The organism is Streptomyces sp. NBC_00390, assembly GCF_036057275.1.
In the GTDB taxonomy this organism is placed as follows: domain Bacteria; phylum Actinomycetota; class Actinomycetes; order Streptomycetales; family Streptomycetaceae; genus Streptomyces.
Genome location: NZ_CP107945.1, coordinates 8,008,209 through 8,063,754, shown reverse-complemented (window position 1 = coordinate 8,063,754; position 55,546 = coordinate 8,008,209). Strand labels below are relative to the sequence as shown.

Here is a 55,546-nt window from a genome sequence, read left to right as displayed (position 1 = left end):
TGAGCCTGCGCTTGCCGCGGTCCTCGAACCAGTCGACCGTGGCGCGCAGCAGCCTGCGGGTCTCGGGGTCGAAGTGCGCGGGGTCGTAGGTACGCGGGTTGAACAGCAGCGGGTCGGCCATGGGTGTTCGCCTTTCCGGCTCGGTGGTTGCGGGTTGGTGGGCTGGAGGGCCTTGCGCGGGTGTGGTGCGGAGATGCCCGTCGTCGGGCGGCGGGTCGCTCCCCGCGCCGGGGTCAGCTTCCGGGGCCGAGCCGGCGGAGGGTGGCGAGCACGTCGTCGAGCCAGGCGAGCGTCATCCGCTCGTACGCGATGCCACCGCGCAGCACGACGTGCTGGAGCTCGCGCGCGGCGTCGGCGGCCGGCGGCGCCTCGGGTCCGGTGAAGTCACGCACTTCCCCCGCGAGGTAGTGCGCAAGGCGGTCGGAGTGCGTCTGGTGATGGCGCTCGACCTCGCGGATCAGCGCGGCCGGGTCGTCGAAGGCCGCGCCGCGGATCTTCACCGCGAGGTCGTGCCGGACGCTCTCGGGTTCGATCGGCTCGTGCAGCCAGCGGGACAGGACGGTCCGGCCGAGGGCGGCGACGGAGTACTCCTTCTTGTCCGGCCGGGCCTGCTGCGGCACCTCACGGACGTCGATCCAGCCGTCGCTCTCCATACGTTTGAGGACGCGGTAGATCTGCTGATGGGTGGCGGTCCAGAAGTATCCGATGGACCGCTCGAACCGCCGGGCGAGCTCGTAGCCGGAGCCCGGTTTCTCCAGCAGAGAGACAAGGATCGCGTGTTCCAGCGCCATACCCCGATCCTTCTATGCAACTCGTTGCATAGGCAAGGGGCACCACCCGGGTGAGACGCGGCTCACCCCGGCAGCAGCCTCGGCACCTGAATCAGGGCTTCAGGCCAGGTGCCCGCCACCGGTGCCGGGCTGCCCGGGTGCGCCTGCCGGGACGGTCTCGTCCCGCAGCACGCTGTAGCGCACGACGTCCCGCCACTGCCCGTCCCGGAACACGAGACTGCGCAGCACGCCCTCCCGGGTGAAGCCGGACTTCTCGAGTGCGCGCTGTTCCGCGATGTTCTCCGCCTCGGTGTCCGCCTCGAGCCTGACCACCGGCGTATGTCCGAAGAGATACCGCACCAGCAGCCGCTGGGCCTGCGTGCCGACACCCCTGCCTCGGCCCTCCGGCACCAGCTGCGCTCCGATGTTCCAGCAGTACGAGGCCCGAGAGGTCGCGACCTTCCGCCAGGCCACGAAGCCCAGCCGCTCGGCGCCGGTCACCACCATCAGCTGTCCGCCGTCATCGCCGAGCAGGCCGTCCTGCGTCCAGCGGCGCCGCCAGCGCCCCGGATCCGACCATCCCAGCCATTGGAACGGCCCGGTCGCCTGCGGATCTGTCAGGAACTGCTCGAGCAGCGGAAGATCGTCCTCTGCCACGGGGCGCAGGACCACAGACTCATCACTCATTCCGTTCACCCTGTGTCCGGCACGGATCGCGGCGACCGTGCCGCCATCCGGGTGCACCCTGCCACGACACGTTTCTCCAGCTGGGATCAGTGGCATCGACGCACATACCGTCGGCGGGATCGGGTGCTCGACGCCCACTCGAAGCTGCCGGATCAAAGGGGCGTGAAGCCGCGTGGAGAGCGTGCAGAGGATTCTCCGCCCTCACCGGATCCACGGCACGAACACACCGCGGCACAGCGCCGTACGCCTTCTGCGGTCTCTTGCGGCACTCCCGCTGCTCGCGGTGCTCGCGAGCGCCTGCGACTCCCCCACCGGCACCGGACCGGTCACCTTGAACTGGTACAACTTCCCCGACGACTCCGGGGCCCTTGCGACTGCGGCAGACAACTGCACGAAGGCTTCGGGCGGGCGGTACCGGGTCGCGTACAACAAGCTTCCGCGTACGGCGGACGGCCAGCGCCAGCAACTCGTGCGGCGGCTCGCCGCCCGGGACAGCACCGTCGACATCCTCGGGCTCGATGTCACCTGGCCCGCCGAGTTCGCCGAGGCGAAGTGGATTCTGCCCTGGAGCGGCGCGAACCTCCGGCGTGCCCGCCAGGACACTCTCGAAGTGCCTCTCGAGACGGCGACGTGGAAGGGCAGGCTCTACGCGGTTCCTTACAACACGAACACCCAACTGCTCTGGTACCGCGACGACATCGTCCCCACGCCGCCCACGACCTGGGCCGAGATGCTGGACATGGCACGTGCTCTCGCCGAGCGGGGCAAGCCGCACTACGTGGAGATCCAGGGGGCCCAGTACGAAGGGCTGACGGTCTGGTTCAACTCGCTCGTCGAGAGCGCCGGGGGTTCGATCCTCAATGCCCGCGCGACCGCTCCTTCGCTCGGCCCGCCCGCCGTCCGGGCTGCCACCGTCATGCGCGACCTTGCCACCTCACCGGCTGCCGACCCGTCCCTGTCCAACCAGATGGAGGACCAGAACCGGCTGGCCATGGAGTCGGGAACCGCCGCCTTCGAGGTCAACTACCCGTTCGTCTATCCGTCGATGAAGGCCAACAACCCGAAGCTGTTCAAGAACTTCCGCTGGGCGTCCTACCCCCGCGTGCAGGCGGGGCGACCCGCGAAGCCCACGATCGGCGGCATCGACCTCGCCGTCGGGGCCTACTCACGCCACGCCGGCCTGGCCTTCGAGGCCGCACTGTGCCTGCGCAACCGGCAGAACCAGATGACGGCGGCACTTCAGGGCGGTCTGCCGCCCACGCTGCGTTCGCTGTATTCCGACCCGGCGCTGGTCAAGGACTATCCGTTCGCCGCGCAGGTGCTGGCGGCGCTCGAGAGCGCCAGCATCAGGCCCAAGACCCCCGCCTACCAGAACGTGTCCATCGCGATCTCGCACACGCTCTCGCCGCCGTCCGGCATCGAGCCGCGCAGCGACGTGGAGCGCATCGGCAGCCAGATCCAGGACGCCCTCGAGTCCAAGGGACTGATCCCGTGAACCGACCGGCGCCCGCGCACGCCGCCGGGCCGGCCCCGGCGCCGGGCAAGGCCATGGCGCTGTCCGAGGGCGCGCGGCAGGAACGGCGGCTGGGCCGGCTGCTCTGCGCCCCCGCTGTCATCGTCATGCTGGCGGTCACGGCCTACCCCGTCGGCTACGCCGTCTATCTCTCGTTGCAGCGCTACGACCTGCGCTTCCCGAACCAGGCGCGCTTCGTGGGGCTGAGCAATTACGGTGCGGTGCTCTCCTCCGAGTTCTGGTGGCAGGCGTTCTGGGTGACGCTGGTCATCACGTTCGTCTCCGTGGCGGTGGAGCTCGTCCTCGGCTTCGTGCTCGCCCTCGTCATGCACCGTACGATCTTCGCGCGCGGGACCGTGCGCACAGCGATCCTGATCCCGTACGGCATCGTCACCGTGGTCGCCGCCTTCTCCTGGCAGTACGCCTGGACGCCCGGCACCGGCTACCTCGCCGCACTGCTGCCGGCGGGCGACGCCCCGCTGACCGAGCAGTGGCCCGCGATCGGACTGATCATCCTGGCCGAGGTGTGGAAGACCACCCCGTTCATGGCCCTGCTGCTGCTTGCGGGGCTCGCCCTGGTGCCGGAGGAGACCCTGCGTGCCGCGCAGGTGGACGGCGCCACCGCCTGGCAGCGGTTCACCCTGGTGACGGTTCCGCTGATGAAACCCGCCATCCTCGTGGCGCTACTCTTCCGCACCCTGGACGCCTTCCGGGTCTTCGACAACATCTACATCCTGACCTCGGGGGCGCACGGCACCGGTTCGGTGTCGATCCTCGGCTACGACAATCTCTTCACCGCGCTCAACCTCGGCATCGGCTCGGCAGTCTCCGTGCTCATCTTCCTGTGCGTCGCGCTGATCGCCTTCGTCTTCATCAGGCTGTTCGGGGCCGCGGCCCCCGGCGCGGGGGAGGTGGGACGCTGATGGCCCGTGCGGGCGAGCGGCATGTGACGGGCTGGACGGTCGCCAATGTGGTGGTGATCGCCTATGCACTCTTCCCGGTGCTGTGGATCGCGTCCCTGTCGTTCAAGGATCCGAGCACCCTCACCGACGGCAATTTCATTCCGAGCAAGTGGACATGGGACAACTACCGAGGCATTTTCCAGACCTCGGAATTCACCCGTGCCCTGATCAATTCCGTCGGCATCGCGCTGATCGCGACGGCGATCGCCGTGGTGCTGGGGACCCTTGCGGCCTATGCGGTGGCCAGGCTGCGCTTCCCCGGCAAGGGGCTGCTGATCGGGATGTCCCTGCTGATCGCGATGTTCCCGCCGATCTCGCTGGTCTCCCCGCTGTTCAACCTCGAGCGGATCCTGGGCCTCTTCGACACCTGGCCGGGTCTCATCATCCCGTACATGACCTTCTCCCTCCCGCTCGCGATCTACACGCTCTCGGCGTTCTTCCGGGAGATTCCCTGGGATCTGGAGAAGGCGGCCAAGGTCGACGGCGCTACCCCCGCCCAGGCGTTCCGGCTGGTGATCGCCCCGCTGGCGGCGCCCGGTGTGTTCACCACGGCAATTCTGGTCTTCATCTTCTGCTGGAACGACTTCCTGTTCGCGATCTCGCTGACCTCGACCACCGCGGCCCGCACCGTCCCGGCGGCCATCGCGTTCTTCACCGGCAGCAGCCAGTTCGCCCAGCCCACCGGTTCGATCGCCGCCGCCGCGGTCGTCATCACCGTTCCGATCATCGTCTTCGTGCTGCTGTTCCAGCGGCGCATCGTCGCCGGACTCACCTCCGGGGCCGTCAAGGGCTGACCGGCCTGGCCGGTCCTCAGCACAAGGAGCACTGACCGTGGCCGAGATCGTTCTCGAGGGCGTCACCAAGCGATACCCCGACGGTGCCCTGGCGGTCCGCGACGTCGACCTCACCGTCGGGGACGGGGAGTTCGTCATCCTGGTCGGACCCTCCGGATGCGGCAAGTCCACCACGCTCAACATGATCGCCGGACTCGAGGAAATCACCGAAGGAACCCTGCGCATCGGCGGTCAGGTCGTCAACGACAAGGCGCCCAAGGACCGTGACATCGCCATGGTGTTCCAGAGCTACGCCCTGTACCCGCACATGAGCGTGCGCGACAACATGGGCTTCGCCCTGCGCCTGGCCAAGGTCGACAAGGCCGTCATCCGCACCAAGGTCGACGAAGCCGCGCGGATCCTCGATCTGACCGAGCATCTGGAACGCAAGCCGGCGAACCTGTCCGGCGGACAGCGCCAGCGCGTGGCGATGGGCAGGGCCATCGTCCGCGACCCCAAGGCCTTCCTGATGGACGAGCCGCTGTCCAATCTCGACGCCAAACTCCGGGTGCAGATGCGCACCCAGATCTCCCGTCTCCAGCAGCGCCTCGGCACCACCACCGTCTACGTCACCCACGACCAGACGGAGGCGATGACGCTCGGCGACCGCGTCGTCGTCATGCGAGGCGGCGTCGTCCAGCAGGTCGGCACACCGCAGCATCTCTACGACGAGCCGCGCAATCTGTTCGTCGCAGGTTTCATCGGCTCCCCCGCCATGAACTTCCTGAACGCGACGCTGGAGGAGAACACCGTGCGCACGTCCGTCGGCGAACTCGCGCCGGAGGCACGGACACTGAGGCAGCTCGAGTCGCAGGGCGCCCCCCGGGATCTGATCGTGGGGCTGCGCCCCGAGGCCTTCGAGGATGCCGCACTGGTCGACCCTGGCCGCACGGGCACCGCTTTCACCACCACCGTGGACGTGGTCGAGTCACTCGGATCGGATGTGTACGCCTACTTCACCGAGACCGCCTGGCGGCCCACCACGACCACGGAACTGGAAGAACTCGCCGCAGACTCCGGCGTCTTCGACACCGGGACCACCGAACACCAGATCGTCACCCGCCTCAGCGCCGCCACACGGATCCGTGAAGGGGCACCGGCCGAACTGTGGGTCGACACATCCCGGATGCACCTGTTCGACCCGCGCACCGGCGTGAACCTCACACACCCGCAGAACGCCGGCGGCGGGGGGTAGGGCGGGGCGCCGCGGGGCGCCCCGCCCTGTGAGTGCGTGCGTACGGTCAGCTCTTGTCGGGCCGCTCGGTCACCCGAAGGCTGTTGAGCAGGGGCTTTCCGTACCCGCCGCGGGCTGCGAAGCGTACGTTCAGGGTCCCGTCGGTGACGGTGACCGTGTACGTGCGCGTCAGGGCGGTGTAACTGCCCGCCTCCAGCGCGATGTCGAGGGCGGGCAGCACCTCGGCGCCCTCGGCGAGCACATCGAAGACGCGCTTGTTCGGCCTCGTCGAGGACAGTTCGGCGAAGCCGAGCTCCACCGTGTAGACCCCGTTCGGCACATTGTCGAAGCGGTACTCGTACATGCCCTCGCGGGCGCTGCGGTACAGCTTCTGCTCGTTCGTGCCCGCGATCGTACGGCTGGTGGACCTGGTACCGGAGTTGCCCTGGTAGCCGTACGAACCGGCCGAGTACCTGCGGTCCGGTGACCAGGCGTCGCCCGCGGCGTCCACGCTGCCGGCGCCGGCGCCCGAGTCGAGCGCCATCTGGTAGCGGGGCACGATCATCTTCACCGGTACGGTCAGAACGGGACTGCGCCCGCTCACCGAGGTGATCTTCACATCGGCCGTCAGGACCGTGCCGGGCTCCATGCCGGTGGTGTCGACGGTGAGGGTGACCGGCACCTTCGCCCCGGTCGGAAGGTCACCGCCCGCCGGGGTCGCCGTCAGCCACGGCGCGTCCTCCGTCACCGTGAACGCCGTGCCGAAGCCCGGGTTGGTGAGGTCGAACGTACGCGTCCGCCGCTGCTGTGGTGGCGCCACCACGTCCAGGGACGGGCGGGATGCTGTGACCTTGCCGGTCCTGAGGGACTGCGTGACGCCGCTGACCTCACCCGCCGTGACCTGCACCGTGCTCTGCGCGGACTGGTACGCGGGGGCGGTCAGCGACACCTGCTGCTCGCCGGACGGACTCTGGACGACGTACCCGCCGTCGGCGGCCGTCGTGGCGGTGACCGCCGAACTCCCGGCGCCCACGGTGACCGTTGCCCCTTCGACGCCCTTGCCGTCGTTGGCGTCGAGCACCCGGCCGGCCACCACGCCGCTCTTGGTGGTGCGGAAGGCCACCGACAGCCCGTCGCCCAGCACGGCGCTGTTGAACGAGTAGCGCAAGGCGTCCGTGCCGGTGGCGTTCTCCACGCCGATCGTGGCACTGGACCCGGCTTTCAGGCCGGTTCCGGTGGTGTCCTTGTAGTGGTAGGACACCCGCCCGTCCTCGCCGATCACGGCGGAGAAGGAGAACGTGTCGTTCTGCGCGGACCAGTGGGACACCTGGCGCCACTCGATGACGAAGGAGCGGTGGGGCGCGGAGCCGGTGACAGCGGTGAAGACACCTGAGCCGGTGCCGGGCGCGCCGACCATCAGATCGTCCCAGAACGGGTAGAGCGCTGCGTTGGGCGTGCCGGTGCTCGGGATGTCGCCGTTGACGTCGCCGGTGTGCGCGCCGCCGAAGCTGACGGTGCCGTTGGTGCCGACGTATGCCGTGCCGTACGTCTTGCCGTACAGGGGTACGGAGAACGGCAGATCGACGCGTTCGGTGGTGTTGTCACCGGTCAGCGCGAGCTGCCGGTCGCCGGGCACATAGGTGCGGTCCGCCGCGGCGCACGCGTAGCCGTAGGTGTCGATGCGGTCGGGGAGGGTCACGGCCGCCGTGGTGTCGGCGGTGAGTGTCACACGGGTGCTGCCCGGGGTGACGCAGCGGGACGAGTGGGTGGCCCGTATGTCGTATGTACCGAGCGGCAGGGTGGCTTCGAAGCGGCCCTGTTCGTCGGTGGTGGCGGTCACCGGGGTGTCGGCGACGGTCACGGCCGCGCCGGCGACGGGGCCCGCGGAGGAGGAGACGGTGCCGGTGACCTTCGCGGAAGGCGCCTGCGTCAGTGTGAAGTCGCTGGTGGCGGTGGTTCCTTCGGTGACGGACGCAGTCGCGGACTCCTGTCCGTAGCCGAACTTGCCGGCCGTCAGTGTGTAGTCGCCGACCGACAGTGCCGGGAAGCTGTAGCTGCCGTCGGCAGCCGTCGTGGCGGTGCGGTCGGAGGGGCCGTCGGCGGTGATCCTCGCTCCGGCCACCGGTTCCCCGCCGGAGCGGACGGTGCCGGTCAGCGCGCCGACCGCGCCGCGCGGTGCGGCCTGGACCGCTGCGAGCGCATCGAGCCGGCCCTCGCCGAACACGTTGTTGTCGGCGGCGGTGCCGCCACAGGTGGTGTTGTCGGTGTCGACCGCGGTGCCGTCCAGCAGGGCCTCGGTCTGGGCGATGTCGCCTTCGAGGGCGGGCGCGGCGGACCACATCAGGGCCACGGTGGCGGCGGTGTGCGGTGAGGCCATCGACGTACCGGAGAACGACCCGTATCCGCCGTTGCGCACGGAGGAGCGGACGTTGACGCCAGGGGCGGCGATATTCGGCTTGATCGTGCCGCCGGGCCCCGCACCGCGCGAGGAGAACGACGCGATCGTGTTGTTGATGTCGAAGGCGCCGGAGCTGTACGACGCGGTGTAGTCGCCGGGGGAACCGCTGGTGGCGCAGGAGGGCCCGGAGTTGCCGTTGGAGAAGGCAGGGAAGATACCCGCGGCGCGCCAGGTGTCGACGATCTGCTGGTACCAGTCGTCGTGCACCGAACTGCCCCACGAGTTGTTCACGATGTGCGGCGCGAGATCGGGACGCGGGTTCTGGCGGTTCAGATCGGTGGGCGCGACGATCCACTGTCCGGAGGCGAGCAGGGATGCCTCGGAGCAGGAGCTGGTCTCGCAGCCCTTGGCGGCGATCCACTTGGCGCCGGGTGCGACTCCGATCTTGTTGGCGCCGCCGTCGTCACCGACCATCGTGCCCATGGTGTGGGTGCCGTGGTCGTTGTTGTCGCAGGGCGCGGCCCCGGCGCACACCCCGGCCGGGTCGAACCAGTTGTAGTTGTGGTCGTACGCTCCCCCGGCACCGAGACCGCGGTACTGCCCACGGACGGCCGGATGCTGGTGGTCCACTCCGCTGTCGATGTTCGCGACGACCATGCCCTCGCCGCGGACACCGAACTGGTCCCACACCTGGGGGGCCTTGATGCGGTCGATGTTCCACTCGACGGCGTCCACGGCACCCTCCCGGTCGCCCTTGGCGGGCTTGGGGATGGTCACCTTGTCGTCGGCGTCGATACGGGCGACCTCGGGCCGCTGGGCAAGGGTGCCGGCGAGCTTCTCGGTGCCGACGACGCGCAGCGCGTTGACGATCCAGTACGAGGTGTACTCGGCCTTGACCCCGTCCAGGGCCTTGATCAGTCCTGCCTGGGTACGGGCGGCGTGCTCCGTTTTTGCCCGGAAGACGGCTTCGCCCTTGCCTGCCTTGCTGCTCTGCCGTGCGGCGGCGCTGAGGTCGGCGGCGCTGTCGAGGTAGACCCAGAAGGCGGCCTTGCCCTCGTCGAGCTGGACCCGCAGTGCGGGTTCGATCTTCCGCTCGGCCGGGCTCAGTGTGGGCGGCGGCTCGGGCGCGGCGGCCGCGACACCTGCGCCGAGGGGTAACAGCAGTATGGCGGTGAGGGCAGCGAGCGCCGCTCGTAACGGTCTGCTTCTTCGTGCCACGTAGTCTCTCCTCATGCGTCGTGTGCGCCAGGTGGAGGTGCATGCATACGTGTGCTGTGAGTGCCCTGTGAGCGCCTTGTGAGCGGATCGTGAGGCACGCGCCATGGTGATCCACGGACCATGTGCATTACAAGACCGTCTCCGTCGCCGTTCTCCTCCGCGCCGGCGTCCAGGACTGCCCCGGATTCGATCCGACCGGCGCAGGACGGCCGGGCGTCGGCGTACGGCGCAACCTAGGCTGGGTGACGAGCGCGCCCGACGAACACCGTCGTCGAGCGGGCAGCCGTCCCGGCGCTGGAACGGAAGGCCATGGCAGACACGGAGAGCGTCCTGCGGTGCCTCACCGGCATCCTGCAGGCGGGCCATCTGACAGGCATCGAGCAACTGCCCGGCCTGCTGGCCCGGCAGGCCGAGCTGGTGGGCGCATACGGCGCCCGTGTCTTCGTCACCGATCTGCGCCAGCTGGTGCTACGGGAACTCACCGGCCGCGGCCTCGACGCAGGCGAAGGCGGCGAGGAGTTCGCCGTGGAGTCCACGCTGCCCGGGGTGGCCTTCCGTGAGACGCGCATCCTTTCGTCCCCGGTCGCAGAGTCGGGCCGCACCCGGTACTGGGTTCCGGTGCTGGACGGAACGCAGCGGCTGGGAGTGCTGCGGGCGGATGTCGCCGAGGGCACACCTGAGGAGCAGGCACGTGCCACGCTGATGCATCTGTCGTCGCTCACGGCATTGCTGATGGTCAGCAAACAGCCGTTCAGCGACGCTCACGCCCGCCTGGTGCGTACGGAAACGATGAATGTCGCCGCGGAGATGCAGTGGAAGCTGATGCCGCCGCTGGCGTTCGCCAATGAGCAGATCGCGCTCGGTGCCGCGATGGAGCCGGCCTACAAGGTCGCCGGTGACGCCTTCGACTACGCGACCGACGCGGACACGGTGCACCTGGCCATCTTCGATGCCATGGGACACGACAGAGCAGCCGGGCTCACCGCAAACCTCGCTGTGGCGACCTGCCGCGCCCAACGGCGGGAAGGCCATGACCTCATCAGCACCGCTCGCGCCATCGAGCAGACGCTGCTGAACGAGTTCCATCACGACCGCTACGCCACCGGCATCCTCGCCGACCTCGACAGCCGCACCGGAGAGCTGAGCTGGATCAATTGCGGGCACCTGCCACCGGTCGTGATCCGTGGGGGTCGGTGGGTCACCACACTGCACTGTCCACCCACCCACCCGATGGGAACAGACCTCGGCCTGCCTGCCATCGTCCGCCAGGAGCATCTGGAGCCGGGCGACCGCCTGCTGCTGTACACCGACGGCATCACCGAAGCCCGCGACGCGCTGGGCCGCGAATTCGGACTGGACAGGTTCGTCGACTTCATCGTCCGCCACCAGGCCGACGGACTGCCGGTCCCCGAGACGCTGCGCCGCCTCATGCGCGCGGTGCTGCAGCACCATGAGAACCACTTGTCCGACGACGCCACCGTCGTCTTCCTCGAATGGCACGGCACCGCCCGCAACGCCGCGATGCGACCGACCGCACCCGCCTCGAATGCCGGCTCTCACGACGACACTCTCGCCTTGTGAGACCCGGGGAGGCGGCGCCCCCGGCGGCCGGTTACCGGCCCTCGGTGTCGCCCGTGCGCGTGTTCTCCTGGGCGGTTCCGCCCACGGTGAGACCGCCTGACACGCTCTCGGCGCGGCGGCGCTCCACCACGTCCGGTTCGGCGTCCCTGATCTCACGCGTCACCTCTTCGTGAGCGCTGAGGTGGGGCTTGCCGTGCTGGCGGGGACGCTTCATGAGGGTCTCCTCCTGTCGTGTGTGGGTGTGTGCCGCACGCGTACCCGAGGCTCGCCGTCTCATCCCCTCAGTGTTGCGGGGGATCCTCCGTGGGGTGTGCTCCGGGGGCGACAGCAGGATGTGCGAGCGGAGTGGGCGAGAGGGCTGTGGGCTCCTCACCGGATTCCAGCAGGGTGTTGGCGGCGCCCACGATCAAGGGGTCCGGTTCGCCGACTGCCTCGACGTCCTTGCTGACGTAGTCACAGCGCCGGAGCAGACTGCGCATGGCCTCGAGCCTGCCGCGCTTCTTGTCGTTGCTCTTGACGACCGTCCAGGGAGCTTCGGGGGTGTCGGTGGCGCGGAGCATGTCGACCTTCGCCGCGGTGTAGTCGTCCCAGCGGTCCAGCGAAGCCACGTCCGTCGGCGAGAGTTTCCACTGCCTGACCGGGTCCACCTGACGGATCGCGAAACGGGTGCGCTGCTCCGTCCTGGACACGGAGAACCAGAATTTCACCAGCACAATCCCGTCCTCCACCAGCATGCGCTCGAAGAGCGGGCACTGGTGCAGGAACAGTTGGTACTCGTCCTTGGAGCAGAAGTCCATGACGCGCTCGACGCCGGCCCTGTTGTACCAGGAGCGGTCGAAGAAGACGATCTCCCCGGCTGACGGCAGATGCGCGACATAGCGCTGGAAGTACCACTGCGTCCTCTCACGCTCCGTGGGTTTCTCCAGCGCCACGACGCGGGCTCCACGGGGGTTGAGGCGCTCGGTGAACCGCTGGATGGTGCCGCCCTTCCCCGCGGCGTCACGCCCCTCGAAGATCACGATGAGCCGCTGACCGGTGTCCTTGACCCATCGCTGAAGCTTGAGCAGCTCGATCTGCAGCACCCGCTTGCGCTGCTCGTACTCTTTGCGCCGCAGCTTGGTGTCGTACGGATAGTTCTCGCGCCACGTCCGGATCGCACGGCCCGACTCATCGAGCAGAATCGGCTGCTCCGGTCTGCTCTGGTCGACCGTCAAGCCGTCCAGCAGACTCTCGACGTCCTGGTCTTTGCCCTCGTCACCCTTCACACTCACCCCCTTCCCTCTTTTCCGTGACATGCATCGCTGGCGTCGCGGCGATGCGTCTGCGGCTCGTGCCGGACCGGGCGCGCCTGAGTCACACGCGGGACCCGACAGAGCGCTACCGGCCGCCTTCGCCCTTCCTGCCGTCCGGCAAGGGCCACAGGTGGGCGGTCTCACCCGGCGCGAGCTGGTCGACGACGTCCGCCAGGGCCGAGCACGCCTCCTCGATCCTGCGGCGGATGCCGATCTGCTCGGTGACGATCGCGGCCAGCAGCAGGGCGGTCAGTGCGGCGGCCCCGTTGAGCGCCTGCAGGATGACCATGACCTCCGGCAGAGTGCGACCCTCGAACGGTCCCTTGCCGGACGTCGCCGCCGAGATCGCCAGCACCGAGATCAGGAGCGCGCCCACCGCCGCGCCCGGCAGCTGATAACGCAGCGCGGCCCAGATGAGCATCGGGAACGCCATGAACAGCAGCGGCAGCTCACTGCGAGTGGCATGGAACATGATGCCGAGCGACGCCAGGCAGAGGGCCACACCCTCGGTCCACCAGTACGGCCTCGTGTCCCGCGGCATCCGGGCCCGGCGCAGCACCAGCAGCAGCGGGGTGACGACCAGGACCCCCATCACGTCCCCTGCCCACCACGCCAGCCAGACCGGCCAGAATTCGTCCGCCGTCAGCGAGCCGCTGAGCACCACGGTGCCGGTGCCCATGGTCGCGCTGATGAGCATGCTGCCCGCGCCGACGCACACCAGCGACAGCCCGTCCCGCAGTCTGTCGAGCTCCGTGCGGAAACCGATGCGCCGGAGAACGAGATACGCCGCCACCGGTGCGATCGTGTTTCCGGCAATGACGCCGAGGAACGCCACGCGCACCGTTTCCAGCGAGGCCATCGTCAGGAACGCGCCGAGCGCGATACCGGGCCATACCCGGATCCCCATCCACAGCAGGCAGCTGAGGGCGATACCGGTGGGCGGCCACAGCGGCGTGACGACCGCCCCCTCCACGACGACCTGCTCGAGGAGGCCGATCTGCCCGCTCGCCCAGTAGGCGGCGGCGACGGCGAGGATCCGCAGCAGCGCTGCGGCAGGACGTCGGACTCTCTCGCGGCAGACCACGCCTGACATCACACAACGTCCTCACGCCCGCGTCGCTCTGACACGCGCTAGCGGCGTTCGCGATCTACCGAGGGCCGGCCGGCGGGTCTCCCGCGGCTGCTTCCTGCGGACGGTGGAGCAACACCAGGACGGCGGCGTCGTCGGTGTGGTCGTTGAGCTCCGCCACCCCCATCACGTGGGAGGCCAGTTCCCCCGCCCCCACGCCGGACCGCACGCCGGAGCGGACCAGGCCGGCCACCGCGTCCAGGCCCGCCTCGATGGGGTACGAGGGTCCTTCCACGACGCCGTCCGTGAGCAGGACGTACGCGTCGCCGGGCAGCAGTCGCCGCCGTGCCACGGGGTACTTCTCTCCGGGCAGGATCCCAAGGGGCACGCCACCCTCGTCCTCGGCCACCCCGCCTTCCCCGCTCGCTGTCGCCCACACGGCGGGCACATGTCCTGCGCGCGCGCTCTGCAACTCCGCCGTGACCGGGTCGAAGCGCAGGAAGCTGCAGGTCGCGAAAAGCCCATGGTCCACCGAGAGCAGGAGGTCGTTGGCCCGTCCGAGGATCTCGCCGGGGTCGGTGGTGGCGATGGCGACGGCTCGCAACCCGATGCGGACCTGCCCCATGAACGCCGCGGCCTCGACGCCGTGGCCCTGTACGTCGCCGATCGAGAAGCCGAGAGAGCCGTCGGGCAGGACGAAACCGTCGTACCAGTCCCCGCCTATGTCCAGGCCGTTGCGTGCCGGCGCGTACCGGGCGGCGACACTCAGACAGCCCGGCGACGGAAGACCGGCCGGCAGTGTGGCGCGCTGCAGGGCCTCGGCCAGCTCGACGCGGACCTTCTGCCGCTCCGCGCCCTGCCGGACGCGGTCGGTGAGCTGGCCGAGCGTGCTCAGCAGATCGTCGGCGGTCGCCGACCGTATGGGACGACGCCGGGTCATAGACCTCTCCGAGATACGCCCGAAGGCCACTGGCCCGGCCACTGCTGTAGGGCACTGTGGACGGGTTCAGCTGGGCTCGTACAGTGCGGGTTCATTGTATTTCCGACCGTCCCGGTACCGCACGGTGCGAGCCGGCGGCAGCAGTTCCAGGTGAGTATCCGATGCAGGGCTTCCTGAGTACGCCGGCCGATCCCCTCCCGCCCCGTGCCTGATCGAATGACGGCCATGACTCCCTGCTCACCCCGCAGCCGCCGTATGCGGCACGTGACCGCCACCGGCACGGCCCTCGCGGGCGTTCTCGTGCCCCTGGTGGCCGGTGTCGTCATCGCCAAGGTGATGGGCGCGGACCCCATGGCGCCGGTCAACACGCTGATCGCCCACGGTGGACGGCGCATCGGCATCCCCGCGTCGCATTGGCGCGGATGCCGCGGGTACGCCCTGCTCGGGCTGGAGCGCGGACAGCGGGACCGTTCGAGGTGCTGCCGGTACGGGCGGCTGCGGAGGGGCCACCGGTCCGCCGGGCGCCCCGGCTGTGCGGCCCTGTGAGGAGTGCAGTGACGCAGGGTGCACAGCGTCACCAGGTGTCACCCTGCTCGTCGTCAGGCATGCGGGACGACGGCCACGGGGCAGGGGGCATGGTGGATCACGGCGTGGGTGACCGATCCGATGTGGGAGCCCGACGCGGCCCGGCGACGGCCGACGACCACGAGTCCCGCGTTCGCCGCCGCGTCGACAAGATGGCCGGCCGCCCGGCCAGGTGCGGCCTTCTCGGACACCTCCACGTGCGGGAACTTGTCCCGGTAGGGGCGTACGGCGTCCGACAGCGCCGACTCTCTCTCCGCCCTGGTACCCGAGTCGGCGTCCGCACCGCCGGAAGCCCCCGCATGGTGACGGAAGGCCGGGAAGTGCCAGGAGTTCAGGATGTGCAGCGGCACGCCGTGCCGCGCCGCGAAATCGAAGGCGAAGTCAAGGAGTTCGTCCCTCACGTCATGTACGTCCAGACCGAGGACGACTCCGCGGCGTTCCTCGCCTCCGGCGGCGCCGGCCCCGTGCTCGGAGTAACCCGATCGGACCAGGACCACCGGGTGCTTCGCATCCCCCACGACCTCCTGCCCCACGGACCCGACCAGGAAGCCCACGGCACCGCTGAGTCCGTGTGAACCCATGACCAGCAGGCCCGCGTCGTCGGCGGCGGCGGCCACCAGCACACGGGCGGGGGCATCCTCGACCTCCTCGGTGACCGTGACGACGTTCGGCCGCCGCTTCTGAACGCGCTTCTCCATCGCGTCGAGCAGGCTCTGAGCCTCGTCGTCCCTGGTCTCGCGGATCGGTTTGACGGCCGCGAGCTGGTGCTCCTGCCATCGCGACGCGTACACCAGCCGGAGGGTGGTCCCACGCGCCGCGGCCTCGTCCGCTGCCCAGTCCAGAGCCGTCAGGCTCTCGTCGGAGCCGTCCACTCCCACTGCGACGGGTCGGGACATGTTGCTCTCCTTGCCTCGGGCTGTCACAGGCATCCGTGCACGAGGGCGCCTGATCAAGAAATTACTCACTCAGTGGAAAGGGCGCGATTCAGGGCTTCACGCCCAGTGAACGGGGCCCGGGCCCCAGCCCTCCGAAGACCGGCAGCGGCCGCGGCACCGCCCGGTGTCACACATCCGGCACCACGGCGACGGGGCATTCACTGTGATGGAGCACCGCGTGCGCCACCCTGCCGAGTTGGAGGCCGCCGTGACCGTGTCTGCGGCGCGCTCCGACGACAACCAGGCCCGCAGCAGCGCTGCCCTGCACCAGCACCTTGTGTGCCGGGCCTTCGGCGGTGGTGCGGTGCAGCGCGAGCCCCGGGTGCTCCTGTGCACCGTCGGCGACAGCCGCGTCGATCCTGTCGGCCGCTGCTTCCTGACCGTCCGCACCGGATCCGCCCGGCGCCCGCGGGTGACCAAGGGCCTTGAACAGCGGGGTACGCCATGCCCGCACGGCCTCCAGTCGGCAGCCACGCGCCGCGGCCTCCTGGAACGCGTACCGGATGGCGCTCGATCCCTCGTCAGGGTCGGGGACGCCCAGCAGGACGGGCCGGCCGGTCGTTTCCCACCCGGCTCTGTCTCCTCGCACCACGACCACCGGGCAGTGGGCACGCGCCGCCACACCCAGCGACACCGATCCCAGCAGCCGGTCCTTGAGCCCTCCCCGGCCGCGGGATCCGGTGACCAGCATCGCCGCGTGGTGGCTCTCGTTCACCAGGGTGGTCACGGTGTCCTCCGCGAGAACGTCGGTGACCACCTCGACAGCGGGGTCTGCGCGGCGGGCACGCTCGGCAGCGGCGGCGACCAGCGTGTCGATCAGCACCTGTTCCGAGGGCCGATCGGGGCTGTCCGCGGGCGAGACGCCCTCGTACCGCTCCCACCTGGAGGCGTACACCAGGCGCACAAAGAGGCCGTGGACCGCCGCCTCGCGCACGGCCCAGTCCACCGCTTCGAGGCTGCAGTCGGAACCGTCGATTCCCACGACCAGGGGCAGCATCGTCTCCCACCGCCTTTCTTCGCCCAAGGGAAGGCCTACTCCGTCACCGTCGCACGGTGCGACCGGCATCGCGCGGGACGGATTGCCGAAGTAGTCGCGGTCATGTCCGAACAAGACGGGGGTCGCGCACGTACTGGACGTACAACAAGCCAGATCGGAACCGAATGACGAACAAGGATGGATGCGATGACCGCGATGGGCAGAAGCGGGTGGACTCGACCGGGACGCAGGAGCGTCGCTCTGCTCACCTGCGGTGCGCTGGCCGCCGGGGGGCTCACAGCCGCCGCGATGACTGTGCTGCAGCCTCAGACGGCCGTGGCCTCGAGCCACCGGGAAGCCCCGCTGATATCGGGGCAACCCCAGTACGACAACACGGATGTGTACGCGTTCGTCAGCCCTGATCATCCCGACTCGACGACGCTGGTGGCGAACCTGCTGCCGATGCAGGAGCCGGGCGGCGGGCCGAACTTCTACACGTTCGCCAACGACGCGCGCTACGACCTTCACATCGACAACAACGGTGACGCCAAGGACGATCTGCTGTACCGCTTCACGTTCAAGGACCACCGCAAGAACGACCGCACCTTCCTCTACAACACGGGTGTGGTCGAGAGCCTGGACGACCCGGACCTCAACTTCACGCAGACCTACGACATCGACCTGCTGCGACTCGAGCACGGCAAGGTGATCTCCAGCCACAAGGTGGCGAAGAACCTGCCGGCCGCACCCTCGAACGTCGGCAAGGCGTCGATGCCGCACTACAAGAAGCTGCGTGACCAGGCCGTCCACAAGATCCCTGGCGGGCTGAAGTCCTTCGCCGGCCAGGCCGACGACCCGTTCTTCCTCGATCTGCGGGTCTTCGACCTCCTGTACGGAGGTGACCTGTCCGAGGTCGGGAACGACACGCTCAAGGGCTACAACGTCAACACGATCGCCCTGCAGGTGCCGACCGCCTATCTCCAGCAGTCCGCGCAGCAGCCGGTCATCGGCGTCTACGCGACGACGGAACGGCAGAACGCCGGCGGCGAGTGGACCCGGGTGTCGCGACTCGGCATGCCCCTGGTCAACGAGGTCGTCAACCCGGTCAAGGACAAGGACAAGTTCAACGCCTCCTCGCCCGAGAACGACGGTGACTTCCTGAAAAACGTCACGGAGCCTGAGCTGCCGAAGCTCATTGACGCGATCTACAAGATCAAGGCTCCGGCGGAGCCCCGCGACGACCTCGTCTCGGTGTTCCTGACCGGCGTGAAGGACCTCAACCAGGTGGAGGGGGTCACGGCGTCGGAGATGCTGCGGCTCAACACCTCCATCAAGCCGGTCGCGAAGCCGAAGCGGCTGGGGGTGCTGGACGGCGACACGGCCGGCTTCCCGAACGGGCGGCGGCTCACGGACGACGTGATCGACATCGCCTTGCAGGTCGTCGAGGGTGAACTCGTCGGCTCCAAGAACGACTTGGGTGACGCGGTCAACAAGAACGACAAGAAGTTCGAGCGCTCCTTCCCCTACGTCGCCCTGCCCGCCGCGGGCTCCGACACGCGGGCAGCCGCGAGTTCGACCACGAAGAACGCAACGGGCCTCACAGGCGGAGGGTCCTGGGGCACCGGGTCGTGGGACAACACCACGATGCTGGCCTCTGCGGCATCGGCGGCTGCGGGGGCGCTGGTGGTCGGCCTCGCGATGATCTGGTTGCGTTCGCGCCGCCGCCCCGCCGGACGCCGCTCCTGGATCGACTGACCGGCCAGGGCATCCGGCACTTCTGACCGGCCCGGCGGCGCCATCCGTACCCCCACGGCGGCGCCGCCGGGCCGCCCCCCGACACCCCCAGGTCCCCCGAGACCACCGAGAAAGGCGAGACACATGCCGGTACGGAAGCCGCAGTTCGCGCGAGCGCCCGGGAAAGGGCGCGGGCCGCGAGGGCGCATCGCTGTGGCTGCGGCCCTTGCGGTGGGGCTCACCGTCACATCGGTGGTGATGGGGGCGGACAGCGACTCCGAACCGGAGGGACGGCCCGCGCAGGTGCTCGCGGCAGCCGTGCCCGTCGAGCGGCTGACGGCAGGTGACCTCGCGCAGGGCATCGAGGGCCTGCAGAAGCACCTCCACAGCCAGCCCAAGGACGCCACCGGATGGGCGACGCTGGGCGCGGCGTATGTCGAGCAGGCTCGGACCAGCGGAGATCCGACGCGGTATCCGCAGGCGGAGAAGGCGTTCAAGCGCTCCCTGGAGCTGCGCCCGGCCGACGAGAACGACGCGGCACTCGCAGGCCGGGCGGCGCTGGCCGCCGCCCGGCACGACTTCGACACGGCACTGGGCCAGGCGGACCGGGCGCTGCGCGTCAATCCCTACAACGAGCGGGCGCTGGCGAGCCGGGTCGACGCGCTCGTCGAACTCGGCCGCTACGAACAGGCGCAGGATGCGGTGCGCCTCGCCGACCGGCGACGCCCCGGCATCCCGGTCTTCACGCGGTACGCCTATGTACTGGAGCTGCGCGGCGATGTGACGGGGGCGCGGCGGATTCTGCTGCGTGCGCTGGACTCCGCCGCCAGCGACCCGGATGTGGCCTACGTCGCCACCGCGCTCGGCCGACTGGCCTGGAGCCAGGGCCAGTACGGGCGAGCTCTGGATCACTATGCGACCGCGCTGCGTGCCGAACCGGACCATGTGCCGGCGCTGGAGGGGCGCGGCCTCGCCCATGCCGCGCAGGGCAACACGCAGCGTGCGCTGAGCGACCTCGAAGAGGTCGTACGCCGGTACCCGCTTCCGGGACAGCTCGCCGCTCTCGGCGAACTGCGCGAGGCGGCCGGGCAGCGCAAGCAGGCCAAGGAGCAGTACGAACTCGTCAGCGCGTGGACCCGGCTGGCCCGTGCCAACGGTGTCGCCACCGACCTGGAGTCGGCCCTCATCGAGGCCGACCACGGCGACGCCCGCGAGGCGCTGACATCGGCGCGCGCCGAATGGGCCCGCCGCAAGAGCGTCCACACGGCCGACGCGCTCGCCTGGGCGCTGCATGCCAATGGCAAGGACCGGGAGGCGCTGGTCTTCGCGAAGAAGGCGACGGCGAAGTCGCCCGGCTACCGCAGTGCCTCCTTCCTCTTCCACCGGGGCATGATCGAGCGCGCGCTCGGGGACGACCGGGCCGCCCGCCGCGATCTGCGCGCCGCACTCGAACTGAACCCGGGCTTTTCGCCCACCGGGGCACGCGAAGCCAAGTCCGCGCTGTCCGCGCTGTCCGGGCGCCGGGGGGATTCATGAAGCGACGTACCACCGCTCGCGCGCTCGCCACGCTGGTGGCGGGGGCGGCTCTTGTCCTGCTCCCCGCCCAGGCGGCACAGGCACACCCGCTGGGGAACTTCACCGTCAGTCAGTACGACGGCCTCGTCGTGGCTCCGGGACAACTGCGCGTGGCGCATGTGGAGGACCTGGCGGAGATTCCTGCCGCGCAGGAACGGACCCGTATCGACACCGACGGGGACGACCGGCTGGCGGCGGCCGAACTCTCCGCATGGGCCCGGACCCGGTGCGACGGTGCGGCCGCAGGCGCCCGGCTCACGGTCGGCAGTGAGGCTTCGGCATCGCAGTCGTCGTCAGTCTCCGCCGGGAGCGCAAAGGCGCAAGTACGCCCAGGGCAGGCCGGACTGCAGACCTTGCGTGTGACGTGCGAGCTGACGGCGTCGTTGCCGCGGGGTGAGGGGATCAGGCTCGCGTACCACCCGGCGGACGCCACGACCGGGGCGGGCTGGCGGGAGATCACCGCGCAAGGCGATCTGATGACGCTCGCGGCGTCGGACGTGCCGCAGGACTCCGTCTCCCGGCGGCTGACCGCGTACCCCGACGATCTGCTCGCCTCACCGCCGGACCACCGGTCGGCGGACGTCACGGTCCGTCCCGGCGGACCTGCTCTCGCCGACGCCGGAAAGCAGGACAGCGGCTCCCCGGTGGCGGGCGTGCTGCCGCGAGGAGCGGACCGGTTCGCGCAGGCACTGACGGGGCTGGTGGCCCGGCACGAACTGACCGTCGGCTTCGGGGCGTTCGCTCTCGGTGTGTCCCTGCTGCTGGGTGCCCTGCATGCGCTGGCGCCCGGCCACGGCAAGACCATGATGGCCGCTGCCGCCACGGCAGGCGGCCGGAACTCACTGCGTGACATGCTCGCCCTCGCGGCATCGGTGACCATGACCCACACCCTGGGCGTCTTCGCCCTGGGCGCCCTGATCACCGCGGGGCGGGCGGCGCCCACCGTCGTGTCCTGGCTGTCGGTCGCGAGCGGCAGCCTGGTCGCGGTCGCCGGGGCGCTGCTGCTGCGCAGGGCGTGGCGCCGGCGCCACAGCGTCCACGGGCACGGACATACCCACGGGCACGATCATGGCCATACCCACGGGCACGATCATGGCCATACCCACGGGCACGATCATGACCACGGGCATGGCCATGGGCATTCACACGGGCACGGGCAAACGCCCGGTGGGGGCGGCGAGTCGCCGCAGCGCGAGGAACGGGTACCCGTTCTCACCGCCGCTCGGCCCCTCGAGCACGGCGCCGCACATGCTGCCTCCGCGCGCACTCCCGCGGGTCCCGGACAGGAGCACACCCACCCCCACCCCCACAGCCATGACCACAGCCACACCCCTCCCGCCCCCGGTCTGCGCGGGGTCATCCTCCTCGGCCTGGCCGGCGGGCTGGTCCCCAGCCCGTCCGCGGTGGTCGTCCTGGTCGGCGCCGCCGCGCTCGGCCAGGCGTGGTTCGGGTTCCTTCTGGTCCTCGCGTACGGGGCAGGACTGGCGCTCACACTGGCGGGCGCCGGATTCGCGGTGGTGCGGTTGCGGGACACCACGGTGCGCAGGCTGGCGATGCGGCCTCGGGGCCGGGCCGTTGCGCTGGCCCGGCGGGCGGCGCCGCTCGGCTCGGCCGCTGTGGTGCTCGTGCTCGGGTGCGGGCTGCTGCTCAGGGGCGCAGCAACGGCGCTGGGGTGAGTCGTGCAGCAGACCGCGCCCACCCGCCTGGTCGCGCGGTGCCTCTCAGAGGCTGCCGGTCTTCCCGAATTCCGCGACGGCTTCCCGGTGGGTCTCGCCTCCGGGCTGCCGTCGGATGGCCACAGCCGCGCTGTGCAGGGAGTGGAGCGCCATCAGCAGAAAGCCGATGTCGTCCAGGTACACGGGGTCGGGAACAAGATCCACGGGAGAGAGTGTGTAGATCACCGCGCACCAGAACAGTGCCTTGCTCCGCAGCGGGATCCCGGCGGCGAGCAGCAGTCTGCGTGCCTTGAACACGCGGACCAGCAGTACGCCGGTGGCGACCGCGACGCAGACCAGTGCGATCACGGTCATGGTGAGCCAGACTGTGCCATTCATGTATCTCGTATACCCGCCGGGACCCCTCTGCGTCATCTCGGGCGTCTCCCATGAGGCGAGAACCCCGCCGGCCGGCGAGTGGCCCGCGGGGCGCGCTCACAGCGGCTCGGCGTCGAGCAGCGCGGCCCACGCGCCCTCCGTACCGCCGATGCCGCCCGGCGTGCCGGGCAGCGCCTGCTCCGCCCAGATGACCTTGCCGCCAGGGGTGTAGCGGGTGCCCCACCGCTCGGTCATCTGGGCGACCAGGAACAGGCCCCGGCCTCCCTCGTCGGTCGTGGCCGCGTACCGCAGGTGCGGAGAGGTGCTGCTGCCGTCGGAGACCTCGCAGGTCAGGGCGCGATCACGGATCAGCCGTACCCGGATCGGGGCGGAGGCGTAGCGGATGGCGTTGGTGATCAGTTCGCTGAGCACCAGTTCCGTGCCGAAGGCGAGCTCGGCCAGGTCCCACTCGTCCAGTTTCTCGGCCACGGCTGCCCGCATCCGCGCCACGGCTGCCGGATCGACCGGCACCTCCCACTCGACGACGTGGTCGGCGGGAACCACGCGGGTACGGGAGATGAGCAGGGCGACGTCGTCCTTGGGCCGGCCGGGCAGGAGTGCTTCGAGCACTGCCCGGCAGCTCTCGTCGGGCGGCCGGTCGGGATGTCCGGCCAGGGCCTCGCGCAGCATCTCCATCCCGACGTCCAGGTCGCGGGAGCGGTCCTCGATCAGGCCGTCGGTGTACAGCACCAGCTGGGTGCCCTCGGCCAGCTCCAGCTCGGCGGTCCGGAACGGCATGCCGCCCAGCCCGAGCGGCGGCCCGGCCGGCACGTCGGCGAACTCCGCGAAGCCGTCGGGATGCACCAGCACGGGCAGCGGGTGGCCCGCCCGCGCCATCGCGCAGCGCCGGGAGACGGGGTCGTAGATCGCGTAGAGGCAGGTGGCGCCCAGGACGCCGGCGCCCACCTCCGTGTCCGACTCGTCCTGGTCGATCCGGCCGACCAGATCGTCCAGGTGGCCCAGGAGCTCGTCGGGCGGCAGGTCGAGGGTGGAGAAGTTGTGCACCGCGGTGCGCAGCCGGCCCATGGTGGCGGCGGCATGCAGTCCGTGGCCGACGACATCGCCGACGACCAGCGCCACACGGCCGCACGGCAGCGGGATCACGTCGAACCAGTCGCCGCTCACCCCGGACTGGGCGGGAAGGTAGCGGTGTGCCACGTCGAGGGCGCTCTGCTCGGGCAGGGCCCGTGGCAGCAGGCTGCGCTGCAGAGTGACCGCGAGCGCGTGCTCGCGGGTGTAGCGGCGGGCGTTGTCGATGTTGACGGCGGCCCGGGCGACCAGTTCCTCGGCGAGGGACAGCTCCTCCTCGTCGAACGGCTCCGGCTTCTGCGAGCGCCAGAAGTTGACCACGCCCAGCACCACGCCCCGCGCCTTGAGCGGGGTCGCGATGAGCGAGTGGATGCCGTATTCGATGATCCGGCGGGTGCGCTCGGGGTCCTGGGCGTGCCAGCCGGTCGCCGCCGACAGGTCGGGCACCAATTCGGAACGGCCGCTCCCGAAGCCCCGGGCCTGGGGGGTGGAGGGGAGGAACTCGATCAGCTTGCCCAGCGGATAGAGCGGCGCGTCGTCATGAATACCGTTGACCGCGGTGCGCCGCATCTCGTCGGCACCCGTACCGCTGGGCTCCTCGCCCTGGAGCACGGGGTCGGCCAGGTCGACGGTGACGTAGTCGGCGAACCGGGGAACGGCCACGGTGGCGAGCTCCTCGGCGGTGTGCACCACATCGAGTGTGGTGCCGATACGGGTGCCGGCGTCGTAGAGCAGCTTGAGGCGTTCGCGGGCGACCTCGGCCTTGCCGGACAGCGCCCGGAGCTCGGTGGAGTCGCGGAGGGTGGTGACCGTGCCTCCAGGGCCGCCGTCCCGGCCCGTCCGCCGCTGGTTCACCGCCAGCAGCCGCTCCCCGGCCAGGTGCACCTCGTCGGAGACCACGCGACCGGAGGCGAGCACTTCGACCGTTCCCGGGTCCAGGCCGGGCAGGTCCGTGATGAGACGCCCCTCGGCATTGGGCGGGAGGTCGAGCAGCCGTCTGGCCTCGTCGTTGGCCAGCACCAGCCGGCCGTCGTCGTCGACGATGAGCACCCCTTCGCGCACGGAGTGCAGCACCGTGTCGTGATGCTCGTACATGCGGGTCATCTCGGCCGGACCCAGGCGATGGGTCTGCCGTCGCAGCCGTCTGGTGATCAAGGCGGTGCCGCCTGTGGCCAGCGCGAGCGCGACGGCGCCCGCGCCGACGATGATCGGCAGATTGCGGTCGACCACGCTGGTCACGTTCTCGACCTTGAGGCCGGCGGAAACGAGAGCGATGAGCTTGCCGCGCGGGTCGGAGACCGGGTCGTAGGCGGGCACGATCGCCTGGACCTCGTGACCGAGCGGGCCGTGCACGCTCTCGGTGTACACACGGCCCTGGAGCGACGGTTCGATCGTGCCGACGAACCGCTTGCCGATCCGGTCCGGAATGGGGTGGGTGTACCGGATCCCCTCGGTGTCCATGATCACGATGAAGTCGACCCCCGCCTCCTTGCGGGCCAGCTCGGTGATCGGCTGGAGCACCTTGGAGGGGTCGGGGCTGTCCAGCGCCTTCGCCAGGCCCGGAGAGCGGGCGAACGAGCTGGCGACCGCGATGGAGCGGTTGATGGCCTCCTTCTCGCCGTCGTGCCGGGCCTGCAGCACCAGGGCGACCACCCCGCACGCCACGAGCAGCACCACGACCGCCACCTGCAGGACGAAGACCTGCCCGGCGACGCTCCGTGGGCTCTTTTCGGTCAGTGACCGCACCGACGCGCCCCGAATCGGTCGAAATCATCGACCATATCGCATTTCTAACACTGTTGGCAGGGTGGTGCTATCGGCCGGAGTCGGCCGGGTCCGGGTCCCAGGAGCGGTACGCCCTGGCCACAGCCCGCTATCCCGGGAGCCGGACGCCCTCGACGGCGTTGTCGAAGACCGGGCGGTATGTGTTCCACAGTGCCGCGGGAGCGCTGAGATAGATGACGTGCTGGGTGCCGTCGGGTTCCGCGAAGGCCAGTTCCACGGCGCGGAAGCCCCGCTCGCGTCCCTCGAACGTGAACTCCCAGTATCCGGCCGGCCCACCCCGGAAGGTCGTCCCGTTCATCCGTACGCGCTCGTACCCCGGGTTGTCCCGGCGCGTCTGCTCCTCTTCGACCTCGCGCCAGTGCCGCAACGCATCACCCCCGGCGAAGCGGGTGGCGCTGACGCGCAGTCCCACCAGTCCGGACGGGTCCACGTAGGCGATTTCACCGCCGCCGGTCGTCGTGCGCTTCCAGTCCTTCGGCACCGGAACGGCCACGCCCTTGCCCTCTTTCCGGAGGCGGTAGCCGGCGGGAACGGGCGGGACCGAAGCGTTCAGGCTGCTCGAGGACGAATCCGGCTTGCCGCCGTCCCCGTCATGACCGTTCATGACATATGCCGCACCCGCGATGACGGTGCCCACCGCCAGGACCGCCACGGACGACAGCGCTGCCCGACGGCCCCGGCCCGGCGAGTGGGGCGTACTAGCCACCGACTCGGCCGCCGGCCGGGACAGCTTCGAGGTTTCGACCGGTGACCCGGCCACCTCGGCCGCCTCGGCCAGCAGGCGTTCGGCCCGGTCGGCGTGCATTCGGGCCGCCGGTTCCTTGACCAGCAGACCGGCTATGACAGCGCCCAGGCCCGACGCGCGCAACGGCTCGGGCTCGTCGACCGCGATGGCGTGCGCGGTCGCGATGGCCGAAGCGCGCCGGAACGGGGGCCGCCCCTCCACCGCGTGGTAGAGCGTGGCCCCCAGTGACCAGAGGTCGGAGGCGGGGCCGGCCCCTCCCGCCTCACCCACCAGACGTTCCGGAGCGACGTAGTCGACCGACCCGACCCACTCCCCCGTCGTCGTGAGGGAAGGCGCTCCGGCCGGCAGGGCAATGCCGAAATCGGTGAGTACGATCCGGCCGTCATGGCCGAGCAGCACATTGGCGGGCTTCACGTCCCGGTGGAGCACCCCGGCCTCATGCGCGGCGCGCAGCGCGCCGGCCACGGCGGCCCCGATGCGCGCGGCTTCGCCCGGATGCAGCGGACCCTGTTCCTTGATCGCGGCGGACAGGGTGGTCGAGGGTACGTACTCCATGACGATGCACGGCCGGCCCTCGTCGACGACCACGTCGTGCACCACGACCACATGGGGATGGCTGATGCGCGCCGCACTGGTGGCCTCGCGGCGGGTGCGTTCATGAAGGATCCGGACCTCGCGGTCATCCAGGTGTGCGGGGATGTGCAGCTGCTTGACTGCGACGTCACGGCCCAGGAGTTCGTCCTCGGCCCGCCACACGGTCCCCATGCCACCACGGCCCACGTGCTCGGCAAGCCGGTACCGGCCTGCTACGAGTCGCCCTGGCTCGGACAAGGCCCCGCCCCCCTTCTGCACCCCGGCTCCAGGGGTCGCAGCGGCCACGATAAACCGTTTCCGCGGGATCGCGCGGGTCGCGGCTCTCCCATATGGATGTCAGCCTGGACGCATGAGCTGGGCATCGTGGACGACTCGCGGCGTGTACTCGGGGAGCGGCGGCGTGCGCACCGACGAGGTCGGCGTGCTGTCCGGTGATCTGACCGTGCACACCACCTGGGTCGACGGCACCGCGGAGATCACCGTGCAGTACACGGGCGCGGCCGACTGGTTCACCATGGCGGGGAGCCCCGTGCAGTGCCCGTCCGAGGAGGCCAGCCGCGCTCTGCACGAGCAGGTGGTGCAGGCGGTACGGGACGGCTCCGGGGCGACGGTGCCCCTCCCCCCGCTCCCGGAGCCGGAACCGGAACCGGAACAGTGACCCGGCGCGGCGTCGCCACGCGCCGCCGCGAACGTGACATGTGAGAAGTACCCGGAAGGTCAATGATCACCGTAGTCACGATTTGTCACGGGTCTGCCGGTGTCGCATGGTCAGGAGCCCATGTGACGGATGGGAGGATGCCTTCATGAATCCTGACGTGTATTTCGACATCACCATCGACGGCGAGCCGGCCGGCCGGATCGTCTTCACGCTGTTCGACGACGTGGTCCCGAAGACCGCGAAGAACTTCCGTGAACTGGCCACGGGTGAGCACGGCTTCGGATACGAAGGCTCCGCCTTCCACCGTGTGATTCCTGACTTCATGCTCCAGGGCGGTGACTTCACCGCCGGCAACGGCACCGGGGGCAAGAGCATCTACGGCGCGAAGTTCCCTGATGAGAACTTCCAGCTCAAGCACACCAAGCCGGGCCAGCTGTCCATGGCCAACGCGGGCCCGAACACCAATGGCTCGCAGTTCTTCATCACCACCATCGTCACCGACTGGCTCGACAACAAGCACGTCGTCTTCGGCGAGGTCGTCGAAGGTATGGACGTCGTCAAGAAGATCGAGTCGCTGGGCTCGCGCAGCGGCACGCCCAGCGCCGTCGTCCGGATCGAGAAGTCCGGCGCGGTCGGCGCCTAGGCGCCGCACAACGGTCAACACCGGTCAGGGGAACGGGCTCCGGGCTCGTTCCCCTGACCACCGGCGCATGACGGCAGTACCGGTCCCCGGTGCCGACGGACCGCCGGGCCTCTTGGTCGCCGGCTGCGGCAGGACCATGATGTCGCCATGCACCGGCCGCTCCGATCCTCACTCCACACTCCCGCGGTCCCCCAGTGGTCGGCCGACGTCGCCGTCCTGAACGTGGCGCTCGTCTACCCCATGCAGGGCCCGGCCGGCATCTTCGGCCCCGCATGTGTCTCCTGCGCCCGGCTCGCTGCCGAGGAGCTCAACAAAGCGGGTGGCGTCCTCGGCAGGGAACTGCGGCTGCTGGAGGTCGACGGCGGCGCGGCACCGCGGCAGGTCGCACTGGAAGTGGAGGCCCTGGTGGCGACCGGCGCAGTGCAGGGCGTCACGGGCTGGCACATCTCCTCCGTACGACAGGCCCTTGCGCCGCGTGTCGCGCACCGGGTGCCCTACGTCTACACGGCTCTCTACGAAGGCGGCGAGCGCACCGAGGGTGTGTTCATGACCAGCGAGACACCTGCCTGGCAACTGCTGCCCGCCATGCGGCTGCTCGCCGGGGCGCGGGGGGTACGACGCTGGTACGTCGTCGGCAACGACTACGTGTGGCCGCGCCGCACGGCGAGGGCCGCGCGAGGCTACGCCCGCGCATGCCGGGGCGGCCGCGTCTGCGGCGAGTCGTATCTTCCGCTGGACACCGAGGACTTCCGGACCGTCCTGCAGCGCATCGAGCGGACGGACGCCGACGCCGTGCTGATGCTGCTGGTGGGCAGCGACGCAGTCCGCTTCAACAGGGCGTTCGCCGCCTCGGGGCTCGACCGGCGGTGTCTGCGGCTGAGTACCCTGATGGACGAGAACATGCTGATGGCCAGTGGCCCCGAGTCGACCGGAAACCTGTTCAGCACGGCCGGGTTCTTCGCCTCCCTCGCGAACCAGGACACCATGGACTTCCACGGCAGGTACGCCGGCCGCTTCGGAATCGAGGCCCCGGCACCGGGAAGCCTCGGCGAATCCTGTTACGAGGGAGTGCTGTTGCTGGCGGCACTGGTCGAGCGGGCGCGAACCCTGGATGTGTCCGCGATCGGAGCGACTGCCGACTCGGTCTCGTACGAGGGACCACGCGGCCTGCTCCGACTGCGTGACCGACATGTACGCCAGCGCATCTATCTGGCGCAGGCGGACGGGCTCGACTTCAACGTGCTCGCCCAACTGAGTGGCCCCCACGGCCTGTTGTAGCTCCGCCCTCCAGGGCGTCCGCGAGCCTCGCCAGTAAGGTGCGCAGCTCCTCGTCGTCGCTGCCGCCCAACTCCGGCCAGTCGGCGCGCACCTGACGGTCGAGTCGCTGCCAGCGCTCCATCCCCCGCGGGGTGAGATACGCGAGGACCCGGCGCCGGTCGGCGGGGTCGATCCGGCGGTAGACCAGGTTCTGGTCGACGAGTTGGTCGACCAGCTTGGTGAGAGTCGGCGCGGGCATTGAGGTGCAGTCGGCGATGGCCGACATGTGATGCCCGCCTTCGGAGAGCAGGGCGAGTACCCGCCACGCCTCCACGGAGCAGTCGAACTCGTCCAGGACGGACTGCACTCGGCGCACCGAGAGGCGTTCGGCCCGGGTGAGCAGCTGGAGCAGGTCCTGCGGCCGGCTCGCCATCGTGCTCCTCATCTCACGCCTGTGCGGGGACGCTTGACAGCGTACGCCGCTCGCTGCGTGCCTTGACAGGGTTGACCACAGCCCGATACTTTCCGCAGGAAGTATCTATTGCCGTTACTGAGACGCCGTCAATCAGGCGCCCCGGTGCGGCTTTTTCTATTTCCCCAGCGACCTCTGAGCTTCAAGAGAAACGCGGCTTCAATGGAGCCGAAACGCCGGGGAAACAGCGTCGGCGCAGTCTGTGACCGCACTTCAGTGGACCGCTCCTCACACCACCACCGGACGGCTGGGAATTCGCGCGCCGACCGCTCAGCATCTGAAGCACCGAGTATCTCCCTCACCATCTGTCCCTCCCTCCCCGAATCCCGAATTCTTCCTCTCGTTCCCATGCCCTTCTCGGGCAAGGAGGTATTTCATGTCCGGGCTCAGTATCAGTAGACGTGGCCTGCTGGTGGGCGCATCGGCCATCGGCGCGTCCGCCGCACTCAGCGCCTGCGGCGCCAGGACCGGCAGCGGTACGTCGTCCGACGGCGCCGGGGTCGAGGCGGACACCTCGGGCGGCGCAGTCAGGATCGGCCTGCTGAACTCGCTGTCGGGGACGATGGCGATCAGCGAGGTGACGGTCCACAACTCGCTGCTGCTGGCCGTCAAAGAGATCAACGCCTCCGGCGGTGTGCTCGGCAAGAAGCTCAAGGCCGTGAGCCAGGACGGCGCTTCGGACTGGCCCACCTTCGCGGAGAAGGCGGAGAGCCTGATCAAGGAGGACAAGGTCGCGGCCACCTTCGGCTGCTGGACCTCGGCGAGCCGCAAGGCCGTCAAGCCGGTCTTCGAGAAGTACAGGTCACCACTCTTCTACCCCGTGCAGTACGAGGGTCTCGAGCAGTCGCCGTACATCTTCTACATCGGCGCGACGACCAACCAGCAGATCGTGCCCGCCCTCGACTACCTCAAGAAGCAGGGTCTGACCCGGCTCTGTCTCGTCGGCAGCGACTACGTCTTCCCGCGCACCGCCAACAAGATCATAAAGGCGTACGCAAAGGCCAACGGCATGAAGGTGGTCACAGAGGACTACGCGCCCCTGGGATCCACCGAGTTCAGCACGATCATCAACGAGGTCAAGGGATCGGGAGCCGATGCCGTATTCAACACCCTCAACGGCGACAGCAATGTGGCCTTCTTCAAGGAGTACAAGTCCGCGGGAATGACCGCGAAGAGCATGCCTGTGCTGTCGGTCTCCATTGCGGAAGAGGAGGTCAAGAGCATCGGTACCCAGTATCTGGAGGGCCAGCTGACGGCCTGGAACTACTACCAGACCACTCCCGGCGCGGCGAACACCGCGTTCGTCAAGGCGTATCAGGGCGAATACGGGGCCGGAAAACCGACCAGCGACCCGATGGAGGCCGCCTACATCTCCGTCTACCTCTGGAAGGAAATGGTCGAGAAGGCGAATTCGTTCGACATCGCCAAGGTCAAGGCGGCGTCGGACGGCATCACCTTCGATGCCCCTGAAGGCAGGGTCACCGTCGACGGCGCGAGCCAGCACGTCCACAAGACCGCCCGGATCGGCAAGGTCGGCGCGGACGGGCTCATCACGGAGGTATGGAACTCGGGCGGGCCGATCAAGCCCGATCCGTATCTCAAGGGTTACGACTGGGCTTCCTCTCTCTCCTGAGCCGGTACCCGGTCCCCGGCCCCCCGTGGACGGATCCGGCCTTTCCAGGGCCGGGTCCGCCCCGCGCCCTCGGCAGGCCCACCAGCCCCATGTCCGTCTCCCACCCGGAGCCGCTCCATGACGGTCATCCTCAACCAGTCCTTCACCGGCATCAGCATCGGTGCCGTACTCCTGCTCATCGCGCTCGGCCTGACCCTGACCTTCGGTCAGATGGGTGTGATCAACATGGCGCACGGCGAGTTCATCATGGCCGGCGCCTACACCACGTACGTCCTGCAGAAGTCCGTCAGCGGCGCGGGGGTCTCACTGCTCGTCGCCCTGCCGGTGGCCTTCCTCGCCGCCGGGACGATGGGAGCACTGCTCGAGTGGCTGCTGGTCCGGCGCCTGTACACCAGACCGCTGGACACGCTGCTGGTCACCTGGGGCGTCTCGTTGATGCTCCAGCAGCTGGCGCGTGACCTCTTCGGCGCCCCCAATGTGCAGACCCGCGCCCCGGACGCGCTCACCGGGCACGTCTCGGTGACGGACGGGATCACGCTCGCGAACAGCCGGCTGTTCATCCTCGCCCTGGCGCTCCTCTCCGTTCTCGTGCTCACCCTCGTCCTGCGGTTCACCTCGCTGGGACGCCGGATCAGGGCCGTCGTTCAGAACCGCGATCTCGCCGAGGTGTCGGGCATCGCCACCGGCAGGGTCGACCGGATCACGTTCTTCATCGGCTCCGGACTGGCGGGCGTGGCGGGCGTCGCGCTCACGCTCGTCGGGCCGATCGGGCCGACGACGGGAACCAACTACATCGTCGACGCCTTCCTGGTGGTGGTCGTCGGCGGTATCGGCCGGCTGAAGGGCAGCGTGATCACGGCCTTCGTACTCGGCGTTCTCCAGTCGGTACTGGAGTACTCCACGACCGTCAGCGTCGCGAAGGTGATCGTGCTCGTGGCGATCGTCGCCTTCCTCCAGTGGCGCCCCCAGGGCCTGTACACACTGCGCACCCGGAGCCTGGCATGACGACATCCGTGATTCCCCCGGCCTCGGCCCCCGACTCGGCCGAGGCCGTCCCCGCTTCACCCCTGCGGCGACTGCGGGTCCCCGGCGGATTCGCCCTCGGTGCCGTACTCCTGCTCGGCGTGGCGCCGCTCGCCCTGTCCGACTTCCGGCTCGCACTCCTCGCCAAGTACCTGTGCTGGGCGATGGTCGCCGTCGGCGTCAGTCTGGCCTGGGGCCGTGGCGGCATGCTCGTCCTCGGCCAGGGCGTCTTCTTCGGTCTCGGCGGCTACGCCATGGCCATGCACCTCAAGCTCACCGACGCCGCGGCGGGGCCGGGCGGCGGTCCGGGCGCGCTGCCCGACTTCATGCAGCTGTACGGAACCGGTGAGGCCCTGCCCTGGTGGTGGCGGCCCTTCGCCGACCCGGCCTTCGCGCTCGCCGCGACCGTGCTGCTGCCGATGGCGGTCGCCGCCCTGCTCGGATTCCTCGTCTTCCGCCGCGGGGTGCGCGGTGCGTACTTCGCGATCCTCAGCCAGGCGCTCGCCGCTGCCCTCGCCATCTGGCTGGTCGGACAGCAGGCGACCACCGGCGGCACCAACGGACTCACCGACTTCCAGGGCTTCTTCGGGTACGACCTCGACGACCCCGTCAACCAGCGGATGATCTACTTCATCATCGCCGTCTGCCTGCTGTTGCTGATGGCCGCCGCCCGCGCGCTGTTCGTCAGCCGGTACGGCGAACTCCTCGTCGCCGTACGGGACTCCGAGGAACGGGTCCGCTTCCTCGGTTACAACCCCGCCCATGTCAAGCTCGTGGCGTATGTCGTCGCGGCGGGCATGACCGGCCTCGCCGGTGCGCTGTTCGTGCCGGCCGTCGGCATCATCTCGCCCGCTCTGATCGGCGTCGTACCGTCCATCGGGTTCGTCATCGGCGCGGCCGTCGGCGGCCGGGCGTCGCTGCTGGGCGCGGTGCTCGGCGCGATCGCGGTGGCCTGGGCACAGAGCACACTGTCCGACGCCTTTCCCGGCGCGTGGACGTACCTCCAAGGGCTGCTGTTCGTCGTGGCGCTCGGCTTCCTGCCGGGTGGCCTCGTGTCACTGGGCGCCGTTCTGCGCAGTCGCCGTACCCGTACCCGTACCCGTACCCGTACAGGAGAGTGAGCATGAACAGCGACAAGCCGGGCGACGGGCTGAGCGTCCGCGATCTGCGGGTGTCGTTCGACGGCTTCACGGCGGTCGACGGCGTGAACCTGGATGTACGCCCGGGCGATCTGCGGTTTCTCATCGGCCCGAACGGTGCCGGGAAGACCACGCTGGTCGACGCGGTCTCCGGGCTGGTGAGGGCCACCGGCTCGGTCCGCTTCGGCGGGCAGGAACTCATCGGCAAGGCGGTGCACAGGATTGCCCGCCTCGGGATCGGGCGTACGTTCCAGACGGCCACGGTCTTCGAAGAGCTGACCGTCCTTCAGAACCTGGACATCGCCGCCGGGGCCGGGCGGGGACCGCTGACCATGCTCCGGCGGCGCAGGGGCGTGCCGGAGCCGGTCGCCGAGGTGCTTCAGACCACCGGGCTGACCGGCCTGCGCGACCGGCCTGCGGGTGTGCTGGCGCACGGCCAGAAGCAGTGGCTGGAGATCGGCATGCTGCTGGTGCAGGACGTACGGCTGCTGCTCCTCGACGAGCCGGTGGCGGGAATGAGCCACGAGGAGCGCGAGGCGACGGGTGAACTTCTGCGACGCGTGAACGAGGACAGTACACGCACGGTCGTCGTCATCGAGCACGACATGGACTTCATGCGGTCCTTCGCGAGCAGCGTCAGCGTGCTGCACGCCGGCAAGGTGCTGAGCGAAGGCACCGTCACCGACGTCCAGGCCGACCCCCGGGTGCAGGAGGTCTACCTCGGCCGCGCCTCCGTTGCCGAACCCGTCCCGTCCGCACAGGAGGCATGATGCTGCAGATCCACGACGTCCGGGCCGGCTACGACCGCTCTCCCGTCCTGCACGGCGTGACGCTGTCGGTTCCCGAGAACAAGGTCGCGGTGGTCCTCGGTCACAACGGGGCGGGCAAGAGCACCCTGTTGCGGGCGGCCATGGGACTGCTCAGGCCGAAGAGCGGAACGGTGCTGCTCGACGGCGAGGACATCACCCGTCTCGCCCCGCACCGGCGAGTCGCGCGCGGCATCGCATACGTACCCCAGGGCCAGCAGTCCTTCCCGCACCTCACCACGGCCGAGAACCTCCACCTCGTCGCGGACGGGCGGCCCGACGGAAAGTCGGCGATCGCCGACGCCCTGGATCTCTTCCCCGTACTGCGCGAACTCACCGGCCGGCGGGCCGGACTGCTCTCCGGTGGCCAGCGTCAGCAGCTCGCCATCGCCCGAGCGCTCATCACCCGTCCGAGACTGCTGCTCCTCGACGAGCCGACAGAGGGAATCCAGCCCTCTGTCGTGACCGAGATCGAGGAGACGATCCTCGCCGTGACCCGGCGCGGCGGAATGTCCGTGCTGCTCGTCGAGCAGCACGTCGGCTTCGCCATGCGTGCCGCGGAGCGCTACTACGTCCTGGAGGCGGGGCGCATCACCTCGTCCGGGGAAGGGGGAACCGGCGCGGAGCAGACCGTTCGGACGGCGCTCAGCGTGTGAAGCGCTGCAAGATTTTTCCGAAACTTGCAACAAGCACTTGCAGTTTCGCTAACGTGGACGAGCTGACACGCCACTCGCTGTGAAAGGGGCTTTGAACGTGCGCAGTTCATCCAGAAAGAGGCATGTGCTCGGCCGGCCGGCGTTGCTCTCGCTCCTGCTGGTAGCCGTCGTCCAGACGGGCCCGGCCCATGCCTCGGCAGCCGGGGGCGGCGTTCCGTCGACGTTCCGTGCCGCGACGTCGACCAGCTGGGGCCAGCAGGTGTTCGTCACCGGCGACGCGGAGGCTCTGGGAGCCTGGGATCCGGCGCTGGCCCTGCCCCTCGACGCGGCCGCGTATCCGACGTGGTCGGGCGAGACCGCGCTCCCGGCCGGCACGGCCGTCCAGTACAAGTACTTCATCAGGAACCCGGACGGCTCGGTGATCTGGGAGGAGGGCCTGAACCGCACCCTCACACCCTGGGCGGACTCGCCCGTGACCACTACCGACCGCTTCCGATTCTCGTCGGACACCCCTGCGTCCGGTACGGCGCCGACATGCGTCACCTCCAGCAGCGGCTGGCGGTACACATTCGTCCGCAACGACTGCGGCACACCGTACGAGTTGCAGGTGATCTACCGGGACGGCAGCGAGAGCGGGTGCCGCCACGTGGCTCCGGGGTCCGAGGCGACGTTCCCCGGGTACGGAACCCGCGCGAATCACCCGGTGGCGATCCACCACTGCTGACCTCAACTCGCCGATCTGGCCGAAAAAAGTGCCTCCGTCTGCTCACTCGCGAACATCGCCTGTATCGCCCTGCAGGCTGCTCATAGCATGGTCGCCCGATACAGCCTGACAGCCGAAGATGCGGGTGAGGACTGGATGCGACGCGAGTCGTGGCGCCCGGACGCCATCGACACGAAGGTGCCCAGCGTGGCACGAATGTACGACTACTTGCTGGGAGGCGACGACAACTACCAGTCCGACCGCGAGGCCTGTGAGCAGCTGCTGCAGCAGGTTCCCAGCACCAAGGTGCTGGCGGTCAACAACCGCCGTTTCCTGCAGCGCGTGGTGCGCCTGCTGGCCAGCGAGTACGGCGTGCGCCAGTTCATCGACCACGGCTCCGGTCTCCCGACCCAGGACAACGTCCACCAGGTCGCCCAGGCCGTGGATCCGGCCTCACGCGTGGTGTACGTCGACAACGACCCGATCGTGCTGGCCCATGGCCGGGCTCTGCTGGAGGAGAACGACCGCACCGCCGTCATCCACGCCGACATGCGGGACACCGACGTCATCTTCGGTCACGAGGAGACGACGAAGCTGATCGATTTCAGCCGACCGGTCGCGGCCCTGTTCGTATCGGTGCTGCACTGCATTCCTGACGAATCGGACCCGGCAGGGCTCGTCCGTCAGGTCGCCCAACGCCTCGCGCCGGGAAGCTTCCTCGTGGTCTGCCAGCTCGTCAGCGACCGTCCGGACATCCGGAAGTTCGTCACCGACTTCATGGCAGAGGCCACCGGGGGCCACTGGGGACGGGTACGCGAGGAACACGAGGTGACCGAGTACTTCAACGGGCTCGAGATCCTGGAGCCCGGCCTGGTGGAAGTGTCGACCTGGCGGCCCGACTCCGACCTCGCGCCCACACAGCTGACCGATGAATGGATCGAGTGGGGTGGCGTCGCCAGGATCCCGTGAAAATCGCCGGCGGACACGGCATCACGTCCGCGGACGCATTACAGCGCTCCGGACGGGACCCGCTTCGCGGCAGTCCCGTCCGGAGCGCTGTGGTGTTCAGAGGCCGGCCAGGCGCTCCCGTATCACCGCGATCGACTCCCTCGGCGTGAGCGCGCAGGCGCCGAGCCGGTCCAGCATGTCGCGGTACTGCTCGACGATCTGGGGTTTCTGACTGAACGTACTGTCGGTCAGATGCTCGATGTAGACGGCATCCTTGAGCTCCTCCAGCGCGAAGCGCAGGTAGGTCACACCCGTGCCGACACCGACCGAGGCGGTCACGTCGAGTGGGGCGATCTGCAGGACCACGCGGCGCTCCTCCATCATCGAGGCGAGATACTGGAGTTGCTCGCGCATCACCTCCGCTCCGCCGACCGTGCGCATCAGTACGGACTCGTCGATGAGCGCCCACAGACGCGATGCGTCCGGCTGCGCGAGCTGCCGCTGCCGCTCCTGCCTCAGGTCCACCCGCCGCTCGACGTCATGCGGGTAGAGGTGTGCCGGTCCGGAACGGATGACCGCCCGGGCGTAGGCGGGCGTTTGCAGCAGGCCGGGCACATAGAACGGCTCGTAGGTACGAATGGTCGCTGCCGCGCCCTCCAACGCGACCAGTGGAGCGAAGAAGTCGGACAGCACATCGCTGAACGAGCGCCACCAGTCCGGTCGGCGAGACTGCTCCACAAGCCGCATGAACTCGGCGACACGCTCTTCGTCGCTCACCCCGTACAGGCTCAGCAGAGCCGCGGCGTCCGCCGGCTTGCAGCCGTGCCGTCCCAGCTCGATCCGGCTGGTCTTCGACCGGGAGAAGCCGAGCCTGGTGTCCACGGCGGACGGATCGAGCCCGGCGCCGACCCGCAGCTCTCGCAACTTGCCGCCCAGGATCAGTTTCAGGGCCGTCGGGTTGCTCTCGACCGCCCCCAGTGACTCGACGAACAACGACGGGCTCGGTACCACTGCAGCCATCGCGCGCTCCTGCGGACTATGAGAGGACAACGACAGTATCGAGCACAGACGGGAGCGGCCAGGGGCAACCGGTCGGCCACCCATCGTGTTTCAGCCAATCATCGAGTCGAAATCGCCCTCGCGGGCTCCGGCCACGAAGGCGGCGATCTCGTCCCGGGTATAGACGAGCGCCGGTCCCTGCGGATCCCTGGAGTTGCGCACGGCGACATACCCGCCCGGCAGGCACGCCATCTCCACACAGTTTCCTGTTGCGTTGCTGCGGCTGCTCTTGATCCAGATCACCGAGTTCAGCTCGACCGCCCGCATGCCGTTGGGGAACTCCATGCCCAACCCCTTTCCTTTCGCACATCCGTTCACCCTGGAACCGGCCAGTGCAATCTCGGATGCAATTGCATTCTGAGGGCGCACTCGACAATACTCGTGCCACACCGAGTGCCGCAGCGTCGAACTCCGAATCCTGCAGGGGGACATGACCAGTGACGATTCACATGTCAGCCTCTTCCGCGACGAGGTTCGACCAAGAGGTGCCGCTGCTCGGCCACGCCGATCGCGGGACGGCGGCGCTGTCGCAGGGCCTGCCCGCGGACCCTGTGGCTCCCGGTTTCGAAGAATGCCCGGGCCCAGGCCTGTTCGCCGCCTGCGGACTGGACGGTCAGCTCCAGAACGCCCGGCAGGCACGGCAGTTCGTCGGCTTGACCCTCGACAGATGGGCGCTGCAGCCGCTCGCGCCTGACGCGGAACTCGTCGTCAGCGAGCTCGTGGCCAACGCCGTCCAGCATGCGCTGGCGCCCGCTCCGGCGGACCCCACGGACTACCCCCTCTGGCTGGGCCTCTTCCGCCATCCCGGGCACCTGGTCTGCGCCGTGGCCGACCCCAGCCCGGACCCGCCGCGGCGGCGCAACGCCGGCACCTCGGCACCCGGGGGCCGGGGGCTTGCGCTGATCGACGCACTCAGCGACAGCTGGTCCTGGTCCCGTACGCCGCCGCGCGGAAAGACGGTCTGGGCAACCCTTCCGCTTCCCGGCACCATCCGCGCCCTGCGGCAGCCACCGCATCCGCGCCCCGTGTAGCCGGCGGCCGAAGCCCCCGCGGAAGCTGTCACTGGGCATCGTTCATGGTGATCACGAGTTTGCCGGCGACGTGCCCGTCGCCGAGGCGCCGCATGGCTTCCACGGCGTGGCCGAGCGGATAGGTACGGTCGATGACCGGCCTGATCGCTCCTGACTCGGCGAGCTCCTTGAGCAAGATCAAGTCATCCTTGTCCTGTGTCGCCGCGAACGGGCGCAGCCGCTGGCGTACGAACGGAGCGACGACGAGCGCCGAGGCGAGCCGCCGGGCGGGGCCGAGCCACCTGCCCCCGCCGCCGGAGGACAGTACGAGGGTCCCCGTGGGGGCCAGCGCCCCGCGCAGTGCCGCCAGGGAGTGATTGCCGACAAGGTCGAGGATGACGTCGTAGCGCTGCTCGGCGGTGGTGAAGTCCTGGCCGGTGTAGTCGATGACATCATCGGCGCCGATCGATCTGACCAGATCGACGTTTCTCGTGCCGCAGACCCCGGTGACGCGGGCGCCGAGCCATGCGGCGATCTGAACGGCGAATGTGCCCACGCCACCCGAGGCACCGTTGATCAGGACCCGCTGCCCGGGCCGGACCTGCCCTCGATCGCGAAGTCCCTGCAGTGCGGCGGTGGCGGCCACCGGGATCGTCGCAGCCTGCTCGAACGACAGCGCCGCCGGCTTGGTGGCGACGAACCGTTCGGGGGCGCGGACGTACTCGGCAAGAGTGCCGGCGCATTCCGCGTACACGTGCTCGCCGACTTCCAGGCCCGCCACATTCCTGCCCACCGCCTCGATCTGCCCGGCCACGGCCCTGCCGAGGACATGGTTCGTCCGCGGCCGACGCAGTCCGCCCGCCATGGCCCGGACGGCAAAGGGCTCGCCACGCAGCAGGAAGGCGTCGGCGGCGTTGAGGGCGGCCGCATGCACCCGGATCAGCACCTCCTCGTCGGCGGGGACCGGCTTGTCGATCTCCCTGATGTCGAGTGCGTCGGGTGACCCGTACGCGTGGTGGACGACCGCCTTCATCGCGTCCGGCGACTGCTGCGCAGATACATCGGTGACACGCATCCCGGGCCTCTCTTTCAGCACATCGGTAGGCTTACAACGTAAGCCAGCTTACCGCGTAAGCTAAGGTCGTGATGCAGACCTGTCAAGGAGGAAGGGCGGAGCGACCATGGCACCGCGGAGCGCCGCGGGCGCGGCCCCACGTGAGCCGCTGAGCACGGAGCGCGTGCTGCGCACCGCACTGACACTCGCCGATTCCGGCGGCGCCGAAGCGCTGACCATGCGCAGGCTCGGCCAGGAACTGGGCGTCGAGGCCATGTCCCTGTACAAGCACGTGGCCAACAAGGACGCGATCCTGGACGGCATTGTCGATCTCGTCGTGGGCGAGATCAGTGTCCCGTCCCCGGAGGACGACTGGAAGGCGGCCATGCGCCGACGGGGGATCTCGGCACACGAAGTGCTGCTACGCCATCCATGGGCGTGCAGGCTGCTGATGTCCCGTCCGCACGTCGGGCCCGCGATGCTGCGCTATGTGGACTCGACACTCGGCAGCCTGCGGGAGGCGGGCTTCTCGATCGAGCAGGCCGACCGTGCATGGAGCGCCATGGACAGCCATATCTACGGCTTCACGCTCCAGAGACTCAACTTCCCCTTCGCTGTGGAGCAGTTCCCCGAAGCAGCGGCGACCCACCTGCCTCAACTGCCTCCCGGCCGTTACCCGCACCTGACCGAGATGGCCGTCCACGTCATGGAGGGCACGTACGACGGCGCACCCGACTTCGTCTTCGGCCTCGACCTGATCCTTGACGGCCTGGAACGGATGGCCGCGAGGGCCTGATCCGCCCGCAGGCCCAGGCACGAACTGCCGGGCACCGCGGCACTGGTGCCACGGTGCCCGGCAGCGGTGCACGCCTGCGAGAACACGCTCTGCGGGTCCGGACGGTGCAAGGGCCTACGAGGTGCCCTTCTGCATCAGCTCCCTGAAGTCCACCGTGTCGGAAGCCGCAGGCCTCTCCGCCGAGACCTTGGTGCCGTAGTCGCTGTAGAAAACGGTCGAGTTGAACTCGCCGGTCTTCATCTGGCCCCGTTCCACCTTCTTCACCAGCAGGTCGTTGTCGTCGACCCAGATGTCGACCTTCTCCGTGGTGATCCCGGCGGCGCTGAGCTGCTTCTTGAGCTGCGCGAGCTGGTCGGCGTCCAGGGAGCTGTTCTTCGCGCTGAGTTCGGCCACATCGACGGTGCCCGAGTAGTGCGTCGCCGTGACCCCGCGTACGTCCTCCCGGCCGACCTTCTTCACGTCACCCGAGGCCAGCAGGGACTTCACACCCTGGTCAGGGGTGGTGTTCTGCAGTTGGTCCTTCATCACCTCACCGGCCGCGCCGGCGACCTCGGCCAGATCGTCGTAGTCATAGCTGATCCAGTGCTTCCCACCGGACTGCTGGGCGGTGGCCGCGCCCATGTTCACGACGTAGCCCTCCTTGAAGTACCGGGCCTCGATCGGGCCGTCCACGCCGGCCTGCTTCAGGCTGTCCGCCATGGTGCCGCCGGTGTACGTGATCTCGATCGTGCCGGTGAGGCCGTCGGTCCATGCGATGGCCCCGGACTGCTTCATGGACATGGCGTCGCCCATCACCGTGGTGCCCTCGACACGCGCCGAATCGGCACCCTTGGTCTTCGCCTGCACACTGCGCAGTGCCGCGATCGGGTCCACCTTCACCACACCGGCGCCGCGATCCTGCTTGCTGTCCTGCTCGCCACCGGATCCGTTGCAGGAAGTGATCGACGCAAAGGCCACTGCCACGGCAGCGATTACGTACATGTGCCGCACGGTCTTCGTATTCATGCCTGCTCCACCCCTCGTTGTGTCGCTTCACGCTACCGCCCGGGTACGACATGGCCCCCCGCCCCCGGACATGGTGAAGACGGCCTTCGCCCCTTGAACGGTTGCGGTGGCTCTGCGGACGTGGTCCAAGTCTCACCCCGCCCGACACGGTCGGACTTGCGTTCGACCGTGGTGATCGTGATGGGATGAGCCGATGCGATCCCCCACACGCATGTCCAAGCAACCATTCAATCCGTACGACGAACTGGCTCAACTGGCGGACCCCGAACCGGAGTACGGCGCGGAACCGGTCGGCAGCGGCGAAGGCTTCTCGGGTTTCGACCGGCTCGGGATCCGCTCGGACGACGACGAGGCGGACGACTGGTCGCCTCCCAACCACCGTGGCAAGAGCCGCCTCGCGGCATTGCCTGTCGCGTTGAAACTCACCGTCGCGGCCGTCGTCACTGCGGCGTTGTTCGTGACGGGTGACCGCCTCGCGGTGGCGTACGCGGAGGAGAAGGCCGAGGACAGAATCCAGCAGTCGCTGGACCTCGCCGCCAGGCCACAGGTCGACATCGCGGGCTTCCCCTTCCTGACCCAGGTACTGGACCGCCGTATCGACAAGGCCGATGTCACCGTCCCCGACGTCGCCGCCGACAAGGTCTCCCTGGCCGAAGTGCACGCCACCGCAACCGACATACGGATCGTCGGCGATCTGCCGACCGCGATCCAGGGCGCGGTGATCGACCGCATGGACGGCGACGTGCTGCTCTCCTTCGACGACCTCAACCGCGAACTGGGCGCCTCGCAGGTGGAGTTCACCAACGCCGGACGCGGCACCATCCGGATCACCGGATCACTCCCGATCGCCGGGCGCGACGTGAGCGTATGGGCGAAGGCGCACCTGAAGCGCGACGGCGACCGCACCGTGTCCACCACCGTGGAATCCATGCGCCTGGACGTCCCGGGCATGTTCACCTACCGCCCCGGCAAGGACTCCGCGCACTCCGGACTGCGGCTGCACCCCGAAGCAGTACGCCGGATCACCAAGGAGGCGGCCCGTGCCAAGGCGCTGCTCGACCTGCCCGCCGTGGTCGAGCGTCTCGGCATACCCCGCTCCCACATCGACCGTGCCCTGGGAAGCGAGGCGGAACTCAGCCGGCTCACCGGCTCGCCGCGCTTCATCGAGCAGATGATGAAGGTCAACCTGGTCGACCTCGTCATCGACCACCCGTGGCTGCTGGAGAAGGCGGGCATCGACCCGAGCCTGATCGGTGCCCTGCTCGAGCTGCGGCCGCCGGAGTTGTCCGACCGGCTGTCCCTCTCCTTCTCGCTGCCGAAGACCACCGGCGACGTACGGCTGCGCGACATCGTGGTGGAGCGTTCGGGCGTACGGGCCGACCTCACCGGCACCGGCCTGACCTTCGGCGAGGTGGCCGGCACGGGCGGTGACAGGAGGTAGTCGCCCCCGCAGGGCCCAATCGTTTCAACCGTGCGAACCCGGGCACCTGCATCGCGACCGACGACGAAGGGACTGCCATGAGTGCCGGAGAGAAGGCCAAGGCCAAGGCCGAGCAGGTTGTCGGCAAGGCCATGCGGAAGACCGGCCACGCGATCCACCACCGGGAAGCCGAGGTCAAGGGCGCTGCCCTGGAGACCCGCGGCAAGGCGCGGGCTGCCAAGGAGAAGGCCAAGGACACCTTCAAGGACTGACCCCGCTCCCCCGCGGCAACGGGCCCGGCGGCACCCGCGTGCCGCCGGGCTGCCCCCGCGTGTCACGCGACCGCGGTCAGAACGACTGAGGGTGGCGGAAGAGACGCGCAGGGTCGTACGACCTCTTCACCCGCGCGAGGCGCTCTGCGTTCGCGCCGTAGTACGCCCGGCGCCAGTCCCGCAGTTTCGGATCTGTGTAGTTCTGGTACGCCTGCCCGCTCGCCCAAGGGCGCATCGCCCCGTGCGTGGAGTCGAGCCATGCCTGGTGGCGGGCGACCGTGGTCGCCGAGGCGTGGTCCGGCCACGAGACGATGTACTGCGCCAGGAACAGGGCGTTGCGGTGGACGAATGCCGTGTCGGCCGTCCGGACCCGCCCCACCGCGCCGCCCAAGGCGTCCAGGGCGACGCTCCCCGCGCCGCCTCCGGTGAGCGCTGCCAGGCGTTCCACCCGGGCGAGCAGCGCCTTGATCCCGTCGGACGGGATACGCCGGGTGTAGAAGTCCGAGCGTGCCGCATACGATTCGCGCGCCACCCGGCCCTGCGGGGTACGGCCGGGCAGGCCGCCCTTCTGGTGGGCCTGGGCGATGGTGAAGCCCGAGACGCCGCCCATCACCTTCATCGCGTCCATGAACGGCCTGGTGCGCACGGACACCGACCGGGCGGGCGCGCCGATGGCGTCGGCGAGCCGGTCGAGGCGGTTCTCGAGGTCGCTGCGGCCTGCGAGGGTCAGGCCGCCGACACGGACCGACCCGGGCCGTCCGCCCGCCGGCGCGGACAGGTGCAGATTGGCCCAGATCTCATCGGGTGCCGTGGGAGCCCAGCGCTGCCACTCACGCACGACGGCTGCGGCCCTGGACCATGGCCAGCTCAGGAAGAACGTCGTGCACCGGGGTGCCTCATGGGTACGCATGCGCAGTTCGGTGACGACGCCGAACTGGGCGTTGCCGCCGCCGCGCAGAGCCCAGAACAGGTCGGGGTCGTGCCGGGCGTCCACGTACCGGATCCGTCCGTCGGCGGTGACGATGCGGGCGCCGGTGACGCTGTCGCTCGTCAGGCCGTAGGCGCGGCTGACGACGCCGATGCCGCCGCCGAGAGCCAGTCCCGAGACGCCGACCGTCGGACAGGACCCGGCGGGCACGGTGCGCCCACGGGCCGTCAACCGGTCGTACACGTCGATCAGTTTGGCGCCGGCACCGATCGTCGCGGTGCTGCCCGAGAGGGAGACGGAGGCCATCTTCTGCACATCGACGACCAGGCCGGGCCCGGACGACCAGCCGGCGTACGAGTGGCCGCCGCTGCGCACGGCGACGGGCACCTGGTGGCGGCGGGCGAATTCCAGGCAGCTGCGCACGTCCTCGGGCCGTGCGCAGTACGCGATCCCGGCCGGCCGCATCCCGTCGAAGCGCGGATTGAACAGCTTGCGTGCGGCGTCGTAGTCGCGGGCGCCAGGCCGTACGAGGGTTCCGTCCAGCCCGCGTCCCAGTGCCGCCCAGTCACCTGCGCGAGGGGGACGGGGAGCTCTGCCTGCCGTGGGCGCGGACGACAGGGCGGTGGAGGCGCCCGCCGCCCGGGTCCCCACGGCCGCGGCCACGCCCACGCCGGCCGCGACACCGGCGCCCAGCAGGCGTCGGCGTGTCAGCCAGCCGGCGCCCGTGGCCGCCGCATCCGTGTCCGTGCCGCACTGCTGACGTACCGTCTCGTCCATCGCCCGTCCTCGCCCTCGGTTGGTGTCCGGTGGTGAGGATGGCGAGGGTGCGGTGGCGGGTTCCCTGCGCGTGCCGGCAGCCGGCCCTCCCGTCCGTGATGTCGCTCTCAGGTCTGCCCCGGCCGGCGGAGAAGGTTCCTGGCATCCGCGTCGGCACAGATGCCGTGCCACGTCACGGAGTTCGGGCACGCCCGACGCCCGGCGATGGGTGCGGGGCGGTGGCGGAGGATCGCCGTGTGCATCGTCACTCGGCACACTCCGAGCGGCGGGGCGGCAGCCCGGTGGGGACGACCCACGGCGCGGCGGCGCGCTCGGCTGTGGTCCTGCCGACGGCCCGGGCGTCGGCCTTCCGTAGGTGCATGCAGAAGGCGCAGGTCTCTCCCTCATGCGAACTGGAGGCAAGCCAGTACGCGTCGACAAGCGCGTGGTCTGGCTCAAGAATCGGGTCGTTGCCGAACGTATCCATGCCCAGACAACGGTCGAGTCCGGCCACGGGAACGCGATTCCCCTCACACGCAACCGAACTGTCACCAGTCCGCGAGGCGTTCCGGGGACCGCGCGGCAGAGGCGGGGCCCCGGCAGGCGGGCCGAATCGCAGGCCGGCCTGCGCATTTCCATGATCGCGGCATGTGCGGGCCCGGATCGACCGCCGGCGGGCGGCTGTCCGCGGACCTGGGTGCCGAGCCACGCGCGGTACGGCTCCAAGGCGTCGGCGACCGTGATCCCGAGCGGGCGGGTCGTGGTGCCGAAGATGATTGCCGGCGCGCGAGGTTCAGATCGAGGACGGCGCCTCCGGATACGCCCGGATCGCACGGCGGTACCCATACGAATCACAGGCGCCCCGGCGGCCCGATGCGCCGCACCTGTCAGCACGTGCCCCGTCCCACGGAGCGCCGCCGGGCCGTCCGGCGCTTGAGTGCCCGCCGTTCGTCCTCGTCGAGACCGCCCCAGACACCGGAGTCCTGGCCATGGGCCATGGCCCAGTTCAGGCACTGCTCGCGGACTCGGCACCGGCGACAGACCGCCTTGGCGTCGGCGGCCTGAAGCACGGCCGGTCCGGTGTTGCCGACCGGGAAGAACAGGTCGGGGTCCTCGTCGAGGCATGCCGCGTCATGACGCCAGTTCGCGCTCTCCACAGGAAGTGCCTCCTTCAATCGCAGACGTTGATCGGTTCCCGTTCGGGTCGCCGACAACGGGCTGCTGAAACCTCCGACGCGTATGAGCAGGCGGGATCTGGCCGAAATGCAGTCGACCGGGCCGGGCACGAGGGGCCATGCTGCGGACATGATCGAGCGTGAGTTGGCGGTGGGTCTGGTCAAGACGCAATTGGAGCGCGAGTACCGTACCGAACTGGCCTTGTACGGCACATCGGTTCACACCGTGGTGGCCGGAGTGACGCAGCACGAGCTCGGCTGGATCATCGGCCACCAGTCCGCCGAGTACCTCCGTACGGGGAACGGGAGCCACGCGCTGGCCGGGAACGGCCCCTACCTCGTGGACGGCAACGACGGCAGCCTGCACCGGATCGCCGCCGTGGACCTGGTCACCGGGGCATGGGAGGACGACCACCGCGTCCGTTACAGGGGTGAAGACCTGCCACAGCCGCTGGACGACCTCGTGGCCGAGCTGCTGCAGACGGCCGCCACGCGAGGCAGAGTGCACGCTGTGCGCCTGCTGCGGCAGCGCGTGCCCGCCTTCACCGTCGCCGAGGCCCAGTCCTGCGTGACCGCGCTGGAGGCCCGAGATGCGTTTCCCTCGGAACTGGCCGTCCGTGCCGCGGAGGCGCTTCCGCAACCGCCCCGACGGCCCGTTCCTCTCGGCGTCGAGGCGGTCACAGGGCCCAACCCTCCGACGGGCGAACTCCCGGCCCCGGTCCTGGCCCCTTCGGCCCCGCACCGCCGACGGCAGGGCGCCGAACGCTGCCAGGGCAATCTCCTGGGCGACTTCCGCGAGCTGCGGGGCAGGGGTGAGCAGGCCCCGAGCATCCATGACGCGGCCGGGACCTCACCGCGCCCCGGCGAGAGCGAGCTGGCCGCCTATCTGCGTGCAGGCGCCGTGCTCGCCGCCTCCCCCTCGCTGGTCCATGACGAGCTGCGCGGGGACGGCACAGTCATCTGCGGCCTGTCCGTACAGACCGACGGTACGTGGTTCTGGTACTCCGACCTCGCCTACTACGTCGAGACGTACCACCTGGCACTCGACGACCGCTTCCTGGCGCATGCGGCGAGTCTCGGCTGGCGGCCTTCCCGTCTGAGCGACGAGGAGCTGCTCGCGCTGAAGGGCAGGATGACGCCCTGAGCGCCGGCGGCCCGCCATTCCCGCGGCCCGAGGGAATGGGAATGCGGGGCACGTTGTTGCACCAGCCGACACTGGCATGGACAAATCACATGCCACCCCGATTTCGGGGGCGATGTCAGGTGAAGGGAGAAAATATGCCCCGCAGTGGCGCTCGCCCTGTGGTCACGCTGCGTTCATCGGCCGGCACCGGCCGCACGTACGTGACGCGCAAGAACCGCCTCAACGATTCCGACCGCCTCGCGCTCCGCAAGTTCGACCCCGCCGCCGGGCGGCACGTCCTGTTCCGCGAGGAGCGCTGACGCGCCGCGCGAGACGGTCCGCCACCTTCCAGGAGGGAAGCATCCATGAAGCCCCGCATCCACCCCGCATCCCGCCTCGTGGTCTTCCGCGACCGTGCCGCGGACGTGGCGTTCCTGACCCGTTCGACGGCGGATTCCGCCGAAACGATCACATGGGAGGACGGGAGCACCTACCCACTGATCGACGTCGAGACCTCGTCGGCGAGCCACCCCGTATACACCGGCACCGCCCGCGTGCTGGACACGGCCGGCCGAGTGGAGCGCTTCGAACGCCGCTACGGCACCCGCGCCACTGCGCACGGCCGGACACACGGGACGCATGGCCTGTGACCCGGTAGAACTCCCCGGACAGTTGCACGAGAACGCACGTTCTCCTACCGTTGCCCCGGGCGAGAAAGAACGTTCTCGCCCGGGGCTGCCTTCTGGGGGAGAGTCATGTCCGTACGTCCCCCCGTTCCGCCGTTCACGCGGGAGACCGCGATCGAGAAGGTCCGCCTCGCCGAGGACGGCTGGAATTCGCGCGACCCGGAGAAGGTGGCTCTCGCCTACAGCAAGGACTCGCGCTGGCGCAACCGGGCGGAGTTCATCACCGGACGCCAGGAAATCGTTCGGTTCCTGTGCCGGAAGTGGAAGCGGGAGCTGGACTACCGGCTCATCAAGGAGCTGTGGGCGTTCGGCGGTAGCCGCATCGCCGTGCGATTCGCCTACGAGTGGCACGACGACTCCGGCCAGTGGTACCGCTCGTACGGCAACGAGAACTGGGATTTCGGCGAGGACGGGCTGATGCGGGTACGCCACGCCTGCATCAACGACATGCCGATCGCGGAGTCCGACCGCGCCTTCCACTGGCCGCTCGGCCGGCGCCCCGATGACCACCCAGGTCTGAGCGGCTTCGGGTTCTGAACCCGCGTCAGACACCGTGCAGCAGCACGCACACCGCAATCAGTGGCTCGGCGCAGATGACTCCCCCCTCCGGATAGGACGACTGTGCGACCGGCTCTGTCGTCGGCGGCGGGCTGCCGACGGGCTCCGGCGGCACGGTGTCGGTCGGCGCCGGGTCGGTCGGCGCCGGGTCGGTCGGGGTCGGATCCGTCGGGGTCGGATCCGTCGGCACAGGCGGGGTGGAGGTCGTCCCGGGGTCCGGCCCGTCGCCAACAGGGGGTGACGGGCTCGCGACCGGGGCGGGCGTCGAGGAGCGGCCCGGGAGGGGGGTCACCGGCGCAGGATTCCGGGAGACAGGCTCCGGTGCCACGGGCGTCGGGCTGCCGGCCGCCGCGCTCCCGGACGCCGAGGGCGACGGACGCGCGGCTCCGGCGAGGTCGAGCGGAGGGCTCGCGACAGGGGCGGCACGCCGTGGTGCGTCCGTTTCCACCTGGCCTCCCGGGTCGGGCCGCATCTCGACGCGGTCGGCCCGGTCCTCGTCCGACCGGCCGAGTCCCGGCAGCCAAGGCGCCCGGGAATCGCCGCCGACCAGCACACCTACCGGCATGAGGGCGCAACACGCACTGGCAAGGATCAGAATCCAGCCGAACCGCCGGAACTTCCTGCCCCGACGTCCGCTGGCATCGACGAAGACCGGCCTGCGCTGCTCGTTCCCGCGCCCACGCGCCCTTCCGGCGCGGCTGTGTCGACGACTCATGTCCGGCACCCCCTTCTCGCGGGGCCCGGAGCACATTTCGTACGGCCGCCCCACGTTGCACAGCCCTACCTCAGTACGGGCCGCTGCGATGGGATCACTCAACTGGGGCAGGAATCTAGCCCATAATGGTGCACTTCACCCATCAGGCGCGCTTGTTGCCCATTTCATCGTGAAGCACAAGCGCCCCACCGGAATGAGCTGTTGAGAGCCGACTGGCTTGTCCTGATCGGCGCGATGCACCACAGCTGCTAGAAACGCCTCGTCACGGACCGAACGTGCAGCACACCTGCGAGACCTGCGGTCGTGCTCGGCGAAGGGCGGCAGGCCATGGCTGAATTCGAGATCCGGAACGCGAGTGCCCGCGACATCGCCCTGATGCGCGACTGGGCCGAGGAGGAGGGGTGGAATCCGGGCGACTCGGACCGCCATGCATTCGCTGTCGCCGATCCGGCAGGCTTTCTGATCGGACGCCGCAGCGGTGAGCCACTGGGGTGCATCTCGGCGGTCCGGTACGGAGCCGGTTCCGGTTTCATCGGCTTCTACATCACCAGGCCCTCGGTGCGCGGACAGGGCTACGGGATCCAGCTGTGGCGCGCGGGCATGGCCCGCCTGGACGGCCGGGTCGTGGGACTCGACGGCGTCGTCGACCAGCAGGACAACTACCGCAGGTCGGGGTTCGGCCACGCCTGGAACAACATCCGCTTCGAGGGAGCACCGGGCGATGGCGCCGCACGGCCGGAGGGTTTCACTCTCGTCGATGCCGGCACGATCCCTTTCGGACAACTGACCGCCTACGACAGGCGCTTCTTCCCCGAGACACGTGGCGGCTTCCTCGCCGCATGGACGAGCCTGCCCGGCCGCACGGCCGTCGCCGCCCTGCACGAGGGCGAGTTGCGCGGACTCGGCGTCATCCGCCCTTGCAGCGGGGCCTCCCGCATCGGCCCTCTGTACGCCGACGCATCGGACGTGGCGGCCGCCCTGATCCACTCACTCGCGGCGAGCGCGCCCGGTACGGCCGTGGCCGTCGACGTCCCTGACCACAACAAGGCCGCTACGGACCTCATGCAGGAACTGGGGTTCGTGCCCACCTTCGAGACCGCGCGGATGTACACCGGCCCGGTTCCCGAGATCGACCGGCAGGGCTTGTTCGGCATCACCAGTCTCGAACTCGGCTGACGCCCCGCGCCGGCGTGCCCGGTGCCGATCCTCTCGGCCCCGTCCGTCGGACGTGGACCCGGAGACCATCGGTCCCCGGTGCCACACCCCCGCCACCGCACGCGGGCACTGAACTCGCGAAACGTGTCGTCGGCCGGGGAACGGGTACTCGCGACGTCGCCCGCAACCGCCCGAGCACCCGGCAGCGACCCGAGGAGGAGAGGACAGTGACCGGAGAGTACCGGCCGGAAGGCTTCGAAGAGACCGATGATCCACTGCCCCGGGACATGCCCGACCAGGAGGCCGACGAGCAGGAGGCGGAGGAGGACGCACACCTTCCCGGAGAGGCACCGGAAGACGGTGAGGAGGGGAACGATGTGCCGGATCTCGATGAGGCCGGGGCCGGCCCGCGCGGAGCGATGCCGTCGCAGGACACGCCCTCCGACCAGCCCGTCCCCGACGAGCCCACCGGCTGACTGACTGACGCGTTCCCGGACGCGCGCTGTCGTGGCCGGGTGATCGGTCCCGTAGCTGTCGAAGGAGGTGCCGTTCGCGCGGGCCAGGAGACGGCGCATCAGATCCTGGTGGCCCGGGGGGCCGTCACGGAACGTGTGACGTCCATGTGCGGGCCTCGATCGGCAGGGAGCGCCTCAAGCCCATTTGTACTTGCCTCCGCCCACCCATCGCACCTGTGCCGGATCGTCGAGATCGACATGCTTCAGGCCCGCTTTGTATGCCAGCTCGATCAGGTCCGGAAGGTCGTGAACGGTCCCGGCCACGTTCCCGTTGATCTCGACCAGACGGAACGGTGGTTCGCCAGGTGTGACGGGGAGGACGACGATCTGCGCCACTGCCCCGGCCTGCGGTTGAGCGTCAGCAGTCGACATCGTAGGCCGCTCCTGTCCGTGCTCGGGCGTCATGCGGGCGCCGGCCGCTACGGCAGCATCGGGTGCTGCTTCCACGGTAACGCCGGGTCGGGCGGGGAGCGCGTCGGTCGCCCTGGAGCACGTGATGCGGCCAGGAGCGGGGTGGCACGGGGCGTCCTGGGCCCGTGCCACCGGCGGCGGTCAGGTGCGCGCCCGCAGAGAGGCCACGTGCTCGCGGACTTGCTCAGGGGTCAGATAGAGGTCGGTGAATTCGGCGTCGCGCAGGGTGACGCGCTTCTGCTCCTGCAGGCCCGTACGCACGAAGTCGTCGCCGGCAACGGCGTTGAGCATCCAGTTGGTCAGTACCCGGGTCTTGGCGACGTTGGTCCTCAGCGCCGACCAGTGGTAGGCGCGGGCCACCGCCTGCGCCGGCAGGCCCCGCAGTTCGATGCCGAGCGGCTTGGACACGGCGTCCCGTCCACCGAGGTCGACCACCAGGCCGAGGTCCTTGTGCACATAGGGCTGCAGCGGCTGATGGCGCATCGAGGCGATGATGTTGTCGGCGGCCTTGGGCCCCTGCCGCATGGCATGCTGCGCGGTCGGCGGGCAGAGTGCGTCGCCGCCCTTGGCCAGATCCGGCACTGCCGCGGCGTCCCCGATGGCGAAGACGCCCTCGGCGCCCGGCACGGCCATCTCGGCCCCTACCACGAGCCGGCCATGCACCGTTTCGGCGTCGAGGGTGCCGATCAGCGGGCTCGCGACGACACCCGCCGTCCAGATGAGGGTGCGGCTGGGCAGAACCCGGCCGTCGGTGAGCGTCACCTTGTCGTCATCCGCTTCGGCGACCGATACCCCGAGGGAGACCTCGATCCCGCGCCTGCGCAGGATGTCCACAGCAACGTGTCCGAGCCGGTCGCCCAGTTCGGGCATCAGCTTGGGAGCCAGGTCGATCAGATGCCATGAGATCCGCTCGGGGTTCAGGCGCGGATACCGCTTCCCGGCGTGCTGGGTGAGGCGCTGCAGGCAGGCCGCGGTCTCGGTCCCGGCATACCCGCCACCGACCACCACGAACTGGAGCCTGGCCGTCCGTTCCGCCTCGTCGTGGCTGGCGTCCGCCAGATCGAGCTGAGCGATCACATGGTCACGGATGTAGGCAGCCTCGGCCAGCGTCTTCATCCCGCGCCCGTGCTCGATCAGCCCGGGAATGTCGAAGGTCCGGGTGACGCTGCCAGGGGCGAGGACGAGGTAGTCGTACCTCGCGTCGACCAGTTCACCCGTGATCTTGCGGATCACGCACACCTTCGCCTTGGTGTCCACGCCGATCGCGCCACCCGGAATGATCCGGGTGCGGTGCTTTCGGCTCCGGCGAAGGGACACGGCGACGGACTGCGGCGTGAGCACTCCCGAAGCCACCTGGGGCAGCAGCGGCAGGTAGAGCTGATAGGAGGAGGGCGTGACGAGCACGATCTCCGCATCGGTGGCGGACAGCTTCCTCTCGAGCCGACGTACGCACTCGACCCCGGCAAAGCCGGCTCCCACCACCAGAATCCTCGGTCGCGCCATGATGTCCTTCCCTTCTCCACGACGGCAGTCCGGCATCGGCTGCCCCGCCTCAGGGGATGTGCACACACCGCCGTTGCGCTGGTGCGGCAGAATTCGGTCACTTTTCGCGTGACCCGCGGGTGGGCTCGGTCCTCGTCCCGTTCCCCGTCCAGCGGTGCCACCAGTGATGCCGGCGCGGGTGCACGGCACGGCCGAGCCGGCGGCCCAGCAGGAGGTATCCGAGGAGGGCGCCCGTCGTGTTCAGGATGACATCATCGACATCGAATGCACGACCGGTCACAAGAGCGCCCTGAACCAGCTCGACCAGCGTCATCACCAAAGCCGTCGCCACCACCACCCGCAGCAGGCCCCGTGCCCGCGGTACGAGCACCGGCAGAAGCAGACCGAACGGAACCCCCAGGACCAGATTTCCGCCCAGCTGCTTGACGGTGTCACGCAGCGCGGGCTGTGTGAGGTAGTCACGGATGGAGTCGCCCGGCCGGAGATTACTGTGAGTCAACGGCTCGGAGGCCGCGGAGGGCTCCAGTGTCAGGCGCGCGAGCACCACGCTGAAGGCGGCGGTGGCCGCGAGCGCGAGCAGCATGGCGAGGCCTCTCAGCAACGGTGTCATGGGCCCGTCCCGCGTGCTCGTCCGCGATGTGTCGTGCTGTGCCGCCGTGCCGTGGGCTCCGGTCCCCATGTGTCTCCCCTTCAAGTCCTCTCATGTGCCATGCGGTTACCCGGAGTGCGCGGCCACAAGCCTGCGCCTGGTCCGAGACCCGGGCGGGCCGGCGGTGCGACGGACCGGCACGGGCCGATGACATGATCGCGCCCATGACGTCCGCGTACGCTGCGCCGTACTGGCCCGCCACACTTGCCACGACTCGCCTGGAACTGCGTCCGGTTGTGTCCTCCGACGTGCCGGCGATCGCTCGCCTGTGGACGGATGCGGAGGTGCGCCGGTATCTCGGCGGCCCCGTCGCCGAGGACGTGGTGCGCCTGCGCGGGCAGAGGTGCGTCGGGGCCACCGGCGTCTTCAGCGTGGTACGACGCGAGGACGACTGCCTCCTCGGACTGGTGCTGGTGGAGCCGGACGCACGTGACGGCCGCACCGGAGTGTCGTATCAGTTTCTGCCGGAACACCGGGGCCGCGGCTACGCCCGCGAGGCCGTGGCCGCCGCCGTCAGCTGGGCGTCGGCCGAGGTGAAGTCCAAGGTCCCCGGCGTGGCGGCGGTCACCCAGGAGGCCAACGAGCGCTCCCGGCAGCTCCTCGATGCTCTCGGAGGCGTCCTGGTCGGCAGGTTCGAGGAATGGGGCGCGCCGCAGGTGATGTACCGATTCACGTGACGGCGGGGCGGGGCCGGGCCGAGGACGGCGCCGGGTACGGTCCCCTTCGTGGAGCTCGACCCGTTCACCGATCTGCTCGACTGTCCGATGTACGTCGTGACCGCCGCAGCGGCAGGCGAGCGGGCAGGGTGCCTGGTGGGGTTCGCCTCGCAGTGCTCGATCCACCCGCCCCGCTTCGTCGTGTGGCTGTCCACGGCGAACCGCACGTACCGCGTGGCGCGGAACGCCTCGCATCTGGGCGTGCACCTGCTGCGCCGGCAGGATCGTTCCCTGGCCGAGCTGTTCGGCGGCGAAACCGGTGATCGTACGGACAAGTTCGCACGCGTCCCCTGGCATCCGGAGCACGCCGGCACACCGGTGCTCGACGGCGCCTGCGCCTGGTTCGTCGGGCGGGTGGAGGACCGCCTCGAAGGAGGCGACCACGTGGGATTCCTCCTGGCACCCGTGGCCGAGGCCCGGGCCGTGGCGGGCGAACCCACGCTGCTCAGCCTCGCGGACGTCGTCGATCTCACTCCGGGGCACCCGGCCTGACCCGCCGAGGAGGCCGATCCGGCCGAACGTCTCGGACCGGCTGGTGCCATGAGGGATCGCTCCGGTCACGGCACGACGGGGTGACCGCTCACGACGGAGACCTGCTTCACCCCGCCGACCCTTCGCCGCACTCGCTCACCACCTTCCCTGCCGGGCACGTCCCATTGGCCCGTCCCCGAAAGGCACTTCATGTCATGGCCCGAGCGCATGGTCGTACGCGACGGGGTACAGCTCGCGTGCCGCGCCTGGGGCGGCGCCTGGCAGCCCGTCGGCCTGCTGCACGGTCCGGCCGGCCACGCGGGCGAATGGGACACGGTCGCCCGGGGGTCAGGGACACGACCTGTATCTGGAGCAGCCCGACACTCTGCTCCGGGGTTCTCGAGGACGATGCCGGTTCTTGACCTCAACCAAACTTGAGCTTTTACGGTCCTTTCAGTGCCGCCGGGACCGGCCCGCGGCACCGCTTCAAGGAGGTCCGTCATGGCCGAGATCACCATGGACACCGTGGTCCCCGACCGCTACCGCTACGCGGTGATCCCGCACATCATGGTCGACGACGCAGCAGCGGCGATCGACTTCTACCGGCGGGCGTTCGGCGCACATGAGGAGTTCCGGATCGACGCTCCGGGCGGCGGAATCCTGCACGCCGAGATCAGGATCGGCCTCTCGGCCCTCATGCTGGGCGACGCGAGCGTGGAGGCGACGGAGGCCGCCGCCTTCGCCGCGCCTGCCTCGCTCGGCGGCGGCACCACCGTCACCCTGCATGTCTTCGTGCCGGACGTCGACGCACTGGCCGAGGGCGCGCAGGCCGCGGGCGCCGAGATCCTCCAGCCGCCGACGGACATGTTCCACGGCGACCGGACCGTCATCCTCAAGGATCCTTCGGGCCACATGTGGGTCTTCCTGACCCACCTGGAGGACGTGCCGGAGGAGGAGCTGCGGCGCCGGCTCACGGCCTCCGTGTGAATGCGGGAAGCGACAGCAGGCGGCGGCGAGGGGTGATCCGTTCCTCCACGTGCGGAGCGGCTCCCCCGTCGGGCCTGCCGGGTACCTAGAGTGCCGCCATGGACCTGGACGATGATCTTCATGGGCTGGGCCGGGACGAACTGCTCGCCGAGGTGC

Annotated in this window: 57 protein-coding genes (2 of these 57 only partly in view); 33 read left to right on the top strand and 24 right to left on the bottom strand. The window is 69.6% G+C overall.

The annotated features are described in order from the left end of the window. The 3 genes from OHS70_RS35925 to OHS70_RS35915 all read right to left on the bottom strand — a co-directional run. Positions 1–121, bottom strand: partial view of an acyl-CoA dehydrogenase family protein gene (locus OHS70_RS35925; RefSeq protein WP_328404627.1) — the 5' portion only. It extends 1,601 nt beyond the left edge of the window; the window shows 121 of its 1,722 coding nt (coding positions 1–121); its start codon is at positions 119–121; its stop codon lies beyond the left edge, outside the window. A gap of 112 nt (positions 122–233) precedes the next feature. Then, positions 234–791 carry a PadR family transcriptional regulator gene (locus OHS70_RS35920; RefSeq protein ID WP_328404625.1) on the bottom strand — a complete coding sequence of 186 codons (558 nt, stop codon included), beginning with the start codon at positions 789–791 and terminating at the stop codon, positions 234–236. A gap of 99 nt (positions 792–890) precedes the next feature. Next, a complete protein-coding gene (locus OHS70_RS35915) occupies positions 891–1,457 on the bottom strand; it encodes a GNAT family N-acetyltransferase (RefSeq protein ID WP_328404623.1) in 567 nt (188 codons plus the stop codon). A gap of 181 nt (positions 1,458–1,638) precedes the next feature. Between OHS70_RS35915 and OHS70_RS35910 the strand changes: the two genes are divergently transcribed. From OHS70_RS35910 to OHS70_RS35895, 4 genes are read left to right on the top strand one after another with little or no spacing between them, the layout of a single operon-like run. Continuing rightward, positions 1,639–2,952, top strand: a complete 1,314-nt coding sequence (locus OHS70_RS35910; protein ID WP_328404621.1) for an ABC transporter substrate-binding protein — start codon at positions 1,639–1,641, stop codon at positions 2,950–2,952. A gap of 53 nt (positions 2,953–3,005) precedes the next feature. Continuing rightward, entirely contained in the window at positions 3,006–3,893 is an 888-nt protein-coding gene (locus OHS70_RS35905) for a carbohydrate ABC transporter permease (RefSeq protein WP_328406141.1), read from the top strand. Next, positions 3,893–4,726: a carbohydrate ABC transporter permease gene (locus tag OHS70_RS35900; protein WP_328404620.1), complete on the top strand. Its 834-nt coding sequence runs from the start codon at positions 3,893–3,895 to the stop codon at positions 4,724–4,726. The genes OHS70_RS35905 and OHS70_RS35900 overlap by 1 nt, the downstream gene beginning before the upstream one ends. A gap of 37 nt (positions 4,727–4,763) precedes the next feature. Next, the gene (locus OHS70_RS35895; protein ID WP_328404619.1) at positions 4,764–5,960 is read left to right on the top strand and encodes an ABC transporter ATP-binding protein; all 1,197 of its coding nucleotides are present in this window, start codon (positions 4,764–4,766) and stop codon (positions 5,958–5,960) included. A gap of 46 nt (positions 5,961–6,006) precedes the next feature. Here the strand turns inward: OHS70_RS35895 and OHS70_RS35890 are convergent, their stop codons facing one another. Continuing rightward, positions 6,007–9,555: a S8 family serine peptidase gene (locus tag OHS70_RS35890; protein WP_328404616.1), complete on the bottom strand. Its 3,549-nt coding sequence runs from the start codon at positions 9,553–9,555 to the stop codon at positions 6,007–6,009. A gap of 309 nt (positions 9,556–9,864) precedes the next feature. On the opposite strand from OHS70_RS35890, the gene OHS70_RS35885 reads away from it, so the two are divergent. After that, on the top strand, positions 9,865–11,136 hold the full coding sequence (locus OHS70_RS35885) for a PP2C family protein-serine/threonine phosphatase (protein ID WP_328404614.1): 1,272 nt from the start codon (positions 9,865–9,867) through the stop codon (positions 11,134–11,136). 31 nt (positions 11,137–11,167) lie between these two features. On the opposite strand, the gene OHS70_RS35880 is transcribed toward OHS70_RS35885, so the two are convergent. The 4 genes from OHS70_RS35880 to OHS70_RS35865 all read right to left on the bottom strand — a co-directional run bounded on the left by OHS70_RS35880 (position 11,168) and on the right by OHS70_RS35865 (position 14,437). Then, a complete protein-coding gene (locus OHS70_RS35880) occupies positions 11,168–11,350 on the bottom strand; it encodes a hypothetical protein (RefSeq protein ID WP_328404612.1) in 183 nt (60 codons plus the stop codon). Between the two features lie 67 nt (positions 11,351–11,417). Then, entirely contained in the window at positions 11,418–12,431 is a 1,014-nt protein-coding gene (gene ppk2 / locus OHS70_RS35875) for a polyphosphate kinase 2 (protein WP_443062703.1), read from the bottom strand. Between the two features lie 82 nt (positions 12,432–12,513). Further along, entirely contained in the window at positions 12,514–13,521 is a 1,008-nt protein-coding gene (locus OHS70_RS35870) for an MASE1 domain-containing protein (protein ID WP_443062702.1), read from the bottom strand. A 55-nt stretch (positions 13,522–13,576) separates the two neighbouring features. After that, on the bottom strand, positions 13,577–14,437 hold the full coding sequence (locus tag OHS70_RS35865; protein ID WP_328404608.1) for a PP2C family protein-serine/threonine phosphatase: 861 nt from the start codon (positions 14,435–14,437) through the stop codon (positions 13,577–13,579). 225 nt (positions 14,438–14,662) lie between these two features. On the opposite strand from OHS70_RS35865, the gene OHS70_RS35860 reads away from it, so the two are divergent. Then, on the top strand, positions 14,663–14,983 hold the full coding sequence (locus OHS70_RS35860) for a hypothetical protein (RefSeq protein ID WP_328404606.1): 321 nt from the start codon (positions 14,663–14,665) through the stop codon (positions 14,981–14,983). Between the two features lie 53 nt (positions 14,984–15,036). Here the strand turns inward: OHS70_RS35860 and OHS70_RS35855 are convergent, their stop codons facing one another. Both OHS70_RS35855 and OHS70_RS35850 read right to left on the bottom strand, forming a co-directional pair. Further along, positions 15,037–15,918 carry a universal stress protein gene (locus OHS70_RS35855; protein WP_328404604.1) on the bottom strand — a complete coding sequence of 294 codons (882 nt, stop codon included), beginning with the start codon at positions 15,916–15,918 and terminating at the stop codon, positions 15,037–15,039. A gap of 166 nt (positions 15,919–16,084) precedes the next feature. Beyond that, entirely contained in the window at positions 16,085–16,981 is an 897-nt protein-coding gene (locus OHS70_RS35850; protein WP_443062701.1) for a universal stress protein, read from the bottom strand. 159 nt (positions 16,982–17,140) lie between these two features. Here OHS70_RS35850 and OHS70_RS35845 point away from each other — a divergent pair, with 159 nt between their 5' ends. From OHS70_RS35845 to OHS70_RS35835, 3 genes are all read left to right on the top strand, one after another. Continuing rightward, positions 17,141–18,688, top strand: a complete 1,548-nt coding sequence (locus tag OHS70_RS35845; protein ID WP_328404602.1) for a DUF4331 domain-containing protein — start codon at positions 17,141–17,143, stop codon at positions 18,686–18,688. 192 nt (positions 18,689–18,880) lie between these two features. Next, the gene (locus OHS70_RS35840; RefSeq protein WP_328404599.1) at positions 18,881–20,203 is read left to right on the top strand and encodes a tetratricopeptide repeat protein; all 1,323 of its coding nucleotides are present in this window, start codon (positions 18,881–18,883) and stop codon (positions 20,201–20,203) included. Next, complete coding sequence (locus tag OHS70_RS35835) at positions 20,200–21,918, top strand: nickel transporter (RefSeq protein WP_328404597.1); 1,719 nt, start codon at positions 20,200–20,202, stop codon at positions 21,916–21,918. Before OHS70_RS35840 ends, OHS70_RS35835 begins: the two co-directional genes overlap by 4 nt. A 45-nt stretch (positions 21,919–21,963) precedes the next feature. Here the strand turns inward: OHS70_RS35835 and OHS70_RS35830 are convergent, their stop codons facing one another. The 3 genes from OHS70_RS35830 to OHS70_RS35820 all read right to left on the bottom strand — a co-directional run bounded on the left by OHS70_RS35830 (position 21,964) and on the right by OHS70_RS35820 (position 26,725). Further along, the gene (locus tag OHS70_RS35830; protein WP_328404595.1) at positions 21,964–22,296 is read right to left on the bottom strand and encodes a YkvA family protein; all 333 of its coding nucleotides are present in this window, start codon (positions 22,294–22,296) and stop codon (positions 21,964–21,966) included. A 96-nt stretch (positions 22,297–22,392) separates the two neighbouring features. After that, entirely contained in the window at positions 22,393–25,101 is a 2,709-nt protein-coding gene (locus OHS70_RS35825) for a SpoIIE family protein phosphatase (RefSeq protein ID WP_328406135.1), read from the bottom strand. Positions 25,102–25,237: 136 nt separating this feature from the next. Continuing rightward, positions 25,238–26,725, bottom strand: a complete 1,488-nt coding sequence (locus OHS70_RS35820; protein WP_328404593.1) for a serine/threonine-protein kinase — start codon at positions 26,723–26,725, stop codon at positions 25,238–25,240. 112 nt (positions 26,726–26,837) lie between these two features. Here OHS70_RS35820 and OHS70_RS35815 point away from each other — a divergent pair, with 112 nt between their 5' ends. From OHS70_RS35815 to OHS70_RS35805, 3 genes are all read left to right on the top strand, one after another. Then, positions 26,838–27,146, top strand: coding sequence for a hypothetical protein (locus OHS70_RS35815; RefSeq protein ID WP_328404591.1), 309 nt, complete (start codon positions 26,838–26,840; stop codon positions 27,144–27,146). A 145-nt stretch (positions 27,147–27,291) separates the two neighbouring features. After that, positions 27,292–27,789: a peptidylprolyl isomerase gene (locus OHS70_RS35810; protein ID WP_328404589.1), complete on the top strand. Its 498-nt coding sequence runs from the start codon at positions 27,292–27,294 to the stop codon at positions 27,787–27,789. A 147-nt stretch (positions 27,790–27,936) separates the two neighbouring features. Then, the gene (locus OHS70_RS35805; RefSeq protein WP_328404587.1) at positions 27,937–29,067 is read left to right on the top strand and encodes a substrate-binding domain-containing protein; all 1,131 of its coding nucleotides are present in this window, start codon (positions 27,937–27,939) and stop codon (positions 29,065–29,067) included. Here the strand turns inward: OHS70_RS35805 and OHS70_RS35800 are convergent. Continuing rightward, positions 29,024–29,479 carry a MarR family winged helix-turn-helix transcriptional regulator gene (locus OHS70_RS35800; RefSeq protein ID WP_328404585.1) on the bottom strand — a complete coding sequence of 152 codons (456 nt, stop codon included), beginning with the start codon at positions 29,477–29,479 and terminating at the stop codon, positions 29,024–29,026. The two genes, OHS70_RS35805 and OHS70_RS35800, sit on opposite strands and share 44 nt — an antisense overlap. Positions 29,480–29,894: 415 nt before the next feature. Between OHS70_RS35800 and urtA the strand changes: the two genes are divergently transcribed. The 7 genes from urtA to OHS70_RS35765 all read left to right on the top strand — a co-directional run bounded on the left by urtA (position 29,895) and on the right by OHS70_RS35765 (position 36,447). Next, positions 29,895–31,151 carry an urea ABC transporter substrate-binding protein gene (gene urtA / locus OHS70_RS35795; RefSeq protein ID WP_328404583.1) on the top strand — a complete coding sequence of 419 codons (1,257 nt, stop codon included), beginning with the start codon at positions 29,895–29,897 and terminating at the stop codon, positions 31,149–31,151. Positions 31,152–31,268: 117 nt separating this feature from the next. Next, a complete protein-coding gene (gene urtB, locus OHS70_RS35790) occupies positions 31,269–32,156 on the top strand; it encodes an urea ABC transporter permease subunit UrtB (RefSeq protein WP_328404581.1) in 888 nt (295 codons plus the stop codon). After that, positions 32,153–33,295, top strand: a complete 1,143-nt coding sequence (gene urtC / locus OHS70_RS35785) for an urea ABC transporter permease subunit UrtC (protein ID WP_328404579.1) — start codon at positions 32,153–32,155, stop codon at positions 33,293–33,295. The genes urtB and urtC overlap by 4 nt, the downstream gene beginning before the upstream one ends. 2 nt (positions 33,296–33,297) lie before the next feature. After that, a complete protein-coding gene (gene urtD / locus OHS70_RS35780) occupies positions 33,298–34,083 on the top strand; it encodes an urea ABC transporter ATP-binding protein UrtD (RefSeq protein WP_328404577.1) in 786 nt (261 codons plus the stop codon). Then, the gene (gene urtE, locus OHS70_RS35775) at positions 34,083–34,775 is read left to right on the top strand and encodes an urea ABC transporter ATP-binding subunit UrtE (protein WP_328406133.1); all 693 of its coding nucleotides are present in this window, start codon (positions 34,083–34,085) and stop codon (positions 34,773–34,775) included. The genes urtD and urtE overlap by 1 nt, the downstream gene beginning before the upstream one ends. A gap of 97 nt (positions 34,776–34,872) precedes the next feature. Further along, positions 34,873–35,499: a carbohydrate-binding module family 20 domain-containing protein gene (locus tag OHS70_RS35770; RefSeq protein ID WP_328404575.1), complete on the top strand. Its 627-nt coding sequence runs from the start codon at positions 34,873–34,875 to the stop codon at positions 35,497–35,499. Between the two features lie 135 nt (positions 35,500–35,634). Further along, positions 35,635–36,447 carry an SAM-dependent methyltransferase gene (locus OHS70_RS35765; protein WP_328404573.1) on the top strand — a complete coding sequence of 271 codons (813 nt, stop codon included), beginning with the start codon at positions 35,635–35,637 and terminating at the stop codon, positions 36,445–36,447. A gap of 96 nt (positions 36,448–36,543) precedes the next feature. Here the strand turns inward: OHS70_RS35765 and OHS70_RS35760 are convergent, their stop codons facing one another. Together OHS70_RS35760 and OHS70_RS35755 are read right to left on the bottom strand one after the other, a co-directional pair. Next, entirely contained in the window at positions 36,544–37,446 is a 903-nt protein-coding gene (locus OHS70_RS35760) for a helix-turn-helix domain-containing protein (RefSeq protein ID WP_328404571.1), read from the bottom strand. A 90-nt stretch (positions 37,447–37,536) separates the two neighbouring features. Further along, positions 37,537–37,770, bottom strand: a complete 234-nt coding sequence (locus OHS70_RS35755) for a DUF397 domain-containing protein (protein WP_328404570.1) — start codon at positions 37,768–37,770, stop codon at positions 37,537–37,539. Between the two features lie 164 nt (positions 37,771–37,934). Between OHS70_RS35755 and OHS70_RS35750 the strand changes: the two genes are divergently transcribed. Then, the gene (locus tag OHS70_RS35750) at positions 37,935–38,516 is read left to right on the top strand and encodes an ATP-binding protein (protein ID WP_328404568.1); all 582 of its coding nucleotides are present in this window, start codon (positions 37,935–37,937) and stop codon (positions 38,514–38,516) included. Between the two features lie 28 nt (positions 38,517–38,544). Here the strand turns inward: OHS70_RS35750 and OHS70_RS35745 are convergent, their stop codons facing one another. Continuing rightward, positions 38,545–39,570: an NAD(P)-dependent alcohol dehydrogenase gene (locus OHS70_RS35745; RefSeq protein ID WP_328404566.1), complete on the bottom strand. Its 1,026-nt coding sequence runs from the start codon at positions 39,568–39,570 to the stop codon at positions 38,545–38,547. A gap of 106 nt (positions 39,571–39,676) precedes the next feature. Here OHS70_RS35745 and OHS70_RS35740 point away from each other — a divergent pair, with 106 nt between their 5' ends. Continuing rightward, on the top strand, positions 39,677–40,345 hold the full coding sequence (locus OHS70_RS35740) for a TetR/AcrR family transcriptional regulator C-terminal domain-containing protein (protein WP_328404563.1): 669 nt from the start codon (positions 39,677–39,679) through the stop codon (positions 40,343–40,345). Between the two features lie 114 nt (positions 40,346–40,459). Here the strand turns inward: OHS70_RS35740 and OHS70_RS35735 are convergent, their stop codons facing one another. Further along, positions 40,460–41,350, bottom strand: coding sequence for a hypothetical protein (locus OHS70_RS35735; protein WP_328404561.1), 891 nt, complete (start codon positions 41,348–41,350; stop codon positions 40,460–40,462). A gap of 211 nt (positions 41,351–41,561) precedes the next feature. Between OHS70_RS35735 and OHS70_RS35730 the strand changes: the two genes are divergently transcribed. Beyond that, positions 41,562–42,791 carry an LmeA family phospholipid-binding protein gene (locus tag OHS70_RS35730; RefSeq protein WP_328404558.1) on the top strand — a complete coding sequence of 410 codons (1,230 nt, stop codon included), beginning with the start codon at positions 41,562–41,564 and terminating at the stop codon, positions 42,789–42,791. Positions 42,792–42,868: 77 nt separating this feature from the next. Then, a complete protein-coding gene (locus OHS70_RS35725) occupies positions 42,869–43,042 on the top strand; it encodes a hypothetical protein (protein WP_328404556.1) in 174 nt (57 codons plus the stop codon). A gap of 76 nt (positions 43,043–43,118) precedes the next feature. Here the strand turns inward: OHS70_RS35725 and OHS70_RS35720 are convergent, their stop codons facing one another. The 3 genes from OHS70_RS35720 to OHS70_RS35710 all read right to left on the bottom strand — a co-directional run bounded on the left by OHS70_RS35720 (position 43,119) and on the right by OHS70_RS35710 (position 45,883). Continuing rightward, on the bottom strand, positions 43,119–44,747 hold the full coding sequence (locus OHS70_RS35720; protein ID WP_328404554.1) for an FAD-binding oxidoreductase: 1,629 nt from the start codon (positions 44,745–44,747) through the stop codon (positions 43,119–43,121). Positions 44,748–44,991: 244 nt separating this feature from the next. Then, on the bottom strand, positions 44,992–45,240 hold the full coding sequence (locus OHS70_RS35715) for a hypothetical protein (protein ID WP_328404552.1): 249 nt from the start codon (positions 45,238–45,240) through the stop codon (positions 44,992–44,994). 373 nt (positions 45,241–45,613) lie between these two features. Next, the gene (locus OHS70_RS35710) at positions 45,614–45,883 is read right to left on the bottom strand and encodes a WhiB family transcriptional regulator (protein ID WP_328404550.1); all 270 of its coding nucleotides are present in this window, start codon (positions 45,881–45,883) and stop codon (positions 45,614–45,616) included. 148 nt (positions 45,884–46,031) lie between these two features. Between OHS70_RS35710 and OHS70_RS35705 the strand changes: the two genes are divergently transcribed. From OHS70_RS35705 to OHS70_RS35680, 6 genes are all read left to right on the top strand, one after another. Further along, the gene (locus tag OHS70_RS35705; RefSeq protein WP_328404548.1) at positions 46,032–47,045 is read left to right on the top strand and encodes a YrhB domain-containing protein; all 1,014 of its coding nucleotides are present in this window, start codon (positions 46,032–46,034) and stop codon (positions 47,043–47,045) included. Positions 47,046–47,179: 134 nt separating this feature from the next. Beyond that, the gene (rpmG, locus tag OHS70_RS35700; RefSeq protein WP_328404546.1) at positions 47,180–47,344 is read left to right on the top strand and encodes a 50S ribosomal protein L33; all 165 of its coding nucleotides are present in this window, start codon (positions 47,180–47,182) and stop codon (positions 47,342–47,344) included. 45 nt (positions 47,345–47,389) lie between these two features. Continuing rightward, positions 47,390–47,674 carry a type B 50S ribosomal protein L31 gene (locus tag OHS70_RS35695; RefSeq protein ID WP_328404544.1) on the top strand — a complete coding sequence of 95 codons (285 nt, stop codon included), beginning with the start codon at positions 47,390–47,392 and terminating at the stop codon, positions 47,672–47,674. Positions 47,675–47,779: 105 nt separating this feature from the next. Further along, positions 47,780–48,247 (top strand): nuclear transport factor 2 family protein, encoded by a 468-nt coding sequence (locus OHS70_RS35690; RefSeq protein ID WP_328404542.1) that lies wholly within the window; start codon positions 47,780–47,782, stop codon positions 48,245–48,247. A gap of 1,063 nt (positions 48,248–49,310) precedes the next feature. Next, complete coding sequence (locus OHS70_RS35685) at positions 49,311–50,159, top strand: GNAT family N-acetyltransferase (RefSeq protein ID WP_328404540.1); 849 nt, start codon at positions 49,311–49,313, stop codon at positions 50,157–50,159. 206 nt (positions 50,160–50,365) lie between these two features. Next, on the top strand, positions 50,366–50,614 hold the full coding sequence (locus OHS70_RS35680; RefSeq protein ID WP_328404538.1) for a hypothetical protein: 249 nt from the start codon (positions 50,366–50,368) through the stop codon (positions 50,612–50,614). A gap of 174 nt (positions 50,615–50,788) precedes the next feature. Here OHS70_RS35680 and OHS70_RS35675 read toward each other — a convergent pair whose 3' ends face one another. The 3 genes from OHS70_RS35675 to OHS70_RS35665 all read right to left on the bottom strand — a co-directional run bounded on the left by OHS70_RS35675 (position 50,789) and on the right by OHS70_RS35665 (position 53,177). Then, a complete protein-coding gene (locus OHS70_RS35675) occupies positions 50,789–51,025 on the bottom strand; it encodes a hypothetical protein (protein WP_328404536.1) in 237 nt (78 codons plus the stop codon). A 180-nt stretch (positions 51,026–51,205) separates the two neighbouring features. After that, positions 51,206–52,567, bottom strand: a complete 1,362-nt coding sequence (locus tag OHS70_RS35670) for an NAD(P)/FAD-dependent oxidoreductase (protein WP_328404534.1) — start codon at positions 52,565–52,567, stop codon at positions 51,206–51,208. A gap of 97 nt (positions 52,568–52,664) precedes the next feature. Then, positions 52,665–53,177, bottom strand: a complete 513-nt coding sequence (locus tag OHS70_RS35665; protein ID WP_328404532.1) for a VanZ family protein — start codon at positions 53,175–53,177, stop codon at positions 52,665–52,667. A gap of 203 nt (positions 53,178–53,380) precedes the next feature. Here OHS70_RS35665 and OHS70_RS35660 point away from each other — a divergent pair, with 203 nt between their 5' ends. The 4 genes from OHS70_RS35660 to OHS70_RS35645 all read left to right on the top strand — a co-directional run. Then, entirely contained in the window at positions 53,381–53,893 is a 513-nt protein-coding gene (locus OHS70_RS35660; RefSeq protein ID WP_328404530.1) for a GNAT family N-acetyltransferase, read from the top strand. A gap of 87 nt (positions 53,894–53,980) precedes the next feature. Continuing rightward, positions 53,981–54,424, top strand: coding sequence for a flavin reductase family protein (locus OHS70_RS35655; RefSeq protein ID WP_328406131.1), 444 nt, complete (start codon positions 53,981–53,983; stop codon positions 54,422–54,424). Positions 54,425–54,904: 480 nt separating this feature from the next. Then, on the top strand, positions 54,905–55,390 hold the full coding sequence (locus OHS70_RS35650; protein WP_328404528.1) for a VOC family protein: 486 nt from the start codon (positions 54,905–54,907) through the stop codon (positions 55,388–55,390). Between the two features lie 98 nt (positions 55,391–55,488). Further along, positions 55,489–55,546, top strand: partial view of a hypothetical protein gene (locus OHS70_RS35645; RefSeq protein WP_328404526.1) — the start only. It continues 218 nt past the right edge of the window; the window shows 58 of its 276 coding nt (coding positions 1–58); the start codon lies at positions 55,489–55,491; the stop codon falls past the right edge of the window.

Bases quoted from the DNA above. Each gene is read 5' to 3' on its own strand.
- OHS70_RS35800 (WP_328404585.1), bottom strand. From the start codon at position 29,479: ATGGCGAGCCGGCCGCAGGACCTGCTCCAGCTGCTCACCCGGGCCGAA.
- OHS70_RS35760 (WP_328404571.1), bottom strand. From the start codon at position 37,446: ATGGCTGCAGTGGTACCGAGCCCGTCGTTGTTCGTCGAGTCACTGGGG.
- OHS70_RS35750 (WP_328404568.1), top strand. From the start codon at position 37,935: ATGTCAGCCTCTTCCGCGACGAGGTTCGACCAAGAGGTGCCGCTGCTC.
- ppk2 (WP_443062703.1), bottom strand. From the start codon at position 12,431: ATGTCACGGAAAAGAGGGAAGGGGGTGAGTGTGAAGGGTGACGAGGGC.
- OHS70_RS35690 (WP_328404542.1), top strand. From the start codon at position 47,780: ATGTCCGTACGTCCCCCCGTTCCGCCGTTCACGCGGGAGACCGCGATC.
- OHS70_RS35835 (WP_328404597.1), top strand. From the start codon at position 20,200: ATGAAGCGACGTACCACCGCTCGCGCGCTCGCCACGCTGGTGGCGGGG.
- urtB (WP_328404581.1), top strand. From the start codon at position 31,269: ATGACGGTCATCCTCAACCAGTCCTTCACCGGCATCAGCATCGGTGCC.
- OHS70_RS35685 (WP_328404540.1), top strand. From the start codon at position 49,311: ATGGCTGAATTCGAGATCCGGAACGCGAGTGCCCGCGACATCGCCCTG.
- OHS70_RS35675 (WP_328404536.1), bottom strand. From the start codon at position 51,025: ATGTCGACTGCTGACGCTCAACCGCAGGCCGGGGCAGTGGCGCAGATC.
- OHS70_RS35805 (WP_328404587.1), top strand. From the start codon at position 27,937: ATGCACCGGCCGCTCCGATCCTCACTCCACACTCCCGCGGTCCCCCAG.
- urtD (WP_328404577.1), top strand. From the start codon at position 33,298: ATGAACAGCGACAAGCCGGGCGACGGGCTGAGCGTCCGCGATCTGCGG.
- OHS70_RS35755 (WP_328404570.1), bottom strand. From the start codon at position 37,770: ATGGAGTTCCCCAACGGCATGCGGGCGGTCGAGCTGAACTCGGTGATC.
- OHS70_RS35665 (WP_328404532.1), bottom strand. From the start codon at position 53,177: ATGACACCGTTGCTGAGAGGCCTCGCCATGCTGCTCGCGCTCGCGGCC.
- OHS70_RS35730 (WP_328404558.1), top strand. From the start codon at position 41,562: ATGTCCAAGCAACCATTCAATCCGTACGACGAACTGGCTCAACTGGCG.
- OHS70_RS35740 (WP_328404563.1), top strand. From the start codon at position 39,677: ATGGCACCGCGGAGCGCCGCGGGCGCGGCCCCACGTGAGCCGCTGAGC.
- OHS70_RS35885 (WP_328404614.1), top strand. From the start codon at position 9,865: ATGGCAGACACGGAGAGCGTCCTGCGGTGCCTCACCGGCATCCTGCAG.
- urtA (WP_328404583.1), top strand. From the start codon at position 29,895: ATGTCCGGGCTCAGTATCAGTAGACGTGGCCTGCTGGTGGGCGCATCG.
- OHS70_RS35860 (WP_328404606.1), top strand. From the start codon at position 14,663: ATGACTCCCTGCTCACCCCGCAGCCGCCGTATGCGGCACGTGACCGCC.
- OHS70_RS35870 (WP_443062702.1), bottom strand. From the start codon at position 13,521: ATGTCAGGCGTGGTCTGCCGCGAGAGAGTCCGACGTCCTGCCGCAGCG.
- OHS70_RS35745 (WP_328404566.1), bottom strand. From the start codon at position 39,570: ATGCGTGTCACCGATGTATCTGCGCAGCAGTCGCCGGACGCGATGAAG.
- OHS70_RS35735 (WP_328404561.1), bottom strand. From the start codon at position 41,350: ATGAATACGAAGACCGTGCGGCACATGTACGTAATCGCTGCCGTGGCA.
- OHS70_RS35695 (WP_328404544.1), top strand. From the start codon at position 47,390: ATGAAGCCCCGCATCCACCCCGCATCCCGCCTCGTGGTCTTCCGCGAC.
- rpmG (WP_328404546.1), top strand. From the start codon at position 47,180: ATGCCCCGCAGTGGCGCTCGCCCTGTGGTCACGCTGCGTTCATCGGCC.
- OHS70_RS35765 (WP_328404573.1), top strand. From the start codon at position 35,635: ATGCGACGCGAGTCGTGGCGCCCGGACGCCATCGACACGAAGGTGCCC.
- OHS70_RS35855 (WP_328404604.1), bottom strand. From the start codon at position 15,918: ATGTCCCGACCCGTCGCAGTGGGAGTGGACGGCTCCGACGAGAGCCTG.
- OHS70_RS35920 (WP_328404625.1), bottom strand. From the start codon at position 791: ATGGCGCTGGAACACGCGATCCTTGTCTCTCTGCTGGAGAAACCGGGC.
- OHS70_RS35905 (WP_328406141.1), top strand. From the start codon at position 3,006: ATGGCGCTGTCCGAGGGCGCGCGGCAGGAACGGCGGCTGGGCCGGCTG.
- OHS70_RS35655 (WP_328406131.1), top strand. From the start codon at position 53,981: ATGTACGTCGTGACCGCCGCAGCGGCAGGCGAGCGGGCAGGGTGCCTG.
- urtE (WP_328406133.1), top strand. From the start codon at position 34,083: ATGCTGCAGATCCACGACGTCCGGGCCGGCTACGACCGCTCTCCCGTC.
- OHS70_RS35650 (WP_328404528.1), top strand. From the start codon at position 54,905: ATGGCCGAGATCACCATGGACACCGTGGTCCCCGACCGCTACCGCTAC.
- OHS70_RS35915 (WP_328404623.1), bottom strand. From the start codon at position 1,457: ATGAGTGATGAGTCTGTGGTCCTGCGCCCCGTGGCAGAGGACGATCTT.
- OHS70_RS35900 (WP_328404620.1), top strand. From the start codon at position 3,893: ATGGCCCGTGCGGGCGAGCGGCATGTGACGGGCTGGACGGTCGCCAAT.
- OHS70_RS35815 (WP_328404591.1), top strand. From the start codon at position 26,838: ATGAGCTGGGCATCGTGGACGACTCGCGGCGTGTACTCGGGGAGCGGC.
- OHS70_RS35880 (WP_328404612.1), bottom strand. From the start codon at position 11,350: ATGAAGCGTCCCCGCCAGCACGGCAAGCCCCACCTCAGCGCTCACGAA.
- urtC (WP_328404579.1), top strand. From the start codon at position 32,153: ATGACGACATCCGTGATTCCCCCGGCCTCGGCCCCCGACTCGGCCGAG.
- OHS70_RS35865 (WP_328404608.1), bottom strand. From the start codon at position 14,437: ATGACCCGGCGTCGTCCCATACGGTCGGCGACCGCCGACGATCTGCTG.
- OHS70_RS35705 (WP_328404548.1), top strand. From the start codon at position 46,032: ATGATCGAGCGTGAGTTGGCGGTGGGTCTGGTCAAGACGCAATTGGAG.
- OHS70_RS35660 (WP_328404530.1), top strand. From the start codon at position 53,381: ATGACGTCCGCGTACGCTGCGCCGTACTGGCCCGCCACACTTGCCACG.
- OHS70_RS35725 (WP_328404556.1), top strand. From the start codon at position 42,869: ATGAGTGCCGGAGAGAAGGCCAAGGCCAAGGCCGAGCAGGTTGTCGGC.
- OHS70_RS35845 (WP_328404602.1), top strand. From the start codon at position 17,141: ATGACCGCGATGGGCAGAAGCGGGTGGACTCGACCGGGACGCAGGAGC.
- OHS70_RS35810 (WP_328404589.1), top strand. From the start codon at position 27,292: ATGAATCCTGACGTGTATTTCGACATCACCATCGACGGCGAGCCGGCC.
- OHS70_RS35830 (WP_328404595.1), bottom strand. From the start codon at position 22,296: ATGAATGGCACAGTCTGGCTCACCATGACCGTGATCGCACTGGTCTGC.
- OHS70_RS35720 (WP_328404554.1), bottom strand. From the start codon at position 44,747: ATGGACGAGACGGTACGTCAGCAGTGCGGCACGGACACGGATGCGGCG.
- OHS70_RS35670 (WP_328404534.1), bottom strand. From the start codon at position 52,567: ATGGCGCGACCGAGGATTCTGGTGGTGGGAGCCGGCTTTGCCGGGGTC.